The sequence below is a fragment of the Pseudonocardia sp. DxW genome (genome assembly GCF_058448985.1).
Genome location: NZ_JBZFLK010000034.1, coordinates 1 through 45,199, shown reverse-complemented (window position 1 = coordinate 45,199; position 45,199 = coordinate 1). Strand labels below are relative to the sequence as shown.

The following is a 45,199-nucleotide window of genomic DNA, read 5'->3' as shown; positions in this document are numbered from 1 at the left end:
ACGCCGCTACCCATCCAGCAAGATCCACCACCCGGCGATCATCACCGCCGAACCCGGATCAGCCTCTCACGACACGTCGAAACGCCGTTGCAGTACTAGGCAGATGCCGCCGTCGAGCACCTCTGCCATGTCCACTGTGGAATGTCCGCCTGCTATGGCGTCGCGTACGAACGGCCGCAGCAGGAAGGCGCGCAGCTTGTTCATCAGCGGGCTGATCACCTGGCTGCGGCTGGAGTCGGTGAGTTCCTCGTACCAGGACCAGAACCCGCGCAGCACGGGGTCGGTGATCCCGGCGGTGACCCGTGATCGGAAGGCGGGATCGGCCAGCAGCTTGGGCAGATCGGCGAGGGTGGCGACGCCTTCCTGGGTGCGCAGGGTCAGACAGGCAGCGCGCATCACGTCGTCGGTACGCGGACCCCAGAACGCGGAGTAAACCCGCCGGAACACCGAGACAAGGTTGTCGACGGTCAGATCGGTTTCCCCACCGTCCAACGGGTTCAGGCACGGTGGCCGGGACTTCGAGTCGGCGTCGAAGATCACGACACGATCCGCCACCGAGCGAGGCAGACGGGAGAGCATGTCGGTGACGAGGTCGCCCTTGGGGTCGATCAACACGATCCCGCGTCCGGCCTCGGCGTCAGCCAGGATCATGTTGCCCAGCAAGGTGGATTTGCCGGAGCCGGTCGCGCCGATGACGTGCAGGTGGTGCCGCGCGTCCGGGACACGCAGCGCCACGGGTCGTTCGTGTCCGGTGTCGGTGACGCCGATCGGCTTGGCCTCCGGGCCGGGCGTGGCGATGCCCGGTGGCGGGGAGATCGCGCGGGCGCCGGCACGCTGCACGCCGGGGATCGCCTCGTCGGTCGGCAAGTGCGCCAGCGCCGCCAGTTCGGCCACGGACAACAGGTCGCCCTTGCCGAGGCGCCGGTCGGCCAGGACAGGGCCGGGGTGGCGGACGCGGTGGCGGGTGTAGTGGTTGTGCTCGGTGTAGGAGGCGAAGCTCGCGGCCAGCGCGTGTGCCCGGCCGCGGGCGACGTCCCGCGCCTGGCGGACCTCGGTCTCGGCGGCGTCGGCGGGCAGGAGGGTGGCGACGGCGTAGCGGATGACCGTCTCGTATTGCGAGCCGCGCTGTTTGGCGACGATGGCGCGGTTCTGTGCCGCGTACTCGAGCGAGGTCTGCGGATCGCTGGCCAGTGCCCCGGACTTCGCCGTGCGCCGGGCGGCTCCAGACTTGACGCCGGGCGTGACCAGGTCGAGCAGGCGACCGACTACTCGGGTGGAACCGCCGGTGTGCACCCGCCGCGCGGAGCGCCGGGCTTTGCCGACGCGGCGGCCGGTGACCGGGCGGGCGAGGATCTGGACGCAGGCGTACTCGTCGCGGCCGAGGCCGACCGGGGCGCCGATCAGGGCGCGCAGGGGATCGGCGTCGAAGTCGGTGCGGATCGGTAGCGCCTCGGAGCGGGCGAGGCGGAGTTCGCCGCCGACGACCAGCCGCCGCTGTGCCTCACCTGGAGGTGGCAGGGGTGGGTCGGCGGTGCCGACGCGGGTGTGTGAGCCGGGCCAGGCGGCCTCGATGGCGCGTTCGACGAGGCCGGGGGGGATCACGCCGGGCACCCACAGTCGGATGCCGACCCCTGCCTCGGAGAACGTGTACTCGCAGGCCACATGGGGCTGCCCGGTGAACCACCGGCGCCAGGCCGGGCGCAGCAGCCCGACGAGGTTGGACCACAAGGCCGCGCCGCCCGCGGGATCCACGGTGGGCGGGGCGAGCACGGTGACCTGGCGTGCGTCGGCGACCAGCCTCGCGTGACAGCGCCGCGTCCACCGCCGCCGGCCGATCACGAAGCCCGCGATGCCGACTGCCAGCACGGGGGCGACGATCGGCCCCCAGGTGATCGCCCAGTCCCGCAGGTGACCCAGCAGCGTGAGCAGCGCACCGCCGGGGTCGCGCAGGTAGTCCCCGAGCCACCCGTTCGTCAGGCCCGCCCGCACTATTCCGTGAGCAGCCAGCGCATTGGACGGCTCGGGGTGGCTGAGGACAGCCGGTATCCAGGAAAGCATTACGGGTTCTTCCAAGAAGGTAAGAAGTGCTCAAGCGGAAAAGAGACGGCCGGTGTCAGGCGGCGTCGAGTTCGATGTCGTCATCAGCACCGAACGAACCGAACTCATCGCCCTCAGCCGCATACGCCTGCTCGGTGGCGAAGCCCAGGTCCACGAAGGACTGCTCCTCGGCGTCGGTCTCGCCGGGGTCGACGTCCGCGGCGTATCCGGCGAGTTCGGCCGGGTTACTCGTGACCAGGTAGTGCTCTGTGGGCGAGGCAATACTTTGGAACGCGACGCGCTGGGTGCCCGCCGACAGCAATCCCTGACCTCGGTCCGCCGACAGCAGGAATTGCCGTTCCCCGGCCGACAAATCGAAGGTCTGGGTGATCTCGTCGATGGCCTGCGACGCCTGCCGCAGCAGCACTTGGGTCGCCGCGTTGGCTACCACGGCTTTGCCGAGATCGTTACCGAGAACATCGGCGGTGTCTTGGGTCGCAACCGTCAAACCTGCCCAGTGTTTCCGGGAGGCTTTGGCCATGCGGAACAGGAACTCCGCGCCCGACTTCTCTTTCATCAGCAGCCACGCCTCGTCCACGACCACCAGGCGCGGGCGGCGAATCGCGGGATTGGACACCCGCCGCCACACCGCGTCCAGGGTGAGCAGCGTGCCGATGGCTTTCAGCTCGTCGGGCAGATCCCGCAGACTGAACACCACCAAATGGCCTTCCGGATTGGTGGTGGTCGGGCCGTCGAACAGCTGCTTGAACGCGCCCTCGACGAACGGGTGCAACCTCGCCGCGAGCTCGGCGGCAGCCCCGTCGCCGGCCTGGCCCGCGGTGGCCAGCTGGTCGCGCAAGGACCTGAGGGTCGGTGAGGGGCGAGTCCACGTGCGGGCGTCGGCGGTGATCCCCACCGACTGGTACGTCGCGGCGATGCCCCGGTCCAGCGCGGCCCGCTCGGCGGCTTCCAACTCGGTGCCTGTGCCGTCGGCGGTGAGCACCGAGATGACGGTGTGCAGGAACAGCGACCGCCGCACGAGGGCGTCTTTCGGTGCGGTCCGGCGGCCGTCGGCGCGGGTGTGGATGGGCAGGTCGAACGGGTTGAGCCGGACGTCGCGGGCACCGAGATGGACGTAGGTGCCGCCCACGGCGGCGGCCAGGCGGGCGTACTCGTCCTCGGGGTCGACGACCGCGATCTCGATGCCCCGGTACAGGCTGCGCAGGAGTTCGAGCTTGACCAGGTAGGACTTGCCCGCGCCGCTGCGCCCGAGGATGACCGAGTTGTGGTTGTGCATCCCGTCGCCGAAACGATCCCAGTGCACCAGCCCCTGCGATCCGACGTTGTAGCCGTAGAGCACGCCGGACGGCGCCGCCACGCTGGTGGGGTCGGCTGCGGGCAGGTCGGGCGAGGTGAACGGGAACGCGGCCGAGAGCGCACTCGTGTCGAAGGTGCGCCTCATTCCGATCAGATCGAGGCCCATCGGCAGGGTCGACACCCAGCCCTGCAGTGACCGGTAGGTGGTGTGCTTGGCATCCAGCAACAGGCTCGCGGATATGGAGCGCAGCGCCGCTACCTCGTCGGCCAGCGCTCGCTCGGACGGGGCGTGGATCGTGAGGTACAGCCCGACGCGGAACAGCTTGCCTTCGCCGCGCGCGACACGGGAGGACAGGTCGTAGGCGTCTTCGGTGGCGGCTTCGACCTGCGGGTCGTAGAGGCGGCCGTGCTCGGCGGTGTGCCGCCGGCCGCTCTCGAGTTTGGCGAGCTGTTTCTTCAGCCGCGCGGCGGCGGTGGCCGGGTCGATCGGCTCGACATGCAGCGCGACGTCGAGGCGGCCGGGGTAGGTCAGCAAGGGCGCGAGCCAGCCGGGGTGTACCTCACGCGGGAACCCGGTCACGGCGAAGCTGGACACCCATTCGTTGCCGACCTCGAGATGCCGGGCGCCGACGGACAGGGCGTCCGGCGTGAACGCGGCTGCCCGGTGGTGCGCGGCGGCGGGCTGGGTGTTGGGACGGCGCTGGCCGCGCCGCGTTCGGGTGGTCATCACAACCGCCCCCTCTCCGGGTAGTCGTCGTCTTGTCGGGTAGGCCCCCCGCATTGCTGCGGGGGAGCCCCCCTCAGAACCGGACGTGCACCTTTCGGCGCATCCGGCTCAAGCAGGTCCCAAGGACCGTGCAGAAGGGAGCTCCAGGGGGCCACGCTGATTGCCAATTGCGTGGTGACTGCGGTGGCAGTCGGCGTGGACGAGCATGGGGGATTGCGCATGGTGTCCTCCGGTTGATCGGTAGATCAGGCCGTCCGTGGTGCGGGTGCGGTGTAATGCCGCGAACCAATTCGCCCAGTCACGTACTGAGTCAGGTTCGTAGCCCGCGCCCGCGATGAGGTCCAGCCCGCAGAGTGGGCAGAGCCCTTTCTGTTTCGCAGCAAGGCTGACGTGGAATTGCCCGTCAGCCTGTGGGTGCCTGCGTTTCCTTGTCCGCGCGGCCCAGTAGTCCGTCAGGCTCGGGTCGTCTTTGGACGCCATTCCCTTGACAGGGATGTGCCGTTGGATGACGGTCCACACGAACTTGTACAGGTACCGTCCACTGTGATGATCACCGAACACCCAGTGGTCGTCGCGCCGGGAATGGAAGCGCCCGAAGTACCGGTCCTTGGTCCATGACCGGCTTTTCCGGGGATGCCGCCGCAGGGCCCATCTCCATGTCCTGTGCCACACATAGTGATCCAGGTCGGCGAAGATTTCCTTGGCTACCGCACCGCGGTAGTAAGTGGCCCAGCCCTTGATCAACGGGTTAAGACGCTGGATCAGCAGCTCCGTGGTCGTGCTCTGCTCGACGATCCGGCGAATCTTGTCCTTGACCCGTTTCACCGCCTCGGCGCTGGGCTTGATGAGCGTCTTCGGACCGTACGTCCTCACATTGAAGCCGAGGAAGTCGAAACCATCCTGGAGCCGGACGATTCGTGTCTTGTCCGGATGGATGGTCAGCCCGCGTGGCTCCAGCCACTCGGCCAGTTTCTCCTTGACCTGCTCTGCCTCAGCCTTCGAGGTGCAGAACACCACAAAGTCATCGGCGTAGCGGACCAAGAGCGGCACCTGGGCCCTCTGCCTTTCGGTGAGATTGTCCAGGTCGCCGATAGCGGCTCCCATGCCGTGCAAGGCGATGTTCAGCAGAAGCGGGCTGATGACACCGCCCTGGGGAGTTCCCTCCCCGGTGGCAATGAATCGCCCGTCCTGCATCACACCGGCCTTCAACCACCGGAGGACTGCCCCAGCAGCGGGGAAACCTCCGATAGCGTCCATCAGGCGGGTGTGGTCGATCCTGTCGAAAGCGCCGGCCAGGTCCGCGTCGAGAACCCACGTGCGGCGAGCCGTGCTGCGCGCGGTGAGCCGGAAGATCTTCTCGATCGCGTCGTGACAGCCACGTCCAGGGCGAAAACCGTAGTTCTTGCCCTCGAACCGCGCTTCCCATTCAGGTTCCAGGGCGTTCTTCACCCTGGCCTGCTGCGCCCGGTCCCGAATCGTCGGGATACCGAGCGGACGGGATTTCCCACCAGCCTTAGGGATATGCACTCGCCGTACCGGCCTGACATCGGTTGCGGGCTCGGTGGCGAGTGTCCTCGCCAATCTGCCTCGCTCCTGTGCCGTCAGAGCCCTCGCCCCGTCGATGCCGGGAGTACGGCGCCCCGCGCTCAGCTGCGTGACCCGGCGAACACTCACCAGAGTGTTCGCGCGGGAGCGCAGCATGAGCTTCTGGAGATTCCGGACCTTCTTCAGGTCCCCTTCCTGCGCGGCCGTGAAGATCCGTTGCCTCAGTCGCCGTACGTCCCGTTCGGCCTGCGCCCAGTTGATGCTGTGCCAGGCTTGCGCGTCGCCCGTGGCCTCGTTCAACGGAGGCACCGCCATGTCGGCTACCGCGTCCACGTTGTTCCCTTCCGTCGTCTAACTCGGCTGCTGGTAATGACTTCTGTGTGCTCGGTTGTCCTCACGGACCCACCAGACCCGCGTGGGCTCCCTTTCGGGCCCGGCCACCATGGGCCGGTATCCGCCGGGTTATGCGCAGCGGCTGAGGTGCCGGGTGCTGCGGTTTCCCCTGGGCTTTCGCCCCAGCGGCGTTCGCTTCTCGGGTCTTCCTGTTCCCGCAAGGGAGTTCTGCCGTGGTTGCCCGTGGCTTACCGAAACGCATCCGCTTCGGACCCTTACGGGGTTTCGCTGTTCCGCTCCTTCCAGAAACGACCTGCGAGGACGTCCCCTATACCCCGGACCCGGTGGTGATCACGCCGCCCGATAGACGACTCGGACGGCCACGTGGGCTTCTCAACCCGGTGGGCCATTAACCGCCGATTGCTTGCCATGACGCGGTCTGACTATGACGAGGCTTCATCAGGGATTCACTTGTGTTCGTCCGTCAGGTCTTCTCCCCGCCCCGTGGCTCCGCCATGGCTCGGCAGTGCCCTTCGGGCTTTCCGGGAGGCTTCTCCCCACGCCGTTACCAGCGCAGTTCGCTCCCTGGGAGACCGGCTCAGTGATCACTTAGCCGGAGCGACAGTCCACCTCCTTCTTGTCGCCACTGGGCAGAGCGGCTTTTCAGCTCGCACCGTCCTCGTAGTCCCAGTCGTCGACCTCGTCGTCGTCCGGGCCGTACTCGTCCTGGTCGACCGCGGCACGGTCGTCGCCTTGCCAGAACGTGCGGTCCTCGGCGAGGTCGCCGTCGTCCAGGTCGGTGCCGCCGGCGGTGGTGATGACCTCGTCGGCACCGGCCAGGGCCGCCGAGGGCGGCAGCAGGGTGTCGGGGTTGCACGCAGAGGCGAGCACGGCGGTGGCCTGCCCGGCGTCCAGCGGGGTGACCACGATCCCGGCGGGCGAGAGCAGTTCGATCGCCTCGCTGAGGCGGCGCACCAGCCGTGACTCCGCCGCCCGTCGCGCGCCAGCGCTCGCCTGTGTGGTCTCGGCATTCGCGCGGCGTTTACCGCGGGTCAGCGAGGACAGCACCGCCAGCGGGCCGGGTCCGCCGAGCCCGTCGGTCGGCCCGGCGGCGCCCATTGGCTCGCGCAGGATCAGCAACACCTGACGGCGCAGCAGGTCGGTCTGCTCGCCGAGCTGCACCAGGTAGTCGGCGTGCTCGATGGCGGCGGCCTCCAACGCCGGGTGTGGCAACCCGCCCGCACGCGCCCGCAGCTCGGCGATCTGGCCGGACAGGTCGAGCCGTTCGGTGCGTACCAGCACCTGCACGGGCGCGGTCAGGCTGTGCAGGTAGCGGCCGAAGCTGGCGACCAGGGACTCCTGCTCGGACGGTGTCCGCAGCGCGAAGTTCACCGTGGAAGCGACCGCGACGACGGCCAGGCCGTCGGTGCCCAGGTCGACCACGCCGGTGTCGGTGACCGCCTCGGCGGGCAGCCGCAACGCCGACGGCGAGATCTGCTCGGGCACCGCCGCCTTGCTCTTGGCCTTGGCCGACTTGCCCTTGCCGGCGCCCGCGGTCCGGCTCGCGCTCGTGGCGGCGGTCTGGCTGGTGAGCCATTCCGGCGCGGGGCGAACGCCTTCGGGTGCGGCGACGCGGTGGCGCGGTCCCATGCGTTGCCGGATCGCGGCGACCAGCAGTCGGTCCATCGAGATCCCGTCGCGCTGGCCGAGCGCGATGACGGCCGCGCTCACCCCGATCGGGATGGCCAGCGCGAGGAACACCGGGAGCGGCACGACCGCGCGAGTGGTGGTCCAACCGGCGTAGAGCACCAGGCCGGTCACCGCGAGGATCGCCAGTTGGCGGGCGGTCAACGGGCCGATCACTTTGTCGGCCATGTCGACGTCGGCGGGTATGCGAACAGGCGAAGTCACGACTTACCTCCGGGCTTGGGTGGTGGCGGCGAGGGGCGCCGCGGTGGTTTAGGCAGGTCCAGCGGGAGCCGGAGCTGCTGCCCGGCGGGCGAGGCCGGTCGTGCGGGTGGCGTTGCCGGTGGCGGGGTCGGCGGGCGCGGTGTGCGGCGCACGCCGTCCAGCGGGAGCGGGTACTGCCCGGAGCGGGTTGCCCGGTTGCCCTTGTACGGGTCGAAGGGCAGCTCCATCTGAGTGCCGCGCGATCGAGCCGGGGGTGCGGCCGGGGGCGGCGGGCTCGGCGGGCGCGGTGTGCGGCGCACGCCGTCCAGTGGCAGCGGGTACTGCCCGGAGCGCGTCGGCCGGTTGCCCTTGTACGGGTCGAACGGCAGCTCCATCTGCTGCCCGCCCCGACGCCGACCGCCCGGCTGGTTGGGTGGTGCCGGAGGCGGCGTCGGCTTGACGCGCTCGGCGTCCAGCGGCAACCGGTACTGGCCGTCGCGCCCGAGGACTGGCTTGTTCTCCGGCCAGTCGTCCCCGAGTGGCAGAGCCAGCTGGCGGCCCTGCCCGGCTTTCGGTTTCGGCGCGGGAGCGGGCTTGGGTTTGGCGGCCGGTCGGCTGCGGCGAACACCGGCCAGCGGCAGCACGTACTGGCCGTCAGCGGTGGTGCGGGCGTGGGCGTAGGGGTCCGTCGGTGCGCGACCGCCGCCGCCCCCGTTGCCTCCGCGACCACCACCACCGCCGCCGGACGGGCGAGGCTTGCGGCCACCGCCGCCTCGGCCACCGAGCAGGCCGAAGGTCTTGTAGGCGATGAAGCCGCGCACGATCGAGCCGAGGATCGAACGACCGCCGCTGCCTTTGACCGAGGACAGCACCCAGAACGGGATCTTGAACAGGATGTACATCAACGCGAGCGCGACGAGCAGGTTGACCAACCCGCTGACGGTCGGGCCAAACAGGGTGAATCCGCCGGGCGCGAGGAACACCTTCATAGCGGTGATCAACGTCAGTGACTGCACGACCTGGATGGCCAGGCAGCCACCGAACGCCTTCCACCACCAGCGCGCGATGCCCTCGGTCTGCGGGAGCGCGTGGAACATCAGCGCGATCGGCGCCCCGGCGATCAGGATCACCGTCAACGCGACCCGGACGACGTAGGTGACCAGCAGGACGATCAGCATCCCGGCGAGGAAGATGCCGATGAAGATGATGAAGATCCCGCCGTTGAGCGACCCGAGGACGAGGTTCTTCAACGTCTCGCCGGCCGAGCTGGCGTCCAGGCCGCCACCCATGACCGCTTGGGCCAGTCCGTTGGCAATCTGGATGCCCTTGGTCGCCACCCACAGCGACAGGGCTCCGGCGAGGAACCCGACCACGATCCGGGGCGCGATCTCCTTGATGGAGTGCCGGGTCTGCAGTGTCTGGTAGCTCATTGCCAGGATCCCGGCGATGAGGATCAACATCCCGTAGCAGGCGAGCAGGATCTGCCAGGAGTTGGTCCACAGCTCTCCGATCCGCGGCAGCGAGTCGGGCGTCGGAGTGGTCAGCAGTGTCTTGGACAACAAGTCCAAGAGCGGGTTGAGCGCGGCGGTGACGATGCCCCGGAAGAACGCGTTGATCGCGTTGGTGATGCAGCCGCCGATGTCGGTGATCCCGCAGTCGGCCTCGCCGTCATCGCCGTTGCCGGGCTGGCCGGTGCCGGGGTTGGTGGGTGGCGCCGAGGTCGGCGGTTGCGGGATGCAGCCCTCCCCCGTGCAGGGTGGAGGAGCCGGAGTGGTGGACGGGTGCGTGCACTCGTACTGCAGCGAACCGGGGAAGCACGTCACCGAGGTGGGCGGTCCGGTCGGGATCGGCAGCGGAATGCCCGTCGGCGGTGGCGTGGTCGTGGGCGCGGGTAGGTGGCAGACCGGCAACGGCGAGTCCGGTGTGCACGGATCAACGGTCGGCAACGGCAGTGGTGGAGGCGGCGCGGGCTGTGCCGCGGCCGGACCGCCGGGCGTTGCGGCGGCGCTGACGGCGAGTGTGCCGCCGAGCAGAACGACCAGGCTCAGCGCCAGCATTACGAGCGCTCGGCTTCGCGTCATGCGCAGCCGCCGCACCCATCGACCAGTGCGCCGGCCACTGGTGCGCCAGGTGGTGCTCGCGGGCGGGGGCGCGAGCAGTTCCCGGCTGGCGCCGGTGGCCTCCGCGCGAGCCGGTGCGAGCTCGTCGGAGCGCAGGCTGTGGACGGTCGGAGCGGCCGATGTCCGACGACGGGCGGGCCTGGTCGTGGACATGGCTCAGGCCCCCACGATGCCCTGGAGCACGGTGACGACCAGGGGTGCGAGCGCGGCCAGGCCGTAGCCGATCGCGGCGGCTTTGAAGCACTCCTTGGCCTTCTCCTGCTCGCCGGGATCGCCGCCGCCCATCACACGGCGGACCCCGCCGATGGACAAAAAGACGGTCGCGAGCCCCGCCAAAATGCCCATCACCCAGTTGCGGATGTTGGTCAGAACCTGATCAACAGATCCGGCCAGGGCGACCACCACGGTGTCCGCGTGCGCGGTCGAGACAGGCACGAACAGCGCGACGACGGCCACGCCGGTGAGCAGCGCGAGGTTCCGCCGAAGCGTGGTCCGACGGCAGCCGGCCGACAGGGAAGACATCCGAGGTGTGGTGGACGTGGGAGTGGTCGGCCGTGAGGTGCAGCAGGTAGCCCGGCGGGCTCGGCGAGCCGCTCCGAGCGAGAGAATGACGGGTCCACGGCGAGGCCGACGGTCGCTGCTACGACGGTCTGGCCGGCGGTGGACGGGCGAATGGGTCAGGCGCATCGCGGCACCTCCGGAGTCGTGCTCGACAGCTGCCGGGGCGTTCCGGTCGAGCGGTCGAGCGAGGTGGTGTGCGCGGGAGCGGCTGGGGTCCTCCCGCAGCCCTCGACTCCGGATTCGGGGGCCTTTTTCCAGGCGTGTGACCGAACCGTGACCAACGACTTTCCGCCGATCCTGGTCACCGTGCGTGACTTTCGGGTCGGTCGGCGCGAGGCACGGCTGGCGTCACTCGCGGCGGCGGTGATGGCCGTCGCGTTCACCGCGCGGATCTCCACGTCGCGCTCGCGGCGGTCGGCGGGGTCGTCGTGCGGGGCCTGGTCGGTGAGCCAGGCGAGCAGGCGTGCTTCGGCCTGGCTGCGGACCCAGTGCAGGGCGGTGACCTTGACGCCGCGGTCGGCCGCGGCGGCGGTGAGCGTGTAGTCCTCGAGGCGGGTGGAGCCGATCAGTTCGGCCTCGTCGCCGGTGATCGCCCCATCGGCGACGGCGCGAGCGAGGACGAAGTCCGGGTGCCCCCACGGCGGGGTCGGCTCGCTGGAGTGGAAGTCCTCATCGGTGGGCATCGGGCGGTCGAGCGCGTCGCGGATGAACAGGTGTCCCGCGCGCAATCCGGCGCAGCGCAGCCGCCACATGACCCACGGCTTGGCGAGATCGATGCTCGCCAGCTCGGACAGGAAGCCGGTCAGGATCGCGGCGTGGATGTCGCGGTGGTCGTCGGCGTACGGCGCGGACAACTCGGCGGCAATAGAGAACAGCGCGGGCAGCGCGACCCCGACGCACGCCACGGTCCAGGTGCCGCCCTCGTCGCGAGAACGGGTGACCAGGTGGACCCAGATCGGGTCCACGGTGGACATCGGAAGATTGGCGTCGAGCAGCAGGTCCCGCAGCTCGTCCAGGGGCACCCGCCGACGGGGCAGGCCGGGGAAAAGCCAGCCCTCGATCGAGACCGGGCTCGGCCCGGTGACCAACCACTCGAACGCCGTCCGCGCGGAATCCAGCGGAAGCGAGTCACGCTCAAAAGACGTACGGCGGAATATGCGATTCGGGGCCATGTCGGCTCCTTTGCGTGGTCCGAGAAACAGTGACCAGGCAAGGAAGCCAAATCAGGTCCACCAAAACGCCACGAAACCGCCACCAAATGGCCTCCAAAGCGCCACCGATGATCTTGACTGGCCACCTTCGGCCGCCACCAAGATCATCTAAGCCCTGGATACGCACTCGTCTCGAAGGTCGGACAAGATCATTTGATGATCGCCGGTAATAGACCCCGAACTGCGGTAACTCTGGTTTGGTGGCGTTTTGGTGGCGTTTTGGTAATAGCCCACGGGGTGAGGATCGGGCCGTGGTGCGGCCCGGACTGCTCTCGCGCCTTGAGATCGCCGGAAAATTGTGGTCCCGCTCGGCGGATAGCTCGACACAAGCCCTACGCGGGCACACGCGCGCGAGCCTCATGCACATTCTTTGACCCCGAATGGCAGCAAAACATTGCCGATAAAGATTCGGTAACAGCCCTGGAAAAGCGGGTCGTTTTTCGGAGTTGGGGGGTGTCACAGGGCGCCACGTATCGCGGCGCGCAACCCCAAAGGTTCTGCGAGGATTCCATGACCCAGTCCGACCACTCCGCGAGCCGCGGACCGAAGCGGCGCGGTGACAGCGCCCGCCCGGCGAGCACCCGCTCCGATCCCCGCCGCGGCGGGGATCGCCGCCCCTATCCGACCGCGTCGACCACCACCAGGGTCAGTCCCGCCAAGCCCGGTTCCGCGAGCACCCGCTCCCGGTCGCGGGGGTCCACGGCGACGCCCACCCCGGCGACGGTCTGGACGGCTGGCCCGGCGCCGATCGACCTCGACACGGCCTGGCCGGAACCGATCGTCAGCAAGATCGTCAGCTCGTTCAGCGAGCCCGGCGGACGGGTCGCATTCCTGCCCTGGCCGACCTCCGACGGCCGTGCGCCGCTCGCACCGGTCGGCGCGGACGGGGTGATCGACCACGCCCCGGCAACCGAGCCCGACCACGCGCTGGCCGACGCGCTCGCCGCCGTCGAGGAGCTCAACCGGACCGGCCGCGTGGAGCGCGTCGCGGCGGACCCGACCGCCACCGGTCCGGGTGCGCGACCGTTTTGGGCCGACCTTGTCGGCGACTCCGATCGCTCGGCAGTGACGTTCTTCTCGCCGGCGCGGTCGGACCTCGGCGACGGGGTCTTCGACGGTGCCGAGGACGCGCCGGCCGACACCGACCTGATCATCACGAGCCTGCGCCCCGAGCACGGCGGCGACCAGTCCAGCGACCTCGTGGCGTTGGTCGCGGCCCGGCTGCTGCGGGTCGGCGGGATCCTCGTCGTGCTCACCCACTGTGACTGGCCCGCTGGTGAGCTGATCGACCCGACCGGCGCGGTCGTGGCCTCAGCGCAGAACGCCGACCTGCTCTACCTCCAGCACATCGTCGCCCTGCACGCCCCGGTGCGCCACGGCCGGTTCGCCGCCGAATCCCTCACCGAGCCCAGCGGCCCGGCGGCCGAGAACGAGGCGCGCGCTCGACACCGCGCGGCCGTGCGCGGGCTGCCCGCACCGCATCGGCGCATCCACTCCGACGTCCTCGTCTTCGCTCAGCCGCACGACTACGAGCCGCCTCGTCTGAGCCCGGCGGACGCGGCGCTCGAGAGCGGAGTCATCCGATGAACCACGGCCAGATGTCGAATCCTGCCCAGCCCGAAGACCACCGCCAGGAAGGCACGACCGTGGCCGACGACCGCTTCCCGCGCGCCCTGTCCGATACCGGCCCCAGCCCGGCCCCGGCCCGTGCGGAGAGCCCGGTGGACGGGCCGACTCAGCTCGTCCCGCGCGCGCTCATCGACGGCCTCGACGGCACCACAGGTACGCCGTCCGAGCGGGTCGCCGCCAACTCGGTGGGAGACGTTGCGGTGTCGGTGTGGACGACCGCGCAGACCTCACCGGCGGCCCAGCGCAAGGGCCGCTACACGCCCGAGTCGACCGCGCATCCGGCGAAGATGCTCCCGGCCGTGGCCGCGCACGCGATCGCCCACTACACCGAGCCGGGCGACCTGGTTCTCGACCCGATGTGCGGCATCGGCACCACCCTCGTCGAGGCACTGCACGCTGGGCGCCGCGCGGTCGGCATCGAGTACGAGCCGCACTGGGTCGATGTCGCCCGCGCCAACCTCGCGCTCGCCCACGACGCTGGGGTGCAGCACGAGGGCCGGGTGTTCCACGGTGACGCCCGCCAGATCGCGTCGCTGCTACCGCCGGAGTACGTCGGGCAGGCCGCGCTCGTGGTCACCTCGCCGCCGTACGGGCCGTCCACGCACGGGCAGGTGTCGGTCGCGCCGGGCGCGGGGGTGCAGAAGTACCACCACCTCTACGGCAACACCCTCGACCGCGGCAACCTCGCCAACATCGGGCACCACCGGTTGCTGGCCGGGTTCACCCGCATCCTCGCCGGACTCACCACCTATCTGCGGCCGGGCGGGCACATCGCCATCACCATCCGGCCCTGGCGCGAACACGCCGAGCTGATCGACCTGCCCTCGCAGATCCTGGCGTGCGGTCTGCACGCCGGTCTGATCCCGGTCGAGCGCTGCGTTGCGCTGCTGGCGCGGGCCGCCGAGCACGACCTCGTTGCGCGTGGCAGCTTCTTCCAGCGCGACTTCATCCGCAAACAGCGCGAAGCCGGGCTGCCGCTGCACCTCATCAGCCACGAGGATGTGCTGATTTTCCGCACGGCCCTGCGCCGCTCGGCGGGTTCAGGAATCTCGACGGACCGTCAGGATTCGCGACAGTTCCTCACCAGCCGAGCACGACACACCGAGAACCTGAGGGGCGAGTCGGGTGTGTCAGAGAGCTGGGCGGCATGACCACCCGGCCACACCGCACCCGAGCTCGGTCGGGGCGCGACTCCGCCCCCGCCCCCGCCCCCGTCGCCGTCACCACGACGGCGGCGGGGGCGGTGCGGGCGGCCACCTCTCAGACGTGGCGGGAAACCGACGTTCCGGGACCGGTTGTCGGGTCGGTCTGCACCGGCTACGGCGGACTGGACCTCGGGGTGCTCGCCGCCCTCGGCGGAGGCCGCCTCGCCTGGTGCGCCGACCCCGACCCGCACATCTCCGCGATCCTCGCCGCCCGGTTGCCGGGCATCCCCAACCTCGGCGACGTCCGCGCCATCGACTGGACAAACGTCGAACCGGTCGACGTGCTCACGGCCGGGTTCCCGTGTCAGGACATCTCCGCCGCCGGGCGGCGCGTGGGTATCGAGAAGGGCCACCGCAGTGGACTGTGGACAGACATCGTGGCGGGCGTTCGCGTACTACGACCCGCGCTGCTCGTCGTGGAGAACGTCGCCGCGCTTCGCTGGCGCAACGGAGGTCTCCACCGTGTACTCGGCGACTTGGCCGAAGCGGGGTATGACGCGCTCTGGCGTAGCGTCCGCGCCGCCGACATCGGCGCGGCACACCGCAGAGAACGGGTGTTCCTGCTCGCCTGGCCCCGCCCCGTTGCCTCCCCGGATGCTGCCGACCCCGCAGGCCCGCGACGGCGACAACCGAGGTCCGGCGGACCCGGTGCGGCGTCGAGCTGGTGGGCATCAAGTGAATCTGCACGACGCGGTGGACGCGGTGATGAAGCTGCTGCCTACGCCGACCGCCTCGGATGCGAAGAACTGCACTCACAGGACGCAGGGTGGTGGTCCGTCGCTGCCCGACGAGGCGCGGCTGCTGCCGACGCCGAGGGCGTCGGACACCGGCACGGCGGGTCGCCGGGCGGGTGCGGGTTTCCGGCCGCCGTTGTCGCAGCAGGTGCTTCCGCTGGTCGACCCCGAGGCGTTCCTGCCGACGCCTCGGGCGACCGACGGGACGAAGGGCTGCCCGGCGCAGCGGGGGTCGAAGGGCGACCTGATGCTTCCGTCGGCGATCATGCGGCTGCTCGCACCGGACGCCGACGGCGGCATCTCGTAGCCGTCGCCGACCCGGATCTCGCCTCGCCAGCATCGGTGCATCCCGAGGTGGACTGGGGCGACTACGCGCCGGCCGTGCGGCGCTGGGAACAGGTGCTCGGGCGACCCGCACCGTTCCCCACGCAACCGGGCGTCCATGGGCGCCCCGTGCTGGCCCCGGCCTTCGTCGAATGGCTCCAAGGGCTCGAGCCGGGCTGGGTAACGGGACTCCCGCTGCCGCGCACCGCGCAACTTCGTGCGTTGGGCAACGGCGTCGTTCCGCAGCAGGCCACGTATGCCGTCGGGTTGCTGCTCGCCGACCTCGCCGCGCTCCTCGGCGCCGGTTCCACCGAGCCCTCCGGATATGCGGAGGAGGCGAACGCGGCATGACCAATCCAGCCTCCGTTCACGACGCCGGTCCGGTCTTGCGATGCCTCTCGCTCGGCGCCGGAGTCCAGAGCAGCGCCGTCCTGCTGCTGGCCTGCGAGGGCGTGATCCCGCGCTTCGATGTCGCGCTGTTTGCTGACACCGGCTGGGAACCACGCGCGGTGTACGCGAACCTCGCCCGGCTCCGTGCGCACGCGGCGAAGTTCGGCATTCCGGTGCGCACGGTGTCGGCGGGCAACATCCGCGACGACGCGCTCGACCCGGCCCACCGGTTCGTGTCGATGCCACTGCATGTCCTCAACCCCGACGGCAGCCGTGGCTTGGCGCGTAGGCAATGTACTAGCGAGTACAAAATTTCGCCGCTGAAGAAGACGGCACGCGAACTGCTCGGCTACCCGCATCCACGACGGGTGCCGCGCGGGGTGTACGTCGAGCAGGCCATCGGCATCAGCACCGACGAGTTCACCCGCGCGAAGGACTCGGGCGTGCGCTACCTGCGCAACGTCTTCCCGCTGATCGACCTCGGCTGGGACCGCACGCGGTGCGCCGACTATCTCGCCGAGCGCGGGTTCGGCGAGACGGTGAAAAGCGCCTGCGTCGGGTGCCCATTCCACGGCAACGCGGGCTGGCGCTGGCTGCGCGACAACGACCCCGACGGCTGGGCCGAGGCGGTCGAGTTCGACAAAGCCATCCGCGACGGCTACCCGCACGCCACGACTCAAGGTCAGCAATTGCGCGGGCAGTACTTCTTGCACCGGTCTTGTCGACCACTCGGCGAAGTCGACCTCGACCCGCCCGCTCTCGGAAAGCGGCACCTGCGGCTGGTCTCCACCAAGGCGGTGGAGGAGGACGATCCCGACGGCTGCTCGCCGTGGTCGTGCCGGTCCGGCGCACCGGTCACTGTGGAGCGTGCGGCATGACCGGGCTGCCGCGCTCGCCCGCGACGGCGGGGCACGGGCTCGTCTGGGCGGGTCTGGCGGTGTCGGCCGCCTACGTCGGCTCGGTGGTGATGGCGAACTGGGCCTCCACGCACTGGTCGGCTCTGCTCGTCATCTCGCTGATCGTGCCCGCCGGCACGCTGTGGGCCGGGGTGACGCTGACGCTGCGAGACCTGCTGCACGAGACCCTGGGCACGTCGGGCGTTCTCGCCGCGATCGTGGTGGGGGCGTGGCTGTCCTGGTCGTTGGCCTCACCGCAGATCGCCGTCGCGAGCGTTGTCGCGTTCGCCGTGTCCGAGTGCGTCGACTCGGTCATCTACGGCCGGATTCGGGGCCGGTCGCGGCTGGGCGCGGTCGTCGGCTCGAACGTCGTCGGGCTGGTGAGCGACAGCGTGCTGTTCGTGCCGCTGGCGTTCGGGTCCTTCGCCGCAGTGCCCGGTCAGATCCTCGGCAAGGCGGTCGCGACCGCGCTCACCGTTGCGGTGTTGCTGCTCGCGAATACCGCTCGGCGGGCGGTGTCACGATGAGGTTCTTCCTTGGGACCCATCAGCCGTCCTGGCTCGCCCGCGATCTCGGTGTCCCACTGTTGGTCTCCCACCGCAGGCTGGCCGATCGGCGCAGCCTTCCGCGCGCGAGCGCGCCGTGGGCGTGCGACTCCGGAGGCTTCACGGAGTTGTCGATGCACGGCAGGTGGCGCATCGACGAACGCGGCTACGTCGCGGCGCTTCGCCGCTACGCCACCGAGATCAGCAACCTCGCGTGGGCCGCGCCAATGGACCACATGACGGAGGCTCATGTCTTGGCACGCACCGGTGCGACGGTGCGCGTCCATCAGCACCGCACGGTCGCGAACTACCTGCGGCTGCGTGATCTCGCCCCCGAGTTGCCGATCATCCCCGTACTGCAAGGCCAGTCCATTGCGGACTACAACCGGTGCGCGGACTTCTACGAACGACACGGCGTCGATCTCGCCGCACTGCCGCTGGTCGGGGTGGGCAGTGTGTGCCGACGCCAGCACACCGCTGAAGTCGAGCAGATCATGCGGTCGCTGTCGGCTCGCGGGTACCGCTTGCACGCTTTCGGAGCGAAGGTGCTCGGGCTGGGGCGCTATGCCGACGCGATCTCCAGCAGTGACTCGGCGGCCTGGAGTTTCCGGGGCAGGTATGTGCCCGGCTGCACGCCCAGCCACCGCAGCGAATCCAACTGCCTGCGCTTCGCGCTGGCTTGGCACACCAGGCTTCTGACCTCCTTGCGCGCCGAAGAACCCGGCCATCAGTCCGACCGCGGGCCGACTTCCGCGCGCGGCAAGGGACCGCGAGCAGGCGGCCAGAGAACCGGACGCACCCGCCCTGGCTCGCCGCGTCCGCGCCAGGCCGGAGGCCGGACGGCCGCTCGCACGCAGAACTCGCGCGCCTCATAGCCCTTCACGGAATTGGAGAACCGCCATGCCTTCGAACACCACCGCGCAGGATGAGTCCGGCGACCGCATTCCGCGTTGGGCTGCGACCGCCGGCCGCCAGACTTTCGGGCAGCGCCTCACAGCGATGGGCGCCCGGCTGTTCGGGTCGGCGACGGAGCCGGACACCGGTGAGGTCACGCCGTCGTGGCGCGTGCGGCAGCACGTCCTGCGCGACTACCACGCCGCGAACCTTGTTGCGGCCCGCACCGTGTCCGAGGAATTGGTTCGCGCCGGTTTCAACACCGGAGACGTGCCTTATGGCTATCGCGCTCGGCGGGTCCGGGTCACTCCGGCGGGCCGACGAGCGCGCTGGCGCACTCGGCTGCAGATCGAACCGGTCGAAGCGTCCACGGTGCGGATGATTTTCGTGTGGAGGGGCGAGGATCGCTTGTCCACCACGGAGATCCGTCGCCGACTCGCCGCGTCCCGCTACCCCGCGCCGTTGGACCCCGAGACAGGCGAGCCAGGCGTGTGGACGGTGGCGATTGTGCGGGCGATCCTGCGTAACCCGAAGTACCTCGGCCGCCAGGTCTGGGGGCGCACCCACCACGGAAAGCCGACTCCGCAAGCTGACTGGGTCTGGTCGGAGGTGTGGGTGCACCCGCCGCTGGTGACCGCCGAGGAGTTCGCCGCCGCCGACCGGCGCTGGTGGGGTGTCCCCGCCTCGGCCGGGGCCAACGACTTCTCCGCGAATGCGCTGCCGCCCGACCAACGGCGGGCCGCGTGATGGCCACGAACCACTACCCGGACGGGTTGACGATCGAAGCCATCACCGCACTGCAGCGGGAAGTCGACGATGAACTCCGGCGGGAGGGCTACCCCGTTCCGCCAGTCCAGCAGGCGTTCGTGGCGGTCCGGCCAGCCCCGGCCCACAGGCTCCGGGCTGACCACTCGTCACCACGAGCCGAGGGCTCGCCTACGCGGTCGCTGCCGACCGGAGATGGCCCCGTCCGGAGCCCCCACCAGCGGACAACGAGTGCGCCCGGCCGACGACGTGGCCTCCCGTTCCGGGTCGGGTGACCTATGACTCCGCAGAGAAAGAGAAGGCAGAGAAAACGCCATCCCGCCAATTCTGGGGGCGTTGCGATCCGAGGCATTCGTCACGATCCGCCTGACATTCGCAAGCTCGCAAAAGTCATCGTGAGTCTCGCAACAACAGCAAGGCAAGACGAAGACGCGCCCGAAAACGACTCGTTCGGTACGCAAGAATCAAACGTTGCATCGGAAGAGCAGCAAATCGACCATTCGGAAGCGGCGTAAAGAATCACGGCACATCGAGGTAATATTTGAATTGAAAAAGGAGACGCCGACTTTCGAGCGGCAGCCATTTTGTGGCGATCTCCATTCCGAAATAGACGAGAAGAGCGTGGGATGACGGGCGCGAACGCAGAACCTTCCGGAAACTGGTGCAAAGGTGTTTTCTCCGCAACGCTATCGGCGGCCTCGACCGCAGCGGAGCCGAAGCTTCGGGTCGTCACCTACCGGCGTATGGCATCAGACGCCCCGGCCACGGCTGCCTCCCTGGACGCGCAGCGCGCGGCGTGCCAACGCCTTATCGAAGAGCTCGGCCTGCACCTCGTTGACGTGTTCATCGAGCCCGAGCACTCGGCGACCGAGACGAGCGCGCGATGACCAGTGCATACGACGATCTCGTCGACGAACTGCTCGGGGATGACGCTCTCCCTGCCGTCCTATCGACGGTCGCCGAAGCGGTGGAGCCGGGAAGCCGGGCAGTGATCTATCTGCGGGTGTCATCGGCTGGCCAGGTCAAGAACGACTACGACCCCGAAGGTATCTCGATACCCGCCCAGCGCGTCAAATGCCAGCGCAAAGCCGAGCAACTCGGCTTGACGATCATTGATGAATACGTCGAGCCTGGTCGCACAGCGACCGAGATGTCGAAGCGAGTCGAGTTCCAGCGGATGCTCACGCGAGTTCGCAACGCGGGCGACGTCGACTACATCATCGTCTACAAGCTGTCCCGGATGGCGCGGAACCGGCTCGACGACGCCATCGTCATGGCCGATCTCCGTAAGCGCGGGGTCACCCTCGTGTCGGCCACCGAGTCCATCGACGACTCGCCGGTCGGTCAGCTCATGCACGGCATCCTGGCCACCTTCAACGAGTATCAGTCGCGGGAGTCCGGCGCGGACATCGCGTACAAGATGAAGCAGAAAGCCAAGAATGGCGGCACGATCGGCCGCGCGCCGCTGGGCTACCTCAACGTCCGAGACCGGTTCGACGGCCGCGAAATCCGCACCATCGCCGTCGACCCCGAACGCGCGCCCTTTGTCCAGCTTGCTTTCGAGCTCTACGTCACCGGTGACTACTCGTTGGAAGACCTGTCCGACGAGCTCTACGATCGCGGCCTGCGCACCCGGCCCACCGGTCGCCATCCCGCCAAGCAAGTCTCGATCAACAAGCTCTCCATGATGCTGCGAGACCGCTACTACCTCGGATACGTAGAGGTCGATGGCGAGGAGGTCCAAGGCCGGCACGAGCCACTCATCGACGAGGACCTGTTCGATCGCGTCCAGGATCTCCTCGAATCCCGCTCCACGGCAGGAGAACGCCGCCGCGAGCACCCCCACTACCTCAAGGGCTCGTTGTTCTGCGGACGCTGCAAACGAGCGGGCATCACCCAGCGGCTGATCGTCCAGCACACCGTCAACTCCCGAGGCAGCGAATACACCTACTTCTTCTGCCGCAACAAGCAGAACGGCAGCTGTGAAGCACCGCACATCAACGTCGCCCTTATCGAAGACGCCGTGGAAAACCACTACGCCACGATCCGCTTCAGCGCCAAGTTCGTCGCCACCGTCCGCGCCGAAGTCGCCCGCACCATCGACGAGCAAGAAGCGTCCGAGCGACTGCTCCACAAACAACTCACCACCGAGTTGCAGGCGCTGGACACCCGCGAAGAGAACCTCATCGAACTGGCGGCCGACTCCACCATCGGGCAGGACAAGATCAAGACCAAGCTCCGCGAGATCGCCCGCCAGCGACGACGCCTCGGCGAACGCCTCACCACCACGACCGAGAACCTCTCCGACAGCGCCCGGCTCATCGAAGCCGCGCTCACCTTGCTGGAGAACCCCCAAGAGCTCTACCGCCGCTGCGACGAACAGCAACGCCGCATGCTCAACCAAGCGATCTTCCACAGCATCTACGTCGATGACGACCAGATCGCCGACCACAGCCTCCGAGAGCCCTTCGCACATCTGCACGCCGTCCAGAGCGACTGGCAGACCACCGACGTGACCGTGCCGGAGCCACGAACCGACACCCGACCCCGAAATGCCAAAAGGGCCGCCTCCCAAAAGGGAGGCGGCCCCGTGGCTACCAAGGGTCTTCAGGTCCTACTACGTGGCGTTGTTTCGGTGCCGTGTTCTAGTAAGACCCCTAGGGTGGAGCTGAGGGGAATCGAACCCCTGACCTTCTCGATGCGAACGAGACGCGCTACCAACTGCGCTACAGCCCCGCGGCCCGCCCTCGCGGGCTGACCTGGAGGACACTAACAGACCCCTATTCGCCCGCTGCACGCCGGTGCGGGGTCAGCTCCCCGAGCACGTCCGGCTCCTCCTCGGCGTCCACGTCGACCAGCGACGTGCCGTCCGGGACCGGCGGCGGCGGGGCCGCGGCCAGCCGCGGGAGCGACGACTCGTGCTCGGTGCAGGCCGGGCCGTCGACGGTGCGCCGGCGGGCCGGGAGGACCCCGAGCGGCTGCCCGGTCCCGCGCACCCGGGTGGGTTCGCCGTCGTCGGCGGTCCAGTCGGTGTCGTCCTCGGCGGTCTCGGACTGCTGGCCGGTGGTGGCCTCGTCCCGGTGCTCGTCGGCTCGGTACTCGTCGTCCCGGTGCCCGTCGTCGGTGGCGGGACGGTGCGGATCATCGGCGGTGGCCGGCCGGGGTGCGGCGAGCCGGGCCGCCCGGCGGGCCCGGATGGCCTCCTCGATCCGGACCTGGCGGCGCAGGTAGGTCAGGTAGCCGACCAGGCCGGCCCCGAGCACGCCGGCGCCCCACCAGAACACGGTGGACACCAGCAGCGCGGTCGCGCCGGCGGCGACCAGCAGCACGAGCAGGGCGAGCACGACGCGCTGACGGAACGCGTACTTGGCGTGTGCGGCCGCCGCGGCGGCCTCGGGATCGAACCCGCCGCGGCCGGGCCGGTACCGGGACAGGGGCCGATTGTGGTCCGCGTCGTCCGGATACCCGGTTCCGTCCGGTTCGAGTATCTCGTCGTGATCGGTGTCGGCATCGTCGCCGTCGAACCGGTCCTCGACGCGATCGGTGTCATCCGGGTCACCAGGGTCACCCGGGTCACCGTCGTGACCGACGGCGGCCGGCTCTGCGGTCCGGGGGTCGCGCTCCCGGTCCGCGGCACGGCCGCCGTGCACGCCGGTCTCCGCGGCGTCGTCGGTGACGTCGCCCGGATCTCCGTACGGGGCGTCGTACGGGTCGTGCCCGGCGCGATCGTCGTACCCGGTCCCGAGGTGGTCGTCCTCCAGGCCGTGCACGCGACCGTCGTCGTCGATCTCCGCGTCGAGTCCCTCGTCGTAGTCGTCGTAGTTCTCGTGACCGCCGTCACGGCCGTCGGCGGGCGGGCCGGGAACGTCGTCCCGGCTCTGCACCAGCTCGCCCACGGTGCTCGGACCGGATCGCTCCATCACCAGTACCTCCGGGTATCGATGCCGCATCGGGCGTTCCAGCACCCGACCGGACAGCAGCGCCGGACTGAGCCGGGCCACCTCCTGCTGACGACGGGCGACGGTCGGCACCAGGATGAGCAGCCACAGCACGACCAGACCCACGAAGATCAGAGAGCTGGGCACGGGCTGCCTCCTCCCCGACCGGCGCAGTCCACCCGATGGCCGGGCCCCGATCCCGTCCACCGACGATCACCGTAATCGGCGAACGGTCCCGGCCCCGGCCGCGACGCGCCGTGGTCCCCCGGACGGACGGCACGACGCGAGGGACGAGCGGTACTCCAGTGACTCCGGAGGGTGACCGATCAGGCGCGGGACGCCCGGCCGTCCCGGATCAGTTTCGCCGCGAAACCACCGACCGGGCGCTCCTCGGCGGTCAGGGCGTAGGCGTAGTGGTCCCGCCAGCCGCCGTCGACGTCGAGATAGCGCAGCAGCAGCCCCTCGCGCCGGAAGCCGAGCTTGCACAGCACCGCGATGCTGGCCGCGTTCTCCGGCCGGACGGTCGCCTCCACCCGGTGCAGCCGGACCGGCCCGAAGCAGTGGTCGAGCACCATCGCCACCGCCGCCGTCGTGATCCCCCGGCGGGCGAACCGGGAGTCGCACCAGTAACCGACGTAGGCCGAGAGCAGCGGCTCGCGCACGATGTTGCCGACCATCACGTGCCCGGCCAGCGCGCCGTCGACGACGATCGCGAACGGCAGCGACAGGCCCCGGCGGGCCGCCGCGCGCAGCAGGTACCAGCGCCCCGGCCACTCGACGGCCGAGTTCCGGCGCGCCCAGCCGCCGTGCGTGGTGGGCTCCCAGGGGCGCAGGTACGCCTCGTCGCGCAGCCGGATCCGGGCCCACTCGCCGCCGTCGCGCAACCGCACTGGGCGCAGCCGGACCTCGTGGTCGCGCACCCGCAGCGGGCCGAGCCGGGCGGGCCAGCCGGGGTGGCTGCCGGGAGGCTCCGGCACCGCCGTGGGTGGCACCGGCTCAGCCGCGGCCGCGGGGCACGAGCTCGACCTGCTCCCCCACCGTCAGCTCGGTGACGTCCTCCGGGACGACGGCCAGCGCGTTGACCTCGGCGAGCACGGCGAGCAGGTGGTTGCCCGATCCGCCGAGCGGCTGGGCGAGCAGCTCCCCGCCGGCGTCGTCGCGCAGCAGCCTGGCCGGGACGTAGGACCGTCGCCCGGCCGGCGAGACCAGCGGCGAGGTCAGCCGCGCCGTCCAGGTGCGGCGGCGCGCCTCCTGGCCCAGCGCGAGCCGGACCAGCGGCCGGACGAACACCTCGAACAGCACCAGCGCGGTCGCCGGGTGCGGCGGGAACAGGAACACCGGCACCGCGTCCGGACCGAGCCGCCCGTACCCCTGTGCGGATCCCGGGTGCACCGCGATCCGGGTGTCGTCGATCCCGCCGAGATCGGCGAGCGCGCTGCGCGCCTCGGCGGCGGCGTTGCCACCACCGGCACCGCACACCACGATGATCTCGCTCGCGGGCAGCAGGTCCTCGACCGCGCCGCGGATCTCGGCGCCGCTGCCGCCGACCATCCGGGCCCGGTTCGTCTCCGCGCCGGCCTCTCGGGCCGCCGCGGTGAGCGCGTGCGAGCAGACGTCGGCGACCTGACCGGACGACGCCGACCGGCTCACCTCGACCAGCTCGTCGCCGACCGACACGATCGACACCCGCGGCCGCGGGTGCACCAGCAGCTTGTCCCGCCCGGCGGCGGCCAGCATCGCGACCTGGGCGGAGCCGACGACGTCACCCTCGCGGACGGCGACGTCACCGGACTGCACGTCCTCGCCGACCCGGCGGACGAACCCGGCCGACGGCACCCCGCGGCGCACGGTCAGCCGGGCCGCACCGGCGTCGGTCCAGGCGACCGGTGCGACGGCGTCGGCGAGGGTGGGCAGCGGCGCCCCGGCCGCGACCCGGACGGCCTGGCCGGGCTGCAGCCGCAGCGGCTGCCGGGACCCGGCGGCGATCTCGCCGACCACCGGGACCGTCACCGGGCTCGCCTCGGTCGCTCCGGCCACGTCGACGCTGCGCACCGCGTAGCCGTCGATCGCCGCCTGGTCGAACACCGGGAGCGGACGCCCGGTGACGACCTCCTCGGCGCTGCGCAGTCCCTGCGCGTCGGCGATCGCGACCCGCACCGGGGCGGGCCGCACGGCCACGTCCAGGATCCGGGTGAGGTGCTCCTCGACCGTGCGCACTCGGCTCAGTCCTTCAGTCGGTCGGTCAGCCAGCCGCGCAGGCTCTCGCCGTACTCCGGGTGCGCCAGCATGAAGTCGACGTAGGCACGCGCGTACCCGGCCGGGTTGCCCAGGTCGTGCCGCCCGCCGCGGTGCACGACCACGTGCACCGGATGCCCCTCCGAGATCAGCAGGGCGACGGCGTCGGTCAGCTGCAGCTCGCCGCCCGCGCCGGGGGTGATCCGGTCGAGCGCGTCGAACACGGCGCGGTCCAGCAGGTAGCGGCCGGCCGCGGCGAAGGTGGAGGGTGCCTCGTCGGCCGAGGGCTTCTCGACCATGCCGTGCACCCGCTTGACGTCGTCGTCGGCGGTCTCGGAGACCTCGAACACGCCGTACGCGGAGATCTCCGAGCGCGGCACGTCGACCGCGCACAGCACGCTGCCGCCGTGCTCGGCCCGGACCGCCGCCATCGTGGCCAGTACCCCGGTGGGCAGGACCAGGTCGTCGGGCAGCAGCACGGCGACGGCCTGCTCGTCGTCGGCCAGCACCGGGCCGGCCTGGGCGACGGCGTGCCCGAGCCCCTTCGGTTCGTGCTGGTACACCGACTCGACCTCGAGCAGCCCGGGAGCGCGGCGGACCCGTTCGGCCAGCTCGCTCTTGCCGCGCCCCTCCAGGGTCTTGACCAGCTCGTCGTCCTCGCGGAAGTACGCGGCGACCGAGTCCTTGCCCGGTGAGGTGACGATCAGCAACCGCTCGGCCCCCGCCTGCGCCGCCTCGGCGGCGACGAGCTCGATGCCCGGGGTGTCGACGACGGGGAGCAGCTCCTTCGGCACCGCCTTCGTGGTCGGCAGGAACCGCGTTCCGAGGCCGGCCGCGGGGACCACGGCGGTGCGGAACGCCCCGGCCGTACTGGTGGTCTGCGCGCTCATGGTCGGCGAGCCTAGCCACAGCCCTACCCTGGGGCCGTGACGGCTCGCGCGGAGACAACCGACGGATCGTCCCCTGATCAGGGCGGGCGACCCGGTGACGGCAAGCGGACGCTGCGACGCGGACTGCTGGCCGCACGCACCGGGCGGCCACCCGGGGAGCGGGCCGCGGCGACCGCGGCGCTGAGCCGGCATGTGATCTCGCTCGCATCGGACACGCCCGGGCCGGTGCACTGCTATCTGCCGATCGGCGGCGAGCCCGGCGCCGCGGCCGGCGCGGTGCCGGCACTGCCGGACGTGCTGCTCGACGCCGGGCACGACGTCGTCGTACCGGTCGTGCCCGCCGAGCCCGGTCCGCTGGACTGGGCCCGCTACACCGGTCCGGACGGGCTGGTCGACGGCCTGTTCGGGACCCGGCAGCCGGCCGGGCCGCGGCTCGGCACGGCCGCGGTGGCCACCGCAGGGCTGGTCCTGGTCCCGGCGCTGGCCGTCGACCGGAGCGGGCGGCGGCTCGGTCGCGGCGGCGGCTACTACGACCGCACGCTGCCGCTGGTGGCCGCCGGCGCGGTGGTCGCGGTGCTGCTGCACGACGGCGAGCTGCTCGACGCGGTCCCGGCCGAGCCGCACGACGTCACCGTCGGGCTCGTCGTGCTCCCCGGCGACGGAGTGGTGCACGTCTCGTCCGGCCGCTGATCCTCGCCGGACGGACCGGTCGGAGTCCCGGCGGGCGCGGAGTATGCTGGCACTCGCAGTCCCGGAGTGCCAAACCGTCGTCCCGGAGGAAGTCGTGCCGACCTACCAGTACGCATGCACAGCGTGTGACCACCGCTTCGAGGCGGTCCAGGCGTTCTCCGACGACGCCCTCACCGAGTGCCCGAACTGCGCCGGCAAGCTGCGCAAGGTCTTCTCCTCGGTCGGCATCGTGTTCAAGGGCAGCGGCTTCTACCGGACCGACTCGCGCTCGGGCTCGGTGACCGGCAACGGTTCGTCGGACTCGTCGTCCGACTCCTCCTCGTCGGCCGCGTCGTCCGGCTCGTCGGAGAAGTCGTCGTCGTCCTCGGACTCGTCGTCCTCGGACTCGTCGTCCTCGTCGTCGTCCTCCTCGTCGTCGTCGTCGAAGTCGGAGAGCTCCTCCTCATCCTCCTCCGCGAAGGCCGCCGCCACCTCCTGATCCGGGGAGTTGTCCACAGGCGGTTCCGGTTGTCCACAGGACCGGAATCCGCCCGCCGACCACCCACCACCCGCCCTACCGTCGATCCGTGACCGGAACCGGAGGGCGGACGGATGGACGACGATCGGCGGTCCCGCGGGCCCTGGGACAGGGTGCTGCCGGGGATCGCGCACGGCCCCCGTCCTGGGCGCGGGCGCTGCTGCTGCGCCGGGCACTGGCGATGCTGCTGGCGCTCGCCGCGCTCGTCGTGGCGCTGCTCCCCGACCCGGCCGACGAGCGGGTCCCCGTCCTGGTCGCCGCACGTGATCTCGCGGCGGGCGGCCCGATCGGGCCGGCCGACGTCGCGGTGGCCGGGTGGCCGCCTGCGCTGGCCCCGGGCGGGGTGCTGCGGGCCGTCGCCGAGGCGGACGGTCGGATCGCGGCCGGCCCGGTCCGGGCCGGCGAGCCGATCACCGACCTGCGCCTGATCGGTCCCGGCCTGGCCGCGCGGACCGGCGGCCCGGGCGCCTCCGCGGTACCGGTGCGCCCGGCCGATCCGGCGGTCGCCGGGCTCCTCACGCCGGGCTCCCGGGTCGACGTGATCGCCGGCGGCCCGGAGGGGCCCCGGGTGCTGGCGGCCCGGGCCGGCGTCGTCGCGGTGCTGCCGGACACCCCGTCCGGGCCGGGCGCCGCAGCCGGGCCGGCCGGGCCCGGGCCGCTGGTACTGGTCGCGCTGCCCGAGGCCGAGGCCACCGCGGTCGCCGCGGCGACCCTGGCCGGGGAGGTCACGGTGACCCTGCGATGAGCGGCGCCGGGACGGGCAGCCGGCGATGCGACGACCTGCCCGGCCGGTGCGGTCACCCGCTGCGGGTCCGGTACCGGGGCCGGGCGCGCTGGCCGGGGGCGCTGGCCGGGCGCGGTGGCCGGTCGTGCGGTCGGCGCCGGGGCAGTGCCGGGTCAGTGCCGGGTCAGTGCCGGGTCAGTGCCGGGTCAGTGCCGGGTCAGTGCCGGGTCAGTACGGGCGGGACACCAGCCCGGTGCCGTGCGCGCCCGCGTAGGCGGCCCGGGGCGGTGGCTCCCATCCCCGCAGCAGTTCCTCGTCGACCGCGTAGACGGCCACCCCGATCGGCCGGCACACCTCGATCGGGTCCCGGGCCCCCGGCCCCCACATCGGGATCGACAGGTCCCCGCCGGGGCAGGTCGACAGCGCGGCGAGCAGGTCCACCTCGGCGAACAGCTCGATGTGGTCGCCGACCCGGGCCGGGCAGGCCTTCATGAAGTACTCGTCGCGCTCGTTCAGCCCGGTGCACTGGAACACGTTGAGCACGTCGTGCACGTCGAACTCGGTCAGCCCGTACGGGGCGACCGCGCGCACCAGGTTCGAGTGGCAGTGGAAGTCGAAGTCGGCGCCGGTCAGCATCCGGTTCACGTACGGATCGCAGCGGGAGCCGAGCGTGTCGTGCACCCGCCCGCCGTCGTCGTCGACGCCGTAGGACTCCAGCGTGTCGGCGACGATCGTCGCCAGCGGCCGCAGGTAGGGCAACGTCGACCACAGCCGGTCGAACCGGGTGACGTGCGCGGCGTGCAGCTGGCGGGTGCGGGCCGCCCAGAACCGTTCCCGCGGGTTGTCGCGGTGCCACAGGTTGAGATCGCCGACCTGCGGCCCGTCCACGGTGTAGAGCCGCATCACGTGCCCCGCCGGGACGGTCCAGGCCCGGCCGGAGCGGATCGGGATCTCGAACTCCTCGACGAGGGTGCGCCGAGCGGTGTCGGTCCCGAGCGCGCCGTAGCGGTCGCGGTCGACGTGCAGCGGCGAGCCCGGCCCGCCCTGGTAGGCCGCGTCCGTCGGTCCCGTCGTGCTCATCGTGCTCAGCCTCCGTGGTGCGGCGGGCGGTTCTCGGTGAACCAGCGGTCCGGGTCACGATCGTCGCGCTCCTCGGCGGAGCCGCCGTCGGAGCGCTCGTCGGAGGTGCCGACGGGGTCGTCGCCGAAGATGTCCTCGATCCGCCTGCGCAGCCGGTCCGCTGGTTCGGTCATGGCGTCCATGGTGCCGTGCGGGGAGATGTCGATCCCGTTGCAGGAGGCCGTGGCGTGCCGTCACGGCCCCCTCGGGTCGTCTCGCGGTGCCACCATGGACGCGACCGTGACGCAACACGCCCGCGACCGTTGCGGGCCCGACGAGGAGGGGAGGCTGACATGGGGTTCCTGGACAAGGCCCGCGAGGCGGCGGAGAGCGCGCTGGAGAAGGCCGCGCCGCACCTGGAGAAGGCGAAGGAGAAGGCCGGACCGCACCTGGAGAAGGCCCGGGAGAAGGCCGGTCCGCTGGTCGGGAAGGCCGCCGAGCGGGTCGACCAGGCCACCGGCGGCAAGTACACCGAGCAGATCGACAGTGTGAAGGGCAAGGTCGAGGAGGCGCTCCGGCACGATTCCGGGACCGCCCCCGGGGCCGGCACGCACACCGACGGGGTCCCGCCGGTGCCGCCCGCACCGCCGGGTGGTGACGCGCTCAAGCCCGACGGCAACCCGGCCGCGTCCCAGCCGCCCGCCTCGGACGGCCGGAAGGACGGCGGCGTCCCGCCGGTTCCGCCGCCTCCCGCGAGCTGATCCGAGCGAGCGACGGGCCCTGCGCGGTGATTCCGCCGGGGCCCGTTCGGGTCCGGGGGGTGCGGGTCGGGCCGCACCTCGGCACGGTACGTAGTGCGACGCGGCGCGGCCTGGTGAGCCGCGCGGCGGTGCGCAGCGTGCCCGTCGCACCCCTTGGCCCGCCGAGATGCAGACCAGCGGGAATTGTCGATCTTCACGGCCCGCTCAGCTGCATCTCGACGAGTCACGGGGTGCGAAGCGGCGCTGCTGAGGCATGACGCGGTGCCGGTGGCCCGCGCAGTGGTGCGGTGGGGCGCGCGGGCGAGGTGCGGCGGTGCAGGGCATGGCGCGGCACGGCCGGCCGCAGCGTGGCCCGGCGCGGGGCGCGGCCCTACGCGGCGGGGGCGCGACCCTAGGCGGCGGGGGCGCGGCAAGGCCCAGCACGGCGCGGCGCCGCGCGGCCCGGCGCGGCACGGCGGCGCGGCGCGGCGCGCGATGTGGCCCTACGCAGCGCGGGGCGCGGAGGCCCTACACGGCATGGCCCTACGCGGCGCGGTACGCGGCATGGCCCGGCCCGGGCCGCGCCGCGCGACCTCGCACCCCTTGGCCCGCCGAGATGCAGATCAGCGGCAATTGTCGATCTTCGCAGCCCGCTCAGCTGCATCTCGGTGGGTGAAGGGGTGCGACGCGCCGAGGTCAGGCGTCCAGGCCGGACAGCTCCGAGATGACGTGCGGCACGAGCGGGGTGAGGGTGGCCATGCCGTCGCGCACCGCGGCGCGGGAGGCGGCCAGGTTCACCACCAGCGTGCTGCCGGAGACGCCGACGACGCCGCGGGACACCCCGGCGTCGACCGCTCCGGCGGCCAGGCCGGAGGCGCGGATCGCCTCGGCGATGCCCGGCACCGGCCGGTCGAGGACACCGGTCGTCGCGTCCGGGGTGACGTCGCGCGGCGAGACGCCGGTCCCGCCCACCGTCACCACCAGGTCGACGCCGCCGATCACGGCGGTGTTCAGCGCGCTGCGGATGGCCACGACGTCGCCGGGGGCGCTCACCACGCCGTCGACGACGAAGTTCGCCTCCTCCAGCAACTCGGTCACCAGCGGCCCGGTGGCGTCGGACCGCTCACCGGCACTCACCCGGTCGTCGACGATCACCACGAGGGCACGACCGATCTGCGGATCCGACATCTCCATCCCGTCACCCTAACGCCGCGCCCGGCACGGTCCCGGGGGGAGGCCGTGCCGGTACGGAGAGGGGGAACCCGCACCGGCACGACGCTCCGTTCGCGTTCGACGGGGCACCACCGAACACCCCGTCAGCCCATCACGTCGGTCTTTCACACGTCAACGAGATCCCGGTCGCTCCACCCGCCCGGACCCGTCCGGTCACTGCTCGCCGAGGGTCACCTGGACCGTCCGGTCCTGCAGCTGCAGCTCGACCGAGGCCCCGGGCGGCTGGGAGCGGACCGCGGCCTGCAGGTCCGTCCCGGTGGAGATCCGCTGGTCGCCGAGGCGCACCACCAGGTCCTGCGGGACCAGGCCCGCCTGTTCGGCCGCGCCGCCCGGCGTCACCGTCTGGATCCGCGCGCCGCCGAGCTGCGGATCGTCGGTGACCTCGACGCCGAGCACGGCGTGCGTGGCCGGGCCGCCGTTGCGCAGCTGGTCGGCAATCCGCCGCGCCTGGTTCATCGGGATCGAGAAGCCGACGCCGATCGAGCCGCCGCCCGGGCCGGCCGTCGCGATCGCCGAGTTGATGCCGACGACCCGGCCCTCCATGTCGACGAGCGGGCCGCCGGAGTTGCCCGGGTTGATCGCGGCGTCGGTCTGGATGGCGTTGAGCACGGTCGACTCGTTGCCCGCCTCGCCGCCGACGCTCACCGCGCGGTCCAGCGCGGACACGATGCCGGTGGTCACCGAGCCGCCCAGGCCGAGCGGCGAGCCGACCGCGGTGACCTGCTGGCCGACCCGGACGCCGTCGGAGTTCCCGAGCTCCACCGGCACGAGACCGGCCACCTGGATCCGGACCAACGCCACATCGGACTGCGGGTCCTGACCGACGATCGACCCGACGGCGACCCGGCCGTCCTGCAGGACCGCGCGCAGCGTCCCGCCGGCCGCGGCGGGCTCGACGACGTGGTTGTTGGTGAGGATCAGGCCGTCGTCGCTGATCACCATGCCGGAGCCCTCGCCGCGGCCGCCGTTGTTGCCGGCGCCGCCCTCGACGCGCAGCTGCACCACGCTCGGCAGGACGCGCGCGGCGACCGTCTCGACCGGGGTCATCGGCAGATCGGACTCGACCTCGGGCACCGGTTCGGCGAGCACCCCGCCGCCGGACGCCGACGAACGGGAGATGTCCGCGCCGATCGCCCCGCCGATCGCGCCCGCGACGAGGGCGAGGATGAGCCCGCCGACGATCAGCGCGATCGTGCGGCGGGGCCGGCTCGGCGGCGGCTGCGCCACCCCGGTCGGATAGGGGTAGGGCTGCTGGTCTGCCGGGTAGGCCGCCGTGCCCGGATGGTGCGCCGACCCGTAGGGCGCCGGGTACGTCGGGTAGCGCTCCCCCGGGTACTCCGGGGGCGGGGCGCCGGGGCGGGCCCACGGGTTGGCCTGGACCTCCCAGCGGTCGGTCGGCGGATCCGCGTCCGCGCCGGTGGCGGCGGTCCGGTCCGGGTCGTGCTGGCCGGGCGGGAGACCGCCGGCAGGTTCGTCGGACGCGGCACCGGTCCGGTCCGCAGGCACAGCTCCGGCACGGTCCCCCGGCACGACACCCGCGCGGTCCGCACCCACGGCAGCGGCACGGTCCGAGGCCGCAGCGCCGGCACGGTCCTCGCCGGCCGCACCCGCACGGTCCGAGCCCGCACCCGCGCGATCGGCGCCCGCGCCAACCGCACGGCCGTCGCCCGCGCCACCCGCACGATCGTCACGCGCGCCAGCCACGCGGTTCTCGCCCGCGCCATCCCCACGGTCCGAGCCCGCGCCATCCCCACGGTCCGAGTCCGCGCCACCCGCGGCAGCCGCGTGGTCCGCACGTTCAGCACCGGCGTGCTCGTCCGGAACAGGATCGGCACCGGTCCGCGCGGCACCGGCATCGGCGTCCGACACGGTTCCGGCGCCGCTCCCTGGACTGCCGGCGGGAGGTCCGCCGGCGGCGCCGTCACCGTCCGGAGCACCCGCGCCGTCACCGGCCCCGGCGTCCGCCCCGGCGTCCGGGGGCCCTTCGGCGCCGGCCCGGTCCCGCGTCCCGTCCTGGCCGGTCGCGCCGGCCGTGCCCGCGGAACCCTCCGGGCCCGACGAGCCGTCCGTCCCGGGGCTCTCGTCGGGCGGGTTCTCCTGGGCCATGCGTCCACCGTCCGTCACGTCGCCTGCACGGCCCGCCACCGGGCCGTCACCCCACCAGGCTATGGGCTGTCGGGTTCCGCCACGTACCGGCCCGGCAGCGCCATCGACAGCAGCGCGCCGCCTTCGGGGGCGCTGCCGGCGCGCACCTCCCCGCCGTGCCGGGCCGCGGCCTGCGCCACGATCGAGAGCCCGAGCCCGGATCCGGGCATCGTCCGCGAGGTGTCCGCCCGGTAGAAGCGGTCGAACACGTGCGGCAGGTCCTCGGCGGCGATGCCGTTGCCCTCGTCGGCGACCTCGATCACGATCCACTCCGGGGCGATCGGGACCATCGACAGCCGCACCCGGCCGCCGGGCGGGCTCCACTTCACCGCGTTGTCGAGCAGGTTGAGCACGGCCCGTTCCAGCGCGCTGGCGTCACCGTCGAGGATCCACCGGGTCAGGTGCACGTCGAACTCGGTCTCCCCGGCCCGGCGCCGCACCCTGGCCAGCGCCCGCTCGACGATCTCGCTCAGCTCCAGCGCTTCGGTGGTCATCGTCGGCGCGTCGTCGCGGGCCAGCTCCACCAGGTCGCCGACCAGGTGGGAGAGCTCCTCGACCTGGGCGCGGACGTCGTCGAGCAGCTCCACCCGGTCGTCGGCGGGCAGGTCCGGGGTGTCCGGCCGGTCGGCGGCGGTGAGCAGCTCCAGGTTGGTGCGCAGCGAGGTCAGCGGGGTTCGCAGCTCGTGCCCGGCGTCGGCGACGAGCCTGCGCTGCTGCTCGCGGGAGGCGGCGAGCGCCCCGAGCATCGCGTTGAACGACTGGGTGAGGCGGGCCAGCTCGTCCGACCCGGCGACCGGGATCGGGCGCAGGTCGCCGGTGTTGGCGACCCGCTCGGTGGCGGCGGTGAGCCGCTGCACCGGCCGCAGCCCGGTCCGCGCGACGGCGACCCCGGCCAGCGCGGCCAGCACCACCCCGCCCAGCCCGACCAGCGGCAGCGCGGTCCCCATCCGGGTCACCACCTTGGTGATGGTGTCCAGCTGCTGGGCGATGACGAGCGCGCGGCCCTCGTCGGCGCGCACGGCGACCACCCGGTACGGGACGCCGTCCAGGAACTCGGTGCGCCCGGGCTGGGTCGGGCCGCCCTGGGCCACGGCCAGCTCCGGCTCCCCGACCGGCGGGATCGACGACTCATCGGCGGAGGTGTAGACGCCCGAGGAGTAGAGCAGCGCGATGTGCAGGTCGGCGGCGCCGAGGACGGCGGGCGGCAGCGTCGCCAGCAGCTGCGGGTTGATCAGGTCGCTCTGCGCGGCCAGGTAGGCGCGCTGCCGCAGGCTCTCGTCGAGCGAGCTGGTGAGGTTCTGCCGGACGACCAGGAACGCGGCCATCGACACGATCAGCACCATCGCCGCGGCGACCAGCGCGGCCAGGATCCCGATCCGGGCGCGCAGGGTGAACCGCTCGCGCTCGTCGGCGCCGTGCGTCCGGCGCCACCACCGCTCGGCCCGCTCCTCGGTCGGGGTCAGCCGCAGCGACGCGCTGATCTGCGACCGGAGCCCGCTCACGGCGGCGACTCCCGCAGCACGTACCCGACGCCGCGGACGGTGTGGATCAGTCGCGGCTCGCCGTCGGCCTCGGTCTTGCGGCGCAGGTAGCCGACGTACACCTCCAGCGCGTTGCCGCTGGTCGGGAAGTCGTAGCCCCAGACCTGCTCCAGGATCTGGGCGCGGGTCAGCACCCGGCGCGGGTGCGCGAGCAGCAGCTCCAGCAGCGAGAACTCGGTGCGGGTGAGGCTGATCGACCGGCCGCCCCTGGTGACCTCGCGGGTGTCCGGGTCCAGGGACAGGTCGGCGAAGGTGAGCGCGGCGCTCGCCCCGCCGTCGTCGTCCTGCTCGGGGGTCCGCCTGCGCAGCAGCGCGCGCAGCCGGGCCAGCAGCTCCTCCAGCGCGAACGGCTTGGGCAGGTAGTCGTCGGCGCCCGCGTCGAGCCCGGCGACCCGGTCGGACACCGCGTCCCGCGCCGTCAGCACCAGGATCGGCAGCGCGTCACCCGCGCTGCGCAGCCGTCGGCAGACCTCCAGCCCGTCGACCCGCGGCATCATCACGTCGAGGACGAGTGCGTCCGGGCGATCGGTGAGCATCATGTCCAGCGCGGCCTGGCCGTCCTCGGCGAGGGCGACCTGATAGCCGTTGAAGGCCAGCGACCGGCGCAGCGAGTCCCGGACCGCCTTGTCGTCGTCGACGACCAGAATGCGCATGCCGCCCAGTCTCGCCCAGTCTCCTGAGAGAGGTCTGAGCGGGAGCTGATCGGTGCGGGTGTGGATCTGCCGCTCACCCGGGTAGTCGTCCGGCATGACCGACGAGTTCGAGTTCTTCTTCGACCCGATCTGCCCGTTCTGCTGGGTCACCTCGCGCTGGGTGGTGGAGGTCGGCAGGCAGCGCGAGATCGCGGTGAGCTGGCGTCCGCTGCCGCTCGCGCTGCTCAACGAGGGGATCTCCTACGAGGAGCGGCTGAAGGTCTCCGACGCCTACCCGGAGTCGCACCGGCGCGGGCTGGAGATGCTGCGGGTGATCGCGGCCGCGGAGGCGAAGCACGGCCCCGAGGCGGTCGGCGACCTCTACACCGCGTTCGGCGAGCTGGTGTGGGACACCGAGGCCCCGGACGGCGACGGCTTCAACCCGGTGATGCAGGTGATGGCGCAGCAGCGCGACCTGCGTCCGGTGCTGGAGAGGTTCGGACTGTCGCCCGGGCTCGCCGACGCCGCGCACGACGACGGGCTCGATGCCGGGCTGCGCGACAACGTGGCCGAGGTCCGCAGGCGCTGCGGTGACGACGTCGGGACCCCGGTACTGGCGTTCACCCCGCCGGACGGGCCGGGGCTGTTCGGCCCGGTGATCGACACGGTGCCGTTCGGCGAGGACGCGCTGCGGCTGTGGGACGCGGTGTTCACCCTCGCCACCTGGCCCGGGTTCGCCGAGCTCAAGCGGGGCCTGCGCTCGTTCCCGGAGACCCCGCTCACCGCGCGGATCGCCCGCGGCGAGACGACCGTGCGCTGAGGTTCTGCTTCACTGGCGTCCGTGACCGACCCGGGTGAGCTCGGCTTCTCGAACCGGACCGGCCGCCCGCCCGGGCGGCTGATCACGCTCGCCTCCCGGGTGCTGCCCGGCATCCGGCGGGTGCAGAGCCAGATCGAGCCGTACGCCGAGTTCTGGCAGGAACGCAACCGGGCCGAGCTGCGCCGGAACGGCCCGCTCTGTGTCGCACTCGGCGACTCGATGGCCCAGGGGATCGGGGCGTCCGGGCCGGAGGGCGGCTGGGCGGGCCGGCTCGCCCCGGCGCTCGGCTCGTCGTGGCGGCTGGTCAACCTCTCGCAGTACGGCGCCCGGGTCGACGACGTGCTGGACCGCCAGCTCCCGGCGGCCCTGCGGCTGGCACCGGACCTGCTGGTCTGCCTGGTCGGGTCGAACGACCTGATGCAGCCGCGGCACCAGGACGGGATCGGTGACCGCTACGTGCGGCTGCTCGACCGGCTCCCGCGCGGCACCGTGATCGGGAACCAGCCGGGGACGTTCGCGGCGGCGCTGCAGGTCAACGGCCTGATCGACGACGCGGTGCGGCGCCGCGGGCTGGTGCTCGCCGAACTGCGGGACCCGCGGACCCGGCACTGGCGGGGCAAGCTCGCCTCCGACCGGTTCCATCCGAACGACCGCGGCTACGCCGCCATCGCCGAGGTCTTCACCGAAGCGCTGCGTCGCGCCGGGTACCGGCCGCGCCGCTCTGGTTAGGTGGTCCGATGGCGACCGAGAAGCTGCCGCGCAAGGTGTACGAGGCGGAGCTGCTGCACCTGCAGGGTGAGCTGCTGAAGATGCAGGAATGGGTCAAGGCGACCGGCGCGCGGATCGTCGTCGTCTTCGAGGGGCGGGACGCGGCCGGGAAGGGCGGCGCCATCCAGCGCGTCAGCCAGTACCTCAACCCGCGGTTCTGCCGGATCGTCGCGCTGCCCGCGCCGACCGAGCGGCAGAAGACCCAGTGGTACTTCCAGCGCTACGTCGAGCACCTGCCCGCGGCCGGCGAGATCGTCCTGCTGGACCGGTCCTGGTACAACCGCGCCGGCGTCGAACGGGTGATGGGATTCTGCACCGAGGCCGAGTACCGGCTGTTCCTGCGGCAGGCCCCGGTGTTCGAGCAGCTGCTCGTCGACGAGGGCATCCACCTGCGGAAGTACTGGTTCTCGGTGAGCTCCGACGAGCAGGCCCGGCGGTTCGCCGAGCGACTGGGGAACCCGCTGAAGCAGTGGAAGCTCTCGCCGATGGACCTGGAGTCGATGACCCGCTGGGACGACTACTCCAAGGCCCGCGACGACATGCTCGTGCACACCGACACCGAGCACGCGCCCTGGTGGATCGTGGAGGCCGAGCAGAAGCGCAACGCGCGGATCAACATGATCCACCACCTGCTGTCGTCGGTGCCGTGGGAGCCGGTGGAGCGCAAGGTGCTGACGCTGCCGGACCGGCCGCCGTCGGGCAACTACGTACGCCCGCCGCGCGAGGTCCAGCGCGACGTCCCGGACCACGCGGCCAGCCTGCTGTGAGCGCCGTACTGTTCACCGGCTTCCCGGGGTTCCTCGGGTCGGCCCTGCTCCCCCGGACGCTGCGCCGGGCGCCCGGCGCCCGCGCCGTCGCGCTGGTCCAGGAGCGGTTCGCCGACCAGGCGCGCGCGACCCTGGCCCGGATCGAACGCGACGACCCGGCGGTCGCCGGCCGCACCGATCTCGTCGTCGGCGACATCACCGTGCCCGGTCTCGGCCTGCCCGACGACGAGCGGGCCCGGCTGCTCGGCGGGCCGCTGGAGATCTTCCACCTGGCCGCCGTCTACGACCTGTCGGTGCCGGCCGATCTCGCCTGGCGGGTGAACGTCGACGGCACCCGGCACGTCGTGGCGTTCGCGCAGGCGGCGACGGCACTGCGCCGGCTCCAGTACGTGTCCACCTGCTACGTCTCCGGCCGGTACGACGGCCTGTTCGCCGAGACCGACCTGGAGCTCGGCCAGCCGTTCGCGAACCACTACGACCACACCAAGCACGAGGCCGAACGGGTCGTCGCCCGCGCCCGCGACGCCGGCCTGCCGGTGACCGTGTACCGGCCGTCCATCGTGGTCGGCGACTCGGTCACCGGTGCGACCCAGAAGTTCGACGGGCCGTACTACCTGCTGCAGCTGCTCGCCCGGCAGGGCGCGACGGCGGCCGTGCCGCTGCCCGGCCGGGCCGCGCGCACCGAGTTCAACCTGGTGCCGTCGGACTTCGTGGTGGACGCGATCGCCGCGCTCGCCGGGCACGACGGCGCGCTGAACCGGACCGTCGCGCTCGCCCAGCCGGACCCGCCGACCGTGACCCGGATGTGCGAGGTGTTCGCCGACCGGCTCGGGAAGCGGCTCCGCACGGTGCCGATGCCGACCGGGCTCGCCGCGTTCGCGATCGACCGCGTGCCCGGGATGGGCCGGCTGTTCCGGGTGCCGTCGAGCACCCTGGACTACCTGACCCACCCCACCCGCTACGACGTCGCGGCGACCACCGCGCTGCTCGGCGAGGTCGGGGTGCGGTGCCCGGCCTTCGACGACCACGTGGACGCGATGGTCACGTTCTTCCAGCGCAATCCGGGGCTGGGCAGCGCCGCGATGGTGTGAGCGGCAGCCACCGGATGCCGCGCCCGGTCCGTCGTCAGCGCGACCCGGCCGGGACGTCGGCGCCGTAGCGGCGGGCGAGCGCGTGGAACGCGGCCTTCGGCTCCCAGTGCCCGTCGTCGGCGTCCAGCCCGGACTCCCGGGACGGCGGGCGGACGATGCCGAAGCTCGCCATGTCCAGGTCCCGGGTGGGGTCCGGGGACCAGCGGCAGTCCCCCTCGATGAACATGCAGAGGAACGCGCCGTCGACGTCCTCGGTCTCGAACACGTCCAGCTGGTACTCGATGTGGTCGGCCTGCACCAGCTCGTCCCGGACGTGGGTGCCCTTGATCCGGCGGTCGTCCAGGTCCCGCCAGTCCATGATGTCCGCGCCCGATCCGCCCTTGGCCTGGGCGCCGTCGTAGCTGCAGCAGCCGAACTCGGTGACGAGCACCGGCTTGCCGTGCGACGCGGCGCGGCGCAGGCCCTGCCGGTAACCGGAGCGGGTCATGACGTCGGTGTAGTGGTTCACCCCGACGACGTCGAACGGTCGCCAGTCGACGGTCTCCCAGGTGCCGGCGCCGTAGGTCAGCGGGCCGTCGAAGCGTTCCCTGGCGACGACGACCATGCGGCGGAGCACCTGGTTGGTCCGCCGGCCCAGGTACGGCGGGAAGATCGCGCTGACGACGGCCAGCCCGACCGTCCGCGCACCCAGGCCGCCGGGCAGGACACCACGGTGCAGCAGGCTGATCTCGCAGCCGACGTTCAGCCCGACCCGGTCGGGATGCTCCTCCCGGAGCCGCTGGGCGATGCCGGCGACCTCGGCGAGGTTGTCGAGCACCCGGGGCACCGGGGCGTCGAACCGGCGGGGTTGCAGCCAGACGTACAGGCCCTGGTCGAGTGCGGCGCACGCGGCCTCCTCGAGCCGCTGCGGGGACTCCCCGAACAGGCAGACCGCGGTGCAGTGCAGGTCCTCGCGGATCACCCGGAGCTCCTCGCGCACCACGTCCGGACGCCAGCGGGCGCGGGAGTGCTGGCCGGGCAGGTAGCTCGACCCGACGTCGTAGAGGATCCCCTTCTGGTTCAGGCCGGTGCGTGGCCGCGGTGCCGCGTCGCCGGGCTCCGACACCGGCCGGGGGTTCCGGCGGTGCAGCAGCACCGCCACCAGCAGGACGCAGAGCGCGGCGCCGACGCCCAGCGCCAGGTTCCAGACCGCGGGCGCCCGGGTGAACGCGAACCCGGCGGCGCCGAGGAAGACCGTGCTCACCGTCATCGCCGCGCGCAGGCCCAGCACCCCCCACAGGTCTCCGGTGAACTGGCGCAGGTAGCCGAGGAAGACGCCGGTGAGGAAGGCCCCGGTCAGGCCCGCCGCCGACCGGGTGACCAATCCGGTGCACACGGCGAACAGTGCGGCCTGGGCCGCGATCGTCGACATCGGGGCCAGGTGCCTGCCCAGCACGTGCTGGACGTACCCGCGGAAGACGAGCTCCTCCGGCAGCGCGGCGGCGAGCACGAGCAGCGGGCCGACGGTCAGCGCCGCGACCGCAGCGGAGCCGAGTGCGGCGCGGTCCAGCTCGGCCGACCCGCTCAGCAGCGCCGCCCCCGCGACCAGGGTGATCGCGGCGAACCAGACCAGCGCCGGCGCGGCCACGGCGAACCCTGCCCACGCGGTCGCCGGCGCCCGGCCGAGGAACCGGGAACCCGCCCACAGCACGATCGCGGCGACGACGACACCGGCACCGGCGCGTACCGCCAGGCCGGGGACGCCGTCGTCACCACCCGGGAGGTGACCGGCGAGCACCGCGGCCCCCGCCGCGAGCACGGTGAAGGCGGCGAGCACCGCCGCCGTCCCCACCCATGGTCGTTCGCGCGTGCGGACCAGCCCTGCCATGACGCCCCCCGATACTCCGTACAGTGTTCGAGTACAGGATAGGCACAGTCCGCGGAACGACGGAAGGATGAGCCCGTGGGGACCGACGGGGACGAGCGCGTCGTGCTGGACCTGCTGTGGAACGGCCTCGGCCGGCCGCAGCGCGGCCCCCGGCACCAGCTCACCGTCGAGCAGCTGGTCGACGCCGCCATGCACGCCGCCGACGAGGAGGGTGTTCAGGCGCTGTCCATGCGCCGGGTCGCCGCCCGCCTCGGTGTCGGCGCGGCGACGCTGTACACCTACGTGCCGCACAAGGCCGCGCTGCTGGCCCTGATGGCGGACACCATGATCGGCCGGATCCCGCTGCCGCACACCCGCCCGGGGAGCTGGCGGGAGCGGACCGAGGCGTGGGCGGCCGAGGAGATGGCCGGGTTCCGGGAGCACCCGTGGCTGGTCGAGATCGACGACAGCCGGTTCGTCGGGCCGCACGCCTTCGCCTGGACGGACTCGGCGATCCGGGTCTTCGACGGGACCGGGCTGGACGGCGACGCCGCGCTGACCGTGGTGCAGGCGGTCAGCGGGCACGTCCGGGGGCACGTCCCGCTGGTGATCGCCGAGGACCGCGCCCGGGCGTGGACCGATCCCGACGGGCGGAGCTGGGGCTCGGCGCAGGAGGCGTTCCTGGCCACCCACCGCCCCGAGCCCGGCCGGTTCCCGGGGATCGAGACGCTCCGCGAGCCGCCGACCGCCGTCGACACCTTCGAGGCAGGGCTGGGTTGGCTGCTGGACGGGGTCGAGCTGCGGATCGCACACCCCTTGGAGATCAGGCGAGGCTCGCCTGAGTTCGACACATGATGATCGAGTGCGCGCCACCCGTCTGCACCGCCGCGACCCGCCGGGAGTTCCTCGCGATCCTGGCCGCGGCCGGCCTGCTCAGCGGGTGCGCCGGCGGCACCACCGGAGCACCCGGCGGCGCCACGTCACGCCGGATCGAGCACCCCTTGGGCGTCACCGACGTGCCCGTGGCCCCGGCCAGGGTCGTCGCGATCGACCGCCGGGGCAGCCTGCCGCACCTGCTCGCGCTCGGAATCGAGCCGGTCGGGGCGCTGACCCACGAGAGCATCATCGGCTCGCAGTTCCCGGGCGTCGTCGCCGACCTGGCCCGGGACGTCACCGTGCTGCCCACCGCCGGAAGCTCCGACGAGGTGCGCCTGGAGGCGGTGGCAGCACTCCAGCCGGACCTGCTCCTCGGCTGGACCGACGGGATCGCCGACCAGTACGACGCGCTGTCCCGGATCGCGCCGACCGTGGCCGTCGACATCGACGTCCACGACGCCGAGCCGAGCCTGCGCGCGATCGCCGCGGCCGTCGGCCGGGACGAGCAGGCCGACACGATCATCGGCGAGTTCGACGCCCTGCGCGCGCAGCGCATCGCCGCCCTCGGCGAGATCGGCACGGTCTCGGCCGTGCTCGGGGTCGGCGACCAGATCCGGGTCTACCGCCCGCAGGCATCCTCGGTCACCCGGTGGCTGCAGGACGCCGGCGGCCGGATCGTCCCGGACACGACCGGGCTCGCCGGAGCCCTACCGGGACCTGTTCGTCACCGTCGGGCCGGAGCTCCTCGGCGAGGTGAACGGCGACACCCTGATCGTCATGGCCAACTCCGGTGCCGACGGCGAGGCCGCGCTGAGCGCCCTGAGCGGGAACCCGTTGTGGTCCGGCCTCCCGGCCGTCCGGGCGGGACGGGTCATCCGGCTGAACTCACAGGAGTCCGTCGGTCGGCTACTTCGGCTACCAGGGCTACGCCGCCCGTCCTGGACTCGCTCGCCGGGCAGTGGGCGGCGCTGGCGCCCTGATCGCCAGGGGGGCGGAGGGGGCGGAGGGGGCGGGTAGTGAGTTTCCCCCGCTTGCTCGGAGATCGACGATCATGGCCGAAGGGCCGTGTAAGGAGTGCGGACGCTACCGCCCGCTGGTCCGGCTGCTGGCCTACACCGGCCTGCGCTCGGGAGAGGCAGCGGCACTACGGCTCCGGGATGTCGACCTGCAGCGCCGCCGCATTCAGGTCGTCGCTTCGGTGACCGAGGTCAACGGGCATCTGATCTGGGGGACGCCCAGGACGCACGCCCGCCGGACCGTGCCGGTACCGCGGTTCCTGGCCGCCGATCTGGCGCCGCTGGTCACGGGCCGCGACGCCAATGCCTTCCTGTTCCGGGCGCCGCGCGGCGGCGTACTGCGGGTCCGCAACTTCCGCCGGAACATCTTCGACCCCGCCGTGAACAAAAGCTCGGGCCGGTGGGGTTCCACCCGCACGAGCTGCGGCACACGGCGGCATCCCTCGCGATAGCCTCCGGCACGCGGTGAAGGTGGTGCAGATGATGCTGGGGCACAAGACGGCGACCATGACGCTCGACCTCTACGGCCACCTGTTCCCGGACCGGATGGGCGACCTCGCCGACCGGATGGACTCCGCGGCATGTGCCCCAGATGTGCCCCAGCACGGCGACGGCGGAGAAGGAGAGCCGAAGAGCCCCAGGTAGGCTCCACGCAAGCCCTCGTAGCTCAGGGGATAGAGCACCGCTCTCCTAAAGCGGGTGTCGCAGGTTCGAATCCTGCCGGGGGCACGCAGGTCAGAGGCACAGCGACGATCCGGCTGACCATCCTCGTGGAGCTAGACGTGGAGCGAGTTCCCGTTACGCTCGCTCCATGGCGCGACCCCGTGGCGCACGACGACGGCAACGCGGCGAGATCCACACGCTGCCCAGTGGCTCCCTGCGCGTGCGCGTGTACGCGGGCATCGACGCGCTGAGCGGCAAGCGGAACTACCTCGTCGAGACGGTGCCCGCCGGCCCGAAGGCCGCGGCAGAAGCCGAGAAGATCCGCACCCGGTTCATCAACCAGATCGACGAGCAGCGCAATCCGCGCACCAAGGCAACCGTCAACCAGCTCATGGACCGCTACCTGGAGCTGCTCGATGTCGAGGAGACGACCTGGCAGCGCTACGAGCAGACGATCCGCTGCCATATTCGCCCGCTTCTCGGCCACCTCCCGGTCGCAAGGCTCGGCGGCGAGACGCTCGACAGCCACCAGGCGGTCCTCCGCCGGTGTCGGGAGCACTGTGATGGCCGCCGAGCGGTCCAGCACGCCGTAGACGGTCCGCACGATTGCACGGACAAGTGCCTGCCGCACGTCTGCAAGCCGCTCGCGACGTCGTCGATCCGCAAGGTGCACTACTGCCTCAGCGGTGCGCTGAGCCGCGCCGTGCGCTGGCGCTGGATCACGGTTAACCCGCTCGACCAGGCCGAGCCGCCGCGCGGGAGTCAGGGGGAACCGGACCCGCCCACCGCCGAGCAGGCAGCGATCATCCTCAACGAGGCGTTCCGACGTGAAGCGTGGTGGGGGACGCTGCTCTGGCTGGCCATGACGACCGGTGCGCGGCGAGGCGAGCTGTGCGCGCTGCGGTGGGACAGGGTCGACCTCGACCGCGCCGTCATCACGCTCCGCACGAGCATCGCGCAGCACAACACGAAGACGTGGGAGAAGGACACCAAGACACACCAGCAGCGCAGGATCGCGCTCGACGCCGACACCGTCGCCCTGCTCCGGGCTTACCGGGCACAGTGCAACGCCGACGCCGCAGCCCTCGGGATCACGCTTACGGCGGACTCACGCGTCTTCTCGAACGCGGTGGACGGCAGGATCTGGCGCCGGCCGTCGTCGGTGTCGAACCGTTATGTCCGAATGTGTGCAAGGCTCGGGTGGGACATGCACCTGCATCAATTGCGGCACTATTCGGCAACTGAGCTAATTGCCGCCGGCACCGATGTGCGGACCGTGGCCGGTCGTCTCGGACACGGAGGCGGCGGTTCGACCACGCTTCGCGCGTATACCGCGTGGGTCGCCGAGGCAGACCAGCGAGCGATGAAGTCCGGCGTGCGGATGCCCGCCCTCCCCTTGAACGCCCAGCACGAGGGACTAGCAACGGCATCTTCGGCGAGCGTACCCTCGGCGGACGCCCTCGCGAGCCCCTACCAGCGGATCGCAGCCGATCTACGTGGTGCGATCGCGTGCGGGGCACTCCGCCCCGGCGATGCGCTTCCGACGGTGGCCGAGCTACGGAATCGCTACAACGTCTCGGCAGGCACGGCGAACCGAGCTATTTCGTTATTGAAGGAGGCCGCCGTTGTCGAAGTCGCTCGTGGCCGAAGAGCACGAGTAACTCGCTCGATGACCGAGTAAGGAGTAGGTGGCTCGTAGGACGCTCACCTGACCGCATCAGTAGCGTTGACGCCCGCTCGTTCTCCTCGCCCGGCCAAGCTGTCTGACAACCTCGCAGGCGACCCAAAGGGGCTCTTCCGGAAACGGAGTGCAGGTGAGGGTGTGGCCGGGCCCGGGACTGGGGTCGTGTCGCTGCGGTGAGGCGGGCCCCGAGAAGTTGATGAT

The 45,199-nt window shown here is 71.7% G+C and carries 39 protein-coding genes, 2 tRNA genes and 4 pseudogenes; 25 read left to right on the top strand and 20 right to left on the bottom strand.

What is annotated here, in order from left to right; translation table 11 throughout:
- Window positions 1-93: 93 nt before the first annotated feature.
- From ACVJO7_RS31545 to ACVJO7_RS31515, 7 genes and pseudogenes are all read right to left on the bottom strand, one after another.
- Window positions 94-2,058, bottom strand: a pseudogene (locus tag ACVJO7_RS31545) (DUF8128 domain-containing protein); the annotation flags it as partial.
- Between the two features lie 55 nt (window positions 2,059-2,113).
- Window positions 2,114-4,081, bottom strand: coding sequence for a VirB4 family type IV secretion system protein (locus tag ACVJO7_RS31540; RefSeq protein ID WP_113643319.1), 1,968 nt, complete (start codon window positions 4,079-4,081; stop codon window positions 2,114-2,116).
- Window positions 4,082-4,189: 108 nt separating this feature from the next.
- The gene (gene ltrA, locus ACVJO7_RS31535) at window positions 4,190-5,959 is read right to left on the bottom strand and encodes a group II intron reverse transcriptase/maturase (RefSeq protein ID WP_218160429.1); all 1,770 of its coding nucleotides are present in this window, start codon (window positions 5,957-5,959) and stop codon (window positions 4,190-4,192) included.
- Window positions 5,960-6,622: 663 nt separating this feature from the next.
- A complete protein-coding gene (locus tag ACVJO7_RS31530) occupies window positions 6,623-7,834 on the bottom strand; it encodes a PrgI family protein (RefSeq protein ID WP_491675971.1) in 1,212 nt (403 codons plus the stop codon).
- Window positions 7,835-7,866: 32 nt separating this feature from the next.
- Entirely contained in the window at window positions 7,867-9,672 is a 1,806-nt protein-coding gene (locus ACVJO7_RS31525) for a TrbL/VirB6 family protein (RefSeq protein WP_491675970.1), read from the bottom strand.
- A gap of 453 nt (window positions 9,673-10,125) precedes the next feature.
- Complete coding sequence (locus tag ACVJO7_RS31520; protein WP_113643322.1) at window positions 10,126-10,491, bottom strand: pilin; 366 nt, start codon at window positions 10,489-10,491, stop codon at window positions 10,126-10,128.
- Window positions 10,492-10,646: 155 nt separating this feature from the next.
- A complete protein-coding gene (locus ACVJO7_RS31515) occupies window positions 10,647-11,552 on the bottom strand; it encodes a hypothetical protein (RefSeq protein WP_491675969.1) in 906 nt (301 codons plus the stop codon).
- Window positions 11,553-12,194: 642 nt separating this feature from the next.
- On the opposite strand from ACVJO7_RS31515, the gene ACVJO7_RS31510 reads away from it, so the two are divergent.
- The 11 genes and pseudogenes from ACVJO7_RS31510 to ACVJO7_RS31460 form a co-directional block, all read left to right on the top strand.
- Window positions 12,195-13,328 carry a hypothetical protein gene (locus ACVJO7_RS31510; protein ID WP_491675968.1) on the top strand — a complete coding sequence of 378 codons (1,134 nt, stop codon included), beginning with the start codon at window positions 12,195-12,197 and terminating at the stop codon, window positions 13,326-13,328.
- Complete coding sequence (locus ACVJO7_RS31505) at window positions 13,325-14,521, top strand: TRM11 family SAM-dependent methyltransferase (protein ID WP_113643325.1); 1,197 nt, start codon at window positions 13,325-13,327, stop codon at window positions 14,519-14,521. Before ACVJO7_RS31510 ends, ACVJO7_RS31505 begins: the two co-directional genes overlap by 4 nt.
- Window positions 14,518-15,084, top strand: a pseudogene (locus ACVJO7_RS31500) (DNA cytosine methyltransferase); the annotation flags it as partial. The gene ACVJO7_RS31505 and the pseudogene ACVJO7_RS31500, both read left to right, overlap by 4 nt.
- 85 nt (window positions 15,085-15,169) lie before the next feature.
- Entirely contained in the window at window positions 15,170-15,616 is a 447-nt protein-coding gene (locus ACVJO7_RS31495; RefSeq protein ID WP_491675973.1) for a hypothetical protein, read from the top strand.
- Window positions 15,617-15,651: 35 nt separating this feature from the next.
- Entirely contained in the window at window positions 15,652-15,984 is a 333-nt protein-coding gene (locus ACVJO7_RS31490) for a hypothetical protein (protein WP_233520253.1), read from the top strand.
- Window positions 15,981-16,901 (top strand): hypothetical protein, encoded by a 921-nt coding sequence (locus ACVJO7_RS31485; protein WP_113643327.1) that lies wholly within the window; start codon window positions 15,981-15,983, stop codon window positions 16,899-16,901. Before ACVJO7_RS31490 ends, ACVJO7_RS31485 begins: the two co-directional genes overlap by 4 nt.
- Complete coding sequence (locus ACVJO7_RS31480) at window positions 16,898-17,446, top strand: VUT family protein (RefSeq protein ID WP_113643328.1); 549 nt, start codon at window positions 16,898-16,900, stop codon at window positions 17,444-17,446. The genes ACVJO7_RS31485 and ACVJO7_RS31480 overlap by 4 nt, the downstream gene beginning before the upstream one ends.
- Window positions 17,443-18,339: a deazapurine DNA modification protein DpdA family protein gene (locus ACVJO7_RS31475; protein ID WP_113643329.1), complete on the top strand. Its 897-nt coding sequence runs from the start codon at window positions 17,443-17,445 to the stop codon at window positions 18,337-18,339. The genes ACVJO7_RS31480 and ACVJO7_RS31475 overlap by 4 nt, the downstream gene beginning before the upstream one ends.
- A gap of 25 nt (window positions 18,340-18,364) precedes the next feature.
- Entirely contained in the window at window positions 18,365-19,105 is a 741-nt protein-coding gene (locus tag ACVJO7_RS31470; protein ID WP_113643330.1) for a recombinase family protein, read from the top strand.
- Window positions 19,106-19,749: 644 nt separating this feature from the next.
- Complete coding sequence (locus ACVJO7_RS31465; protein ID WP_147263895.1) at window positions 19,750-20,010, top strand: recombinase family protein; 261 nt, start codon at window positions 19,750-19,752, stop codon at window positions 20,008-20,010.
- A pseudogene (locus ACVJO7_RS31460) lies at window positions 20,007-21,101 on the top strand (recombinase family protein); the annotation flags it as partial. The gene ACVJO7_RS31465 and the pseudogene ACVJO7_RS31460, both read left to right, overlap by 4 nt.
- 685 nt (window positions 21,102-21,786) lie before the next feature.
- Here the strand turns inward: ACVJO7_RS31460 and ACVJO7_RS31455 are convergent.
- The 5 genes from ACVJO7_RS31455 to ACVJO7_RS31435 all read right to left on the bottom strand — a co-directional run bounded on the left by ACVJO7_RS31455 (window position 21,787) and on the right by ACVJO7_RS31435 (window position 26,186).
- Window positions 21,787-21,859, bottom strand: a tRNA-Ala gene (locus ACVJO7_RS31455).
- A 44-nt stretch (window positions 21,860-21,903) separates the two neighbouring features.
- Window positions 21,904-23,208, bottom strand: a complete 1,305-nt coding sequence (gene sepX, locus ACVJO7_RS31450; protein WP_491675967.1) for a divisome protein SepX/GlpR — start codon at window positions 23,206-23,208, stop codon at window positions 21,904-21,906.
- Window positions 23,209-23,387: 179 nt separating this feature from the next.
- Window positions 23,388-24,038 (bottom strand): GNAT family N-acetyltransferase, encoded by a 651-nt coding sequence (locus ACVJO7_RS31445; RefSeq protein ID WP_491675966.1) that lies wholly within the window; start codon window positions 24,036-24,038, stop codon window positions 23,388-23,390.
- A gap of 19 nt (window positions 24,039-24,057) precedes the next feature.
- Entirely contained in the window at window positions 24,058-25,278 is a 1,221-nt protein-coding gene (gene glp / locus ACVJO7_RS31440; protein WP_344026806.1) for a molybdotransferase-like divisome protein Glp, read from the bottom strand.
- Window positions 25,279-25,283: 5 nt separating this feature from the next.
- Complete coding sequence (locus ACVJO7_RS31435; RefSeq protein WP_344026808.1) at window positions 25,284-26,186, bottom strand: UTP--glucose-1-phosphate uridylyltransferase; 903 nt, start codon at window positions 26,184-26,186, stop codon at window positions 25,284-25,286.
- Window positions 26,187-26,222: 36 nt separating this feature from the next.
- Between ACVJO7_RS31435 and ACVJO7_RS31430 the strand changes: the two genes are divergently transcribed.
- Window positions 26,223-26,876, top strand: a complete 654-nt coding sequence (locus tag ACVJO7_RS31430) for a 5-formyltetrahydrofolate cyclo-ligase (protein ID WP_491675965.1) — start codon at window positions 26,223-26,225, stop codon at window positions 26,874-26,876.
- A 43-nt stretch (window positions 26,877-26,919) separates the two neighbouring features.
- Window positions 26,920-27,111, top strand: a pseudogene (locus ACVJO7_RS31425) (FmdB family zinc ribbon protein); the annotation flags it as partial.
- Window positions 27,112-27,125: 14 nt separating this feature from the next.
- Here the strand turns inward: ACVJO7_RS31425 and ACVJO7_RS31420 are convergent.
- Entirely contained in the window at window positions 27,126-27,371 is a 246-nt protein-coding gene (locus tag ACVJO7_RS31420; RefSeq protein WP_491675972.1) for a hypothetical protein, read from the bottom strand.
- 71 nt (window positions 27,372-27,442) lie between these two features.
- On the opposite strand from ACVJO7_RS31420, the gene cpaB reads away from it, so the two are divergent.
- Window positions 27,443-28,138, top strand: a complete 696-nt coding sequence (cpaB, locus tag ACVJO7_RS31415) for a Flp pilus assembly protein CpaB (protein ID WP_491675964.1) — start codon at window positions 27,443-27,445, stop codon at window positions 28,136-28,138.
- A gap of 207 nt (window positions 28,139-28,345) precedes the next feature.
- On the opposite strand, the gene ACVJO7_RS31410 is transcribed toward cpaB, so the two are convergent.
- Both ACVJO7_RS31410 and ACVJO7_RS31405 read right to left on the bottom strand, forming a co-directional pair.
- A complete protein-coding gene (locus ACVJO7_RS31410) occupies window positions 28,346-29,197 on the bottom strand; it encodes an urea carboxylase-associated family protein (protein WP_491675963.1) in 852 nt (283 codons plus the stop codon).
- Between the two features lie 5 nt (window positions 29,198-29,202).
- Complete coding sequence (locus tag ACVJO7_RS31405; RefSeq protein ID WP_344026818.1) at window positions 29,203-29,370, bottom strand: hypothetical protein; 168 nt, start codon at window positions 29,368-29,370, stop codon at window positions 29,203-29,205.
- A gap of 159 nt (window positions 29,371-29,529) precedes the next feature.
- On the opposite strand from ACVJO7_RS31405, the gene ACVJO7_RS31400 reads away from it, so the two are divergent.
- Window positions 29,530-29,937 (top strand): antitoxin, encoded by a 408-nt coding sequence (locus tag ACVJO7_RS31400; RefSeq protein ID WP_491675962.1) that lies wholly within the window; start codon window positions 29,530-29,532, stop codon window positions 29,935-29,937.
- 675 nt (window positions 29,938-30,612) lie between these two features.
- Here the strand turns inward: ACVJO7_RS31400 and ACVJO7_RS31395 are convergent.
- From ACVJO7_RS31395 to ACVJO7_RS31380, 4 genes are all read right to left on the bottom strand, one after another.
- Window positions 30,613-31,104: a MogA/MoaB family molybdenum cofactor biosynthesis protein gene (locus tag ACVJO7_RS31395; RefSeq protein ID WP_425563576.1), complete on the bottom strand. Its 492-nt coding sequence runs from the start codon at window positions 31,102-31,104 to the stop codon at window positions 30,613-30,615.
- A gap of 198 nt (window positions 31,105-31,302) precedes the next feature.
- Window positions 31,303-32,655 carry a S1C family serine protease gene (locus tag ACVJO7_RS31390; RefSeq protein WP_491675961.1) on the bottom strand — a complete coding sequence of 451 codons (1,353 nt, stop codon included), beginning with the start codon at window positions 32,653-32,655 and terminating at the stop codon, window positions 31,303-31,305.
- 659 nt (window positions 32,656-33,314) lie between these two features.
- Complete coding sequence (locus ACVJO7_RS31385; RefSeq protein ID WP_344018069.1) at window positions 33,315-34,796, bottom strand: sensor histidine kinase; 1,482 nt, start codon at window positions 34,794-34,796, stop codon at window positions 33,315-33,317.
- A complete protein-coding gene (locus ACVJO7_RS31380) occupies window positions 34,793-35,488 on the bottom strand; it encodes a response regulator transcription factor (RefSeq protein ID WP_344018070.1) in 696 nt (231 codons plus the stop codon). Before ACVJO7_RS31380 ends, ACVJO7_RS31385 begins: the two co-directional genes overlap by 4 nt.
- 94 nt (window positions 35,489-35,582) lie before the next feature.
- Between ACVJO7_RS31380 and ACVJO7_RS31375 the strand changes: the two genes are divergently transcribed.
- The 4 genes from ACVJO7_RS31375 to ACVJO7_RS31360 are packed head-to-tail and all read left to right on the top strand — an operon-like array spanning window position 35,583 to window position 38,913.
- On the top strand, window positions 35,583-36,287 hold the full coding sequence (locus ACVJO7_RS31375; protein ID WP_491675960.1) for a mycothiol-dependent nitroreductase Rv2466c family protein: 705 nt from the start codon (window positions 35,583-35,585) through the stop codon (window positions 36,285-36,287).
- 21 nt (window positions 36,288-36,308) lie between these two features.
- Window positions 36,309-37,016, top strand: coding sequence for an SGNH/GDSL hydrolase family protein (locus tag ACVJO7_RS31370; RefSeq protein ID WP_491675959.1), 708 nt, complete (start codon window positions 36,309-36,311; stop codon window positions 37,014-37,016).
- A gap of 8 nt (window positions 37,017-37,024) precedes the next feature.
- Window positions 37,025-37,822 carry a polyphosphate kinase 2 gene (ppk2, locus tag ACVJO7_RS31365; RefSeq protein ID WP_491675958.1) on the top strand — a complete coding sequence of 266 codons (798 nt, stop codon included), beginning with the start codon at window positions 37,025-37,027 and terminating at the stop codon, window positions 37,820-37,822.
- The gene (locus tag ACVJO7_RS31360; RefSeq protein WP_491675957.1) at window positions 37,819-38,913 is read left to right on the top strand and encodes an SDR family oxidoreductase; all 1,095 of its coding nucleotides are present in this window, start codon (window positions 37,819-37,821) and stop codon (window positions 38,911-38,913) included. The genes ppk2 and ACVJO7_RS31360 overlap by 4 nt, the downstream gene beginning before the upstream one ends.
- Before the next feature lie 34 nt (window positions 38,914-38,947).
- On the opposite strand, the gene ACVJO7_RS31355 is transcribed toward ACVJO7_RS31360, so the two are convergent.
- Window positions 38,948-40,780 carry a CPBP family intramembrane glutamic endopeptidase gene (locus ACVJO7_RS31355; RefSeq protein WP_491675956.1) on the bottom strand — a complete coding sequence of 611 codons (1,833 nt, stop codon included), beginning with the start codon at window positions 40,778-40,780 and terminating at the stop codon, window positions 38,948-38,950.
- A 75-nt stretch (window positions 40,781-40,855) separates the two neighbouring features.
- Here ACVJO7_RS31355 and ACVJO7_RS31350 point away from each other — a divergent pair, with 75 nt between their 5' ends.
- The 6 genes from ACVJO7_RS31350 (at window position 40,856) to ACVJO7_RS31325 (ending at window position 44,995) form a co-directional block, all read left to right on the top strand.
- Window positions 40,856-41,614 (top strand): TetR/AcrR family transcriptional regulator, encoded by a 759-nt coding sequence (locus ACVJO7_RS31350; RefSeq protein WP_491675955.1) that lies wholly within the window; start codon window positions 40,856-40,858, stop codon window positions 41,612-41,614.
- Entirely contained in the window at window positions 41,611-42,615 is a 1,005-nt protein-coding gene (locus ACVJO7_RS31345; RefSeq protein ID WP_491675954.1) for an ABC transporter substrate-binding protein, read from the top strand. Before ACVJO7_RS31350 ends, ACVJO7_RS31345 begins: the two co-directional genes overlap by 4 nt.
- 71 nt (window positions 42,616-42,686) lie before the next feature.
- Window positions 42,687-43,103 (top strand): site-specific integrase, encoded by a 417-nt coding sequence (locus tag ACVJO7_RS31340; RefSeq protein WP_491675953.1) that lies wholly within the window; start codon window positions 42,687-42,689, stop codon window positions 43,101-43,103.
- 13 nt (window positions 43,104-43,116) lie between these two features.
- Window positions 43,117-43,296 carry a hypothetical protein gene (locus ACVJO7_RS31335; protein ID WP_491675952.1) on the top strand — a complete coding sequence of 60 codons (180 nt, stop codon included), beginning with the start codon at window positions 43,117-43,119 and terminating at the stop codon, window positions 43,294-43,296.
- Between the two features lie 11 nt (window positions 43,297-43,307).
- Window positions 43,308-43,380 (top strand) — tRNA-Arg (locus ACVJO7_RS31330).
- Window positions 43,381-43,462: 82 nt separating this feature from the next.
- Window positions 43,463-44,995 (top strand): tyrosine-type recombinase/integrase, encoded by a 1,533-nt coding sequence (locus ACVJO7_RS31325; RefSeq protein ID WP_491675951.1) that lies wholly within the window; start codon window positions 43,463-43,465, stop codon window positions 44,993-44,995.
- Window positions 44,996-45,199 lie beyond the last annotated feature (204 nt).

Excerpts from the sequence above, each read along its gene's own strand:
- ACVJO7_RS31540 (WP_113643319.1), bottom strand. The coding sequence starts at position 4,081 with ATGACCACCCGAACGCGGCGCGGCCAGCGCCGTCCCAACACCCAGCCC.
- ACVJO7_RS31530 (WP_491675971.1), bottom strand. The coding sequence starts at position 7,834 with ATGGCCGACAAAGTGATCGGCCCGTTGACCGCCCGCCAACTGGCGATC.
- ACVJO7_RS31520 (WP_113643322.1), bottom strand. The coding sequence starts at position 10,491 with ATGTCTTCCCTGTCGGCCGGCTGCCGTCGGACCACGCTTCGGCGGAAC.
- ACVJO7_RS31505 (WP_113643325.1), top strand. The coding sequence starts at position 13,325 with ATGAACCACGGCCAGATGTCGAATCCTGCCCAGCCCGAAGACCACCGC.
- ACVJO7_RS31495 (WP_491675973.1), top strand. The coding sequence starts at position 15,170 with ATGCTGCCGACCCCGCAGGCCCGCGACGGCGACAACCGAGGTCCGGCG.
- ACVJO7_RS31485 (WP_113643327.1), top strand. The coding sequence starts at position 15,981 with ATGACCAATCCAGCCTCCGTTCACGACGCCGGTCCGGTCTTGCGATGC.
- ACVJO7_RS31480 (WP_113643328.1), top strand. The coding sequence starts at position 16,898 with ATGACCGGGCTGCCGCGCTCGCCCGCGACGGCGGGGCACGGGCTCGTC.
- ACVJO7_RS31475 (WP_113643329.1), top strand. The coding sequence starts at position 17,443 with ATGAGGTTCTTCCTTGGGACCCATCAGCCGTCCTGGCTCGCCCGCGAT.
- ACVJO7_RS31470 (WP_113643330.1), top strand. The coding sequence starts at position 18,365 with ATGCCTTCGAACACCACCGCGCAGGATGAGTCCGGCGACCGCATTCCG.
- ACVJO7_RS31465 (WP_147263895.1), top strand. The coding sequence starts at position 19,750 with ATGACGGGCGCGAACGCAGAACCTTCCGGAAACTGGTGCAAAGGTGTT.
- ACVJO7_RS31435 (WP_344026808.1), bottom strand. The coding sequence starts at position 26,186 with ATGAGCGCGCAGACCACCAGTACGGCCGGGGCGTTCCGCACCGCCGTG.
- ACVJO7_RS31410 (WP_491675963.1), bottom strand. The coding sequence starts at position 29,197 with ATGAGCACGACGGGACCGACGGACGCGGCCTACCAGGGCGGGCCGGGC.
- ACVJO7_RS31405 (WP_344026818.1), bottom strand. The coding sequence starts at position 29,370 with ATGACCGAACCAGCGGACCGGCTGCGCAGGCGGATCGAGGACATCTTC.
- ACVJO7_RS31400 (WP_491675962.1), top strand. The coding sequence starts at position 29,530 with ATGGGGTTCCTGGACAAGGCCCGCGAGGCGGCGGAGAGCGCGCTGGAG.
- ACVJO7_RS31395 (WP_425563576.1), bottom strand. The coding sequence starts at position 31,104 with ATGTCGGATCCGCAGATCGGTCGTGCCCTCGTGGTGATCGTCGACGAC.
- ACVJO7_RS31380 (WP_344018070.1), bottom strand. The coding sequence starts at position 35,488 with ATGCGCATTCTGGTCGTCGACGACGACAAGGCGGTCCGGGACTCGCTG.
- ACVJO7_RS31375 (WP_491675960.1), top strand. The coding sequence starts at position 35,583 with ATGACCGACGAGTTCGAGTTCTTCTTCGACCCGATCTGCCCGTTCTGC.
- ppk2 (WP_491675958.1), top strand. The coding sequence starts at position 37,025 with ATGGCGACCGAGAAGCTGCCGCGCAAGGTGTACGAGGCGGAGCTGCTG.
- ACVJO7_RS31355 (WP_491675956.1), bottom strand. The coding sequence starts at position 40,780 with ATGGCAGGGCTGGTCCGCACGCGCGAACGACCATGGGTGGGGACGGCG.
- ACVJO7_RS31345 (WP_491675954.1), top strand. The coding sequence starts at position 41,611 with ATGATGATCGAGTGCGCGCCACCCGTCTGCACCGCCGCGACCCGCCGG.
- ACVJO7_RS31340 (WP_491675953.1), top strand. The coding sequence starts at position 42,687 with ATGGCCGAAGGGCCGTGTAAGGAGTGCGGACGCTACCGCCCGCTGGTC.
- ACVJO7_RS31325 (WP_491675951.1), top strand. The coding sequence starts at position 43,463 with ATGGCGCGACCCCGTGGCGCACGACGACGGCAACGCGGCGAGATCCAC.